This is a genomic window from Actinomadura sp. 9N407 (genome assembly GCF_044326315.1).
Classification (GTDB): domain Bacteria; phylum Actinomycetota; class Actinomycetes; order Streptosporangiales; family Streptosporangiaceae; genus Spirillospora.
Genome location: NZ_JBIRAW010000002.1, coordinates 111850 through 168504 on the forward strand (window position 1 = coordinate 111850; position 56655 = coordinate 168504).

Below are 56655 nucleotides of genomic sequence, written 5' to 3' on the forward strand. Positions count from 1 at the left end.
TCGGGTTCGGTTCGCTGGACGGCTACACCAGCGAGGCGTACGCGACGGCGAACCCGTACTTCGGCGCCATCATCGGGCGGTACGGCAACCGCATCGGCGGCGCCGAGTTCACGCTCGACGGCACCACGTACAAGCTGCCCGCCAACAACGGCCCGAACAGCCTGCACGGCGGCGACAAGGGCTTCGACAAGCGGGTCTGGGCCGCGACGCCGGTCAGGAAGAACGGCGACGTCGCACTGCGCATGACCCGTACCAGCCCCGACGGCGAGGAGGGCTATCCCGGAACGCTCAAGACCACCGTCACCTACACCGTGACCTCGCGCAACGAGCTGCGCATCGGGTACGAGGCGACGACCGACGAGCCGACGGTGGTCAACCTGACCAACCACACCTACTTCAACCTCGCCGGCGAGGGATCCGGCGACGTCTACGACCACCGGCTGCAGGTCGACGCGAGCCGCTACACGCCCGTGGACTCCACGCTGATCCCCACGGGTGAGCTGGCCTCCGTACAGGGCACGCCGTTCGACTTCACGCGCCCGCACGCCATCGGCGAGCGGATCCGCGACGGCCACCCGCAGATCCTGATCGGCCAGGGCTACGACCACAACTACGTGCTGGTCCGGAAGGAGGGCCTGGACCGCAAGGGCACCGACTCGAAGGGCACGGGCCTGTCCCGGGCGGCACGGGTCACCGAGCCGCATAGCGGGCGCGTCATGGACGTGTTCACCACAGAGCCGGGCATACAGCTGTATTCCGGTAACTTCTTGTCCGGCACGTTGAAGGGGACGAGCGGGAAGGTCTACCGGCAGGGCGACGGGTTCTGCCTGGAGACGCAGCACTTCCCCGACTCCCCCAACCAGCCGCGGTTCCCGTCCACGACGTTGCGGCCAGGGCAGGTGTACGACACGACCACGGTCTACGCGTTCACCGCGCGCTGACCTCTCACCGGAACGGCCGGGCGCGCCACCATGCGCCCGGCCGTCTCCCTGTCCGCCCGACCCGCTGTCCACCCGACCCTCTGTCCCCGCCGACCCTCTGTCCCCGCCGACCCTTTGTTTGGAGCATGACCGTCATGACGCTGGAGTACGAGATCGCGGTGGCCACCGGTGCGGCGCTGGGCGAGGGTCCCACCTGGGACGCGGCGGCGGGACGGCTGCTGTGGGTGGACATCCTGGGCTGCGAGGTGCACGCGTACGACCCGGCCACGGGCACTGACGGCGTCGTGCTGAAGACCGCCCAGCACGTGGGCGCCGTCAAGCCGCGCGCGGCCGGCGGGCTGGTGGTCAACCTGCGCGATGGCATCGGGCTGTACGAGCCGGACGGCTCGTTCCGCTGGCTGGTCGAACTGCCCGAGGACGGCCGCCGGGGCAACGACGCGGCCGTCGGACCGGACGGCGCGCTGTGGGCGGGGACGATGGCCTACGACGAGCGGCCCGGCGGCGGTGTGCTGCGCCGCGTACGGCCGGACGGCCAGGTCACGACGGTCCTCGACGACGTGACGATCAGCAACGGCATCGCGTGGAGCCCGGACGGCCTGCTGATGTACTACATCGACACCCCGACCGGACGGGTCGACGTCTTCGACTTCGATCCGGGCACCGCGACCTTGCACGGCCGGCGGCCGTTCGCCGCCGTACCGCCGCCCGGCAGTCCGGACGGCCTGACCGTGGACGCCGAGGGCCACGTGTGGGTGGCCGTCTGGGCAGGTGGCCGCGTGCTCCGCTTCGCGCCGTCCGGCACGGTGGACCGGGTCGTCGAGCTACCGGCGTCGCAGACCACCGCGTGCGCGTTCGGTGGTCCTGACCTGCGCGACCTCTACGTCACCACCGCCACTGTGGGTGCCGACGACCGGGCGCACGCGGGCTCGCTGTTCGTCGTACCGAACGCGGGCCAGGGCATCCCCGCGCCCGCCTTCGGCGGCTGATCGGGCGGCTCAGATGATCAGGCGGGCTGATCAGGCGGGCTGATCAGGCGGGTCGGCTGATCAGGCGGTGAGCGCCTGATCGTCGTCCCGGTCCGCGCAGGCGTCGGCCAGCTCGCTCAGCGAGATGTCCAGCGCCATGGCCAGGGCCGCGACGGTGAAGAACGCCGGGGTCGGGGCGCGGCCGGTCTCGATCTTGCGCAGCGTCTCGGCCGACAGCCCCGCCGCGGCGGCCACCTGCACCATGCTGCGGGGGCCGCGGGCATGGCGCAGCAGCGCGCCGAGCCGCTCGCCGCGGCGGCGCTCGGCCGGGGTCAACGGAGTCCTCACCATGCCCGCGATCCTAATGCGTACCGGGCCCCCGTGACACCCCTTCACCCGTGATATTAATACCGGTATAAGAATTGGCATATCCGGTAGGCGGGAGCACGGCAATGGTGGAGATCAAGGATCGTCCGGCGATCGACGCGATGCGGGAGGCAGGGCGCGTGGTGGCGAACGCGCTGGCCGCCGTACAGCAGGCGGCCGGGGTCGGGATACGCCTGCGCGAACTGGACGAGGTGGCCCGCGACGTTCTGCGGGAGGCCGGGGCGAGCTCGCCGTTCCTCGGCTACCGGCCGGACTTCGCGTCCATGCCGTTCCCGGCGGTGATCTGCGCGTCGGTCAACGACGCGATCGTGCACGGCATCCCGGGCGAGCAGGTCCTGCGGGACGGCGATCTTGTCAGCATCGACTGCGGCGCCGAACTCGACGGCTGGACGGGTGACGCCGCGACGAGCTTCATCGTGGGCACGCCCCGTCCCGGCGACCTCGAACTGATCGCCGCCACCCGGCGCGCGCTGGAGGCGGGCATCGCCGCGGCCCTCCCCGGCGGCCGGCTCGGCGACATCTCGCACGCCATCGGCTCGCTCGCGCTGGCGGGCGGCTACGGGATGCCCGCCGACTTCGGCGGCCACGGGATCGGCCGCCGCATGCACGAGGACCCGCACCTGCCCAACCGGGGACGCCGCGGCCGCGGCTTCCCGCTCAGCCCCGGCCTGACGCTGGCCATCGAGCCGATGTTCATCGCGGGCGGCGACGACGACTACGGAGTCGCGGACGACGAATGGACCCTCTCCACGGCCGACGGGAGCCGGGCCGCCCACATCGAGCACACCATCGCGGTCACCGAGGACGGACCCCGCATCCTCACGCTGCCCTGAGATTCGCGCCGCCCTGAAAATGCACGCTGCCCTGAGAATGCGCATGGAGTGACAAGTTTTCGCCAGTGAATGCTGGCACAGTCATCCCATGAACCGCGCCCTCGCGAACCACCTGCCCCCGAACCACGAGCCCTCCAACCACGGGCCCTCGAACCACGAGCCCTCCAACCACGGGCCCTCGAATCACGGGCGAGCCAGACACCGGCCCGTGAAGCGCCTGCTGGCCGGGACGGCCCTGCTCTGCTCGCTCGCCGCCGTCACCGCGATGCCCGCCCAGGCCACCGAGCCGACCTGGCAGCAGGTCGGCCTGCCGTTCCTGTGGCCGAGCGCCGCCATCGCCGACGTGACGGCGCTCGGCCAGGAAGACGTCTGGATCGCCGGGGTCCAGGGAGCGTTCTGCGTCCCGCAGATCGGTACCTGGGGCTGCTCGTTCAGCAGCGACGGCAACCCGGTGGCGCGCCGCTGGACGGGCACGGCCTGGCAGGAGTACCCGCTGCCCGGATTCACCGGCAACGGCCCCCTGACCATGGTGTCCGCCACCGCACCGGACGACGTCTGGATCGCCGCACCCATGGTGTCCCCCCAGTATCTGGCCCGTTTCGACGGTACGGCGTTCACCCAGGTGGCGCCGCCCCCCGACACCACCTACCTCAGGCTCAGCGCGGGGAAGGCGGGCACCTGGCTCGCCGCGTCCAGGCGCGAGGGCGGCCAGGATCTGTACCGGCGTGAGGGCGACGCCTGGGTACGGACCGTCCCGGCCACCCTCACGAACGTGACCGAGGTGCGGGCGCGTACCGCCACTGATGCCTGGGCGATCGGCGCGGAACCCTACGGCATCGGGACTCGTGGTGCCATCGCCCGCTGGGACGGGCAGGCCTGGCAGCGGATCGAGCACCCCGGGACTAAGCCTTTCTTGGACTCGACCGTGCTGCCCGTCTCGGCCACCGAGGCCTGGCTCGTCCCCAACCGCAACGAGAACGTCATCTGGCGGTGGGACGGCGCGGACTGGTCGCGCGTGGACGGGCCCGCCGGCGCGCAGTTGCTGAAACTGACCGTGGACGGCACCGGCACCGTCTGGGCAGGCGGTCAGGAGACCGTCAACGTGGACGGCTCCCCGCGGCGCAGGCCCGTACTGATGCACCACACCGGCGGGCAATGGCAGCGCGTGACCTTGGCAATGCCGTGGGGCGCGAACGAGATGAGCGTGGCCGATCTGACCACCGCCCCAGGCACCGGCTCCGTCTGGGTCGCCGCCAACACCAACATCGGTCCGCGGGTCTTCCGGCAGCGTTGACCGCGCGAGGCCGGTCTCGCGGAGTTGATCGCACTGAGCTGACGGCACTGAGCTGACGGCACTGAGCTGATCGCGCGGGTCGGTCGCCCCGCAGGCTGATCGCGCGGAGCTGGGGAAGGTTTGTCGTGAGCGGGCCCCTGGGAAGGGAGGTGCGAGAGATCCAGGGCCCGGCCGCACGGCTCCCCCCGGCCGCGTGGCCCCGGCAGCGTCGCCGGAGTGCACCCGGGGTGCGAGAAGGGACCGCGCGTCATCGACCTCACCGACGAGCACTACCAGCGACTCGCCAAGACCTACGAACGCAACTGGGCGGACCGGCCCGAGTACGTCGCCTGGATGGCCGACCGCATCATGTCCTGGCTGAAACCCGCGCCCGACGATCGGATCGCCGACATCGGCTCCGGTACCGGGCTCTTCCTCAGCAGGCTGATGGAGACGGCCTCCGCCCGTACGCCGATCCTGTGCGTGGACCCGTCCCAGCACATGCTCGACCTTCTGCCCGACGACCCCCGCCTCTCCCCCGTCCGCGCCACCGCCGAGCAGATCGCGTCCGGCGAGGTGCCCGTCCCGTACGAGCATGTGGACGCGTTCGTCTTCAAGGAGGCGATCCACCACATCAAGGACATCCCCGAGACGCTGCGCGGCCTGGCCGAACGACTCGCTCCCCGCGGCCGCATCCTCATCGTGACGCTCCCGCGCCGGCTCGAATACCCGCTGTTCCCCGAGGCGCTCGACCGCTTCGCCGGCGACCAGCCCGAGCCCGCCGACATCGCCGCCGCGATGCGCGAGACCGGGCTCGCGACCGAGCATCGGTCCGAGGAGTACGCCGTGACGATCGACCGGGAGCAGTGGATCGACCTGGTCCGCAACCAGTGGATGTCGGTGCTGTCCACGTTCACGGCCGGCGAGATCGACGAAGGTATCGAGACCATCCGGCTGCTGCACCCGGAACACGAGATCACCTACACCGACCGCTTCGCCTTCATCCAAGGCGTCAAGCACTGAGTCGCCAGTACTGAGTCATCAGTCCTGATTCACCAGCGCTGATTCGCCAGCACTGATTCCGTAAGCAGAGTGTCGTCAACGCAGTGTTGTCAAACGCAGTGTTGTCAAAACGCAGTGTCATCAAACGACAGTGTCGCCAAGCACTGGAGCGTCAGAGGCGCTGCCCATGGACACCACCCGGCTTCCGTGGGCAGCGCCGACGGCCTCAGCGGCACCAGCGGTCACCGCGCCCAGGCGCGCACGTCCATCTCGTCCCCGACGGCGAACTTGCCCGGGCTGAGAACGGAGAACTTCGCCCCGAACGCGACACCACCCGCACCACTCTCACCCACCCCACCGCTCTCTCCGCCCGTGCCGGCGCGCCGGTACGTGGCGAGCGTCCGTAGTGGCTCGGGGCCCGCCTTGGCGCCGCGCCGCTGATCGACGGTGGTGACGGCGCACCGGATCGCGAGCTTGGCGAACCCCAGTTCCGCGGTCCCGATCCGGGCCCGGCGGATCCCGTCCTCCAGATGGGGCTCCGCCCAACCGGCGATCACGATGTTGGGGCGGAACCGGTCCATCGGCAGCGGCGGACTTCCCGCCTCCTCCAGCCGCCGGTTCAGCCCGTCCAGACTGGCCCGTGAGATCACATGCACGGGGCTGCTGTCGGCGTAGCCGGACGTGCCCGGTGTCGCCCCGTCGGTGACGCGGTCGTGCTCGGGCGGCACCCGTACCAGCCGGCTCGGGGCACCGAGGATCTCCGAGAGCCATTCCGCCGCGTCCGGGCCCTGGTCGATGCCCTGGTACGGCATTCCGAACAATTCCACGTCGCAGCGAGCGGAGGCAGTGTCGATCTCCACGTCCAGCCGTTCGAGGCCAGGGGCGCGCAGGGTCAGCCGCCGCCCGTCCTGCCCGACCGCAGGACGGACGAGCGCGAGCCGGGGGTCACGCCGCTGGCTGCGGAACGTCCCGTCCCCGGTGACGACCATGAAGGCGCGGTCGTGCGCGAGCCCGGCCTCGGTCAGCCGGGCCTCGGTCATCGGTACCCCGGCACACCCCTTCACCGGATAGGCCACCAGTTCGGCGACTACGGCCCTCACGTTCGTCCCCCTCATCAGCTCGATGATCGGACGGTACGTTCCCCGGTGGTCACAGGGCCAGACGACCAGGCGTTATCTAACACAAATCCGTCAGGCTCAAGCCTGTCCAGCTCTAGCCCACCGACACAGACCCATCACGCAGGGGCACGTCCGTCCCGCACAGGCGTCCGTCAAGCACGGGCGTCCGTCAAGCACGGGGCCGGAACAGGCGCGCACCCGCGTACAGGCAGAGCGCCGCCATGGCCACGGTGACGCCGGCACCGACCGCGACCGTTCCGCTCGTGTAATGGCCGAGGAACGCTTCCCGTACGGCGTCGACCGTGTAGCGGAACGGCACGGCGTGCGACACGGCGTCCAGCCAGCCGGGGCCCAGGCTCATCGGCAGCAGTACGCCGGACAGCAGCATCAGCGGCAGCATCGCCGTGTTGGTGATGGCCGCGAACTCCTGGGTGGAGCGGACCCGCATCGCCAGCCCGTACGAGAGGGCCGACAGCGCGCCCGACAGCAGGGCGACGAACGCGAAGGCGAGCAGGACACCCGCCAGCGGGGCGCGCAGGCCGAGGGCGAGCCCCAGCAAGACGAGCAGGACGGACTGCGCCAGCAGCTGCACTACGTCGCGCAGCGTACGGCCGAGCAGCAGCGCCAGGGGGCTCACCGGAGTGACGCGCATCCGGTCGATGACGCCCATCGTCCGGTCCATCATGAGCCCGAGACCCACGAACGACCCGCCCAGCAGCGCGAGCTGGATGAGGAGTCCGGGTACGAGGGCCTGCCATGACGAGCCGTCGACGCCCAGGCTGAATCCGGTCAGCAGCGGTCCGAAAAGGGCGAGGAAGAGCAGCGGCTGCAGCAGGCCGAAGACCATGTTCGTCTTCGAGCGCAGCGTGGCGCGCATGTAGCGGCCGAAGATGACGCCGGTGTCGGTCACGATGCCGCCGGTGAGGAGCGCGGCCACCTCAGATCGCCACGGGTGCGGATTCGGCGGGTACGCCGCGTCCGGTGATGGCGAGGAAGGCGTCCTGCAGGCTGGCCCCCGGATCGCCCGCGTAGCGCCGCTTGAGCTCGGCGGGCGTGCCCTCGGCAACGACGGAACCGGCGTCCACGACCACCACGCGGTCGGCGAGGGCATCGGCCTCGTCCAGGTAGTGCGTGGTGAGGAAGATCGTGGTGCCGTGCTCGGCGCGGACCTCACGGACCAGGTCCCACAGGTCGGAGCGGCTGCCAGGGTCCAGTCCGGTGGTCGGCTCGTCCAGGAAAAGGATCTCGGGGCGGTTCACCAGGCCGAGCGCGATCTCCAGCCGGCGGCGCTGGCCACCGGACAGCGCGCCGGTGGGACGGTCCAGGAGGTCGGTGAGGCCGAGATCGTCCGCCACCTCCTGGGCCCGCTCCCGTGCGGCGGCCTTCGGCAGCCGGTGCAGCCGCGCCTGGGTGACCAGTTCCTCGCGCGCGTCGCACGCCGGGTCGAGGCCACCCGACTGCGCCACGTACCCGATCCGCTCGCGCACCCGCCCGGGCTCGCGAAGCAGGTCGTGCCCGGCGACCTCGGCCTCGCCGCCGCTCGGCGGCAGCAGCGTGGTGAGCATTCGCAGGGTCGTGGTCTTCCCGGCGCCGTTCGGGCCGAGGAAGCCGAGGATCTCGCCTCGATCGGCCGTGAGGTCGATGCCTCGGACGGCGTGCACGGGACCGCTCTTGAGGGTGAACGTCCGGGTCAGGCCCCGGATCCGGATTGCTGGAGTGGACATGGCCGCCAGAAAACCACAACTAACTACAAACTTGCAATCGGCTTAAAGTTTGCAACACGGTCTAGACTGTTTCGCCGAGGGAGGGCGGCATGACGGAGGGGCTGCGGGAACGCAAGAAGCGCCGGACCCGGCGGCACATCGCCGAGACCGCGACCGGGCTGTTCGTGGAGCGCGGGTTCGCCGAGGTGACGATCGCGGAGGTCGCCGAGGCGGCGGAGGTGTCGGTCAACACCGTCTACAACTACTTCGCGTCCAAGGAGGACCTGGTCCTCCCGCCGGACCAGGCGTCCGCCGAACGGCTCGCCGCCATCGTCCGCGAACGGCCGGACGACGAGTCTCCCGCACGCGCCGTACTGGCCCGGCTCCGCTCGGAGATCCAGGACCGGGATCCCGGCCTCGGCCTGACCGAGGGCTTCGGACGGGTCTTCGAGATGATGCGGGGCGCGCCCACGCTGATGGCGCGGCTGGAGGATCTGGGCGAGCAGATGGTCGCCGCGCTCGCCGCCGTCCTGGCCGAGGAGACGGGAACCGATCCGGCCGCCCCACTCCCCCGGCTCGTCGCGGGCCAGATCGGCTGGTGCCACGCGCAGGTCCTCGGCGAGATCGGCCGGCGTACCGCCGCCGGCGAGGACCCCGAAACGATCGCCGCCACCACGCTCGGCCTCCTCGACGTCATCGAGAGCCTGCTGGGCCACCGCGTACTCACCTATCCAGGCGGGACAGCTACCCAGACGTGACGCCTACCCGGCGTGACGCCTGCCTGGGTCGAGTTGCCCTGCTCGAGTTGCCGGCTCCGCGTTGTCGGCTCGAGTTGTCGGCTCCGCGTTGCCCCAGTCCGAGAGACAGGACCGGCCGCTCGTGGAGATCACGGACGAGGTGTTTTCGCCGCTGGTGCGGGTTTCGGGGCGCAAGACGGACGTTGCGCACGATACAACTCGTTCATGGGTAATAACGGCGAGCCGCGGCGGATGCCCCGCAAGATCTACCAGACGGAACTTCTGCGCTTGCAGAACGAGCTGGTGAAGATGCAGGCCTGGGTCCGTGCGGAGAACGTGCGGGTCGTGGTCGTGTTCGAGGGACGGGATGCGGCGGGGAAGGGTGGTGCCATCCGGCGCGTCTCCCAGTTCCTCAACCCGCGCTTCGCGCGTACCGCGGCGCTCCCCACCCCGACGCAGCGCGAGGAGTCGCAGTGGTTCTTCCAGCGCTACATCGAGCACCTGCCGGCGGGCGGGGAGATGGTGCTGTTCGACCGCTCCTGGTACAACCGCGCCGGGGTCGAGCACGTCATGGGGTTCTGTACCGATGACGAGTACCGGCGCTTCCTGCGGCAGTGCCCGGTGTTCGAGCGGCTCCTGGTCGAGGACGGGATCCTGCTGCGCAAGTACTGGTTCTCGGTCAGCGACGAGGAGCAGGCGCGGCGGTTCCGGAGCCGGGCCGACGATCCGATGCGGAGCTGGAAGCTGTCACCGATGGACCTGGAGTCGGTCACCCGCTGGGAGGACTACTCGCGGGCCAAGGACGCCATGTTCGCGCACACCGACATCCCCGAGGCGCCCTGGTACGTGGTCGAGGCCGACGACAAGCGCACCGCGCGGATCAACATGATCGCGCACCTGCTGTCGACCGTCCCGTACCAGGACATCAGCGCTCCCCGGCTGAAGCTGCCGGAACGGCCGCCGTCCCGAGGGTACGAGCGGCCGTCCCGGGACACCCAGACCTACGTGCCCGACCACGCGGCCTCGCTCACCACCTGAGCGTTCGCAGGGCGAGCGTTCCCAGGCCGAGTGCTCCCAGGCTGAGTGCTCCCAGGCTGAGTGCTCCCAGGCTGAGTGCTCAGCGGCTGACGGGGGCTCCGTCGCGTTCGGCGGCCAACTGGAGGGCGACATCGATGATCATGTCCTCCTGGCCGCCCACGTAGCCGGCCTCGCCGACCCGCTGCAGGATGGCGTGCGCGGGAACGTCGTAGCGTTCGGCGGCCCGTTCCGCATGCAGCAGGAAGCTGGAGTAGACCCCGGCGTACCCCTGCGTGATGGCGGAACGGTCGGCGAACGGCAGCCGTGGCAGGAACGGCCGGACGACGTCCTGTGCCGCCGCCATCACGCCCTGGACGTCCACACCGGTGGTGATGCCCATCCGCTCGAACGTGGCGGCCACGATCTCGGTCGGGGCGTTGCCCGCGCCCGCGCCGAGCGCGCAGAGCGCCCCGTCGATCTGGCGCGCCCCGTTCTGGACGGCCAGGACGGAGTTGGCCACGCCCAGCGAGAGGTTCTGGTGGCCGTGGAAGCCCACCTGCGCCTCGTTCCCGACCTCCTCGACCAGTGCGGCGACCCGTTCCTGCGCGTCGCCGAGCACCATCGCGCCGGCCGAGTCCACGACGTACACGCACTCCGCACCCGCGTCCACCATGATCCGGGCCTGCCGGGCCAGCTCCACGGGGCCGATGCGGTGCGACAGCATCAGGAAGCCCACGGTCTCCATGCCCAGGTCGCGGGCGGCGGCGAAGTGCTGCGCCGACACGTCCGCCTCGGTGCAGTGAGTGGCGATCCGCGCCACCGACGCACCGGCGCCGTGCGCCTGCCGCAGGTCCTCGACCGTACCGAGGCCGGGAAGCAGCAGCACCGCGATGCGGGCCCGCTCCGCCTCGTCGACGGCCGCGCCGATGAGCTTGATCTCGTCCTCGAGAGAGAACCCGTAGTTGAAGGAGGAGCCGCCCAGCCCGTCGCCGTGCGCCACCTCGATGACCTCCACCCCGGCGGTGTCGAGGGCGTGCACGACGCCGCGCACCTCACCCTCGGTGAACCGGTGCGCCATGGCGTGGCTGCCGTCGCGCAACGTGGAGTCGGTGATCCTGATCTGCTCGCTCACGCGGTCACCTTTCCGAGCGCCAGCCGCTCGCCCACGGAGGCGGCGGCGGCGGTCATGATGTCGAGATTGCCGGCCCACGGCGGCAGGTAGTCGCCGTTCCCCTTGACCTCCAGGAACACCGCCACGCGCGCGCGGTCGTTCCAGATGTCGCGCGGGCCGTCGAACTGCGGCTCGGCGCGCAGGGCATAGCCGGGTACGTACGCCGCCACCCGCGCGACCATCGCCTGCACGGATGCGGTGATGGCCTCGGTGTCGGCGTCGGCCGGGATGGCGCAGAACACCGTGTCCCGCATGATCATCGGCGGATCCACCGGGTTCAGGATGATGATCGCCTTGCCCCGCTCGGCGCCGCCGACCGCCTCGATCGCGCGGGCCGTGGTCTGGGTGAACTCGTCGATGTTGGCCCGGGTGCCGGGCCCCTCCGAACGGGACGCGATGGAGGCGACGATCTCGGCGTACGGAACCGGGACCACTGAGGAGACCGCGTGCACGATCGGGATCGTGGCCTGGCCACCGCAGGTGATCATGTTGAGGTTGGGCGCGTCGGTCAGGTCGTCCAGGTTGACCGGCGGGCAGACGAACGGACCCGCCGCGGCCGGGGTGAGGTCGATGGCCTGGATGCCGGCGGCGGCATAGCGCGGGGCGTTGGCCAGATGCGCCTTGGCGGAGGTGGCCTCGAAGACCAGATCCGGCAGGTCGTCCTGGGCCAGCAGCCAATCCACGCCGCCGGCCGACGCCTCGACACCGAGCTCGCGCGCCCGGGCCAGCCCGTCCGACGCCGGGTCGACGCCGATCATCGAATGGACCTCGATCGTCTCGCTGCGCAGCAGCTTGACCAGCAGGTCGGTCCCGATGTTGCCCGGACCGACGATCGCGGCCGTCGTCTTGCCGTCTCTCATCAGCTCTCCTCTAATAGACCGCGCGGCCCTAAAGACCAGCAGTGCCTCAAGAACCGGTGGGGTCTCGAAAACGGGCTGTGACGTTGCCGATCCCAGCGAACGTGGCGGTGAACGTGTCGCCGGTGGCGATCGGGACGGCCGCGGTGATCGAGCCGGGCAGCACGACGTGCCCGGCTTCCAGCGCGACGCCCATCGGGCCCAGCACGTTCGCCAGCCACACCAGCGCGTTGAGCGGCGAGCCGAGCACGGCCCCGCCCGCGCCGGTGTCCACCAGATCGCCGTTGCGGTGCAGCAGGCAACCGGTCAGTGACAGGTCGAGGCCGTCCGGCCGAACCGGGGTGGTCCCCAGCACCACGCCGCCGCTGGAAGCGTTGTCGGCGACCGTGTCGGGCAGCGTGATCTTCCAGTCCGCGATCCTGGAGTCGATGATCTCCAGCGCGGGGAGCACGAAGTCCACCGCCGCGACGGCGTCCGCCGCGGTCACGCCGGGACCCGCCAGCGGCCGGCCCAGCACGAACGCGATCTCCGGCTCGATCCTGGGCTGCACGAAGCGGCGGATGTCGATCGGGGCGCCGTCGGTGTGGAACATCGTGTCCAGCAGATGCCCGTAGTCCGGCTGGTCCACCCCGAGCTGGCGCTGCATCGCCGCCGAGGTCAGCCCCACCTTGTGGCCCTTGATCACGGCGCCGTCCGCGACCCACCGTTCCACCTGCGCACGCTGGATCGCGTACGCGTCCGCGAGCGAGAGATCAGGGACCTCTTCCGTCAGCGGCCGGACCGGGACGCGTGACGCGTACGCGCCCAGCAGGCCCGCGGCCGCCTTCTCCACAGCTTCGAACCTCATGGCGGTGCCTGTTTCCCTGGCTGTGCCTGTTTCCCTAGCCGTGCCGGTTTCCCTGGCAGAGTCGGGGTCCATGGCCGTCCTTTCATCGTTTCCGCAGGTGAATACTGCGCCCGCCGGACCACGGCGGCCAAGGAACGCGTCCCACGTCACGGGACGGCCACCCGAAATCGTCCATAAGCTGGAGTAATGGCGGCGACGACGGACGGCCTTCGTACCCCGGACGACCCTCGCGTCCCGACGGAGGACACCTACCTCCATCGGGTGATGACCGTCCTGGGCGCATTTCGGGCCGAGGAGAACGCGGTGGGCGCCGCCGAGCTGGCCCGCCGTACCGGCCTGCCCAAGTCGACCGTGCACCGCATCGTGCAGTCGCTGGTCGAGGAGGGCATGCTCGAACGGCACGGCTCGGAGGTACGGCTCGGGCTGCGGCTGTTCGAGATCGGGCAGCGGGTGCCCCGGCAGCGGGCACTCCGCGACGCCGCGCGCCCCTACATGTCCGACCTGCGCGAAGCGACCCGGCAGACCATCCACCTGGCCGTGCTGGAGGGCAGCGAGGTCGTGTACGTGGACATCCTCGTCTCGCCCGGCGGCCCGTCGCTGCCGTCCCGCGTCGGCGGCCGGCTGCCCGCGCACGCGACCGGGGTCGGCAAGGCGATCCTGGCCTTCTCACCGCAGGAGACCGTCCGGGCCGTACTCGAAGGCGAGCTGCCCCGGCTCAGCGAACGCAGCAACGTCGCGCCCGGGCTGCTGGCCAAGGAGCTGGCCGCCATCCGCCGCGCGGGCGTCGCGTACGACCACGAGGAGTCGGGCCTGGGCGTGGTCTGCGCGGCCAGCCCCGTCATCGGCCTGGACGGCGAGGTGCTGGGGGCGCTGTCGATCTCGGGCTGGAGCAACCGGATGCGGCTCGACCAGGTCTCCCCCGCCGTGCACACCGCCGCACTCGCGCTCTCCCGGACACTCGGCCACCGCGACGCGGACCCGCCGCGCTAACCGAACATCCCTGCGCTAGCCCGAGCGCCTTCCCGCCCTGGCCGAGCCTCCCTGCGCCAACCGCCCCGTCCCGTCCCGCCCCGCCTCGCCTCGCCTCGCCTCAGCCGAGTTTTTCGGCGAGGAGCCTGGCCAGAGCCCAGTCCTGGGCGGCGGTACCTACCGACTTGTAGACCGTCCACGCGGCCGCCGGCGGCACGGACCTGCCCAGCGCCTCGCCCAGCGGGATCAGATCGCCGGTCCCGATCTCGCCGCTGCGCACGGCCTGGATGATCTCCCCGGCCTCGGCGAGCACGGCCTCGCGGTCGTCGACGACAAGGGCGGCCGCGCTCAGCAGCTCACCGGGCAGTTCCTGCATGCTCGGCCGGTACGAGCCGATCGCGTTGACATGCACGCGCTCCGGCAGCGCGGACGCCGGGAACAGCGGCTCGGTCGCGGGGGTGGCGCAGCAGACGATGTCGGCACCGGCCACCGCCTTGGCCGCGTCCCTGGTGACCCGGATCTCGGTCCCGGGCAACTCCCCGGCGAGGATCTCGGCCAGCAGCGCAGCGCGTTCGGACCCCGTACCGACGATCGTCAGCTCGCGCAGCGGGCGTACCGCGTGCACGCCCCGTACCTGATCGGCGGCCTGAGCCCCGGCGCCGATCAGCACCAGCCGGGAGGCACCGGGCGCGGCCAGCAGGTCCGTCGCCACCCCGGTCGCGGCGCCGGTACGCAGCGCGGTGACCGGACCGGCGTCGAACATCAGCGGTTCGGGACGCCGGTCCGACCAGAGAATCGAGCCCGTGATCGCGGCCCCACCGCTCTCAGCATCAGCGCCCTCAGCGTCCGTGCCCTCAACCCCTGTGCCCCCAACCCCTGTGACCTCAGCATCTGTGCGCCCGAAGTCGAGCCGCAGTGTCTTGACCGCCAGCGTCCCGGTCGGGCGGTGATGGATCGGCATGATCAGGAAGCCGCCGTCGTCCAGGACGGTCCGCGGCGGCTGCTCGAAGCGTCCCGCCGCGGTGTCCAGGAACGCCGACCGCACCGCGGCGATCGCCTCCGCCATCGAGACCGCCCGCCGGATCTCCGCCGCACCGATCACGCCACCACCCCATCGAATCGTCCGGTTCCTGCCTTCCCTATTCTCCCGGGTGTCCGGGCCCAAATCCCGGATGCGACGGGCCCGGATGCCCCACGGCGCCGGGGCCTCGGAAATCCGCAGGTCGAAGTCATTCTTGATCGACATCCCCGGGCGACGGGCGCCCGGCGAGCCCGCGGGGTTAATATCGCTATTGGGTTACTTGCCAGTAAACGGCCCACCGACCCAGGAGGCGACCTTGAGCGAGCGAACGGGAACCGGGGTCAGGAGCGTTTCGGAGCCCTTCTGGGGAACGCTCCCGGTGGAGGTGGTCGAGCCCCTCCACCCGTACGTGGACGACGTCGCGCACGAGATGATCGACTGGATCCGCAAGCGCATCCCCGAGTACGCGCGCCCGTTCGGCAGCAACTACGGGCAGAAGATGTGGGGCGCCGTCCGGCGGGCCGTCTCGGACTTCCTGGTGGTGGTCTCCAGCCCGGACGCCTCCTGGGAACCGCTGCGCGAGATCTACGCCGAGATCGGCGCGTACGAGGCCCGCAAGGGACGCAGCCTGGAGAGCCTGCAGACCGCGATGCGGCTGTGCGGCCAGGTCGCCGCCCGCCGGTTCACCCAGACCGCGGCCCGGCTGGACTGGCCGCACGAGACGCTGGGCCGGATGATCGAGTCGCTGTTCGCCTATCTCGACGCGATCTCCGAGGCGGCCACCGACGGGTACGCGCGGGTCCATGACCGGCCCGGCAGCCAGCGCGAGCATCTGCGCGCCCGGCTGCATGCCATGCTCACGGCGGACGGCCTGGCCGACCGGGTGGCGATCACCCAGCTGGCACGGTCCACCGGATGGGGCACGCCGTCCTCCATCGCCGTCGTGGCCGTACGCAGCCTGGGCGACCAGACACCGCCGCTGCTGCCGCCGCCCGTCCTGGTCGACTGGCAGAGCCAAGTGCCCTCGCTCGTACTGCCCGACCCCGACAGCCACGGGCACCGGCACCTGCTGGCCGCGCTGGGCGACCTGCCCGCCGCCGTCGGCCCGACCGTCGACCTCTCGCGCGGCAGCGTCTCGCTGCTGTGGGCCCGGCGGGCACTGGAGCTGTCGGAGGCGGGCAAGCTGCCCGGCGACGGCGTCATCCGCTGCGTCGACCACCTGCCCACGCTCGTCGCCTCCGTCGGCCTCGACCTGATCGAGGCGGCGATCCCGCAGCGCCTGGCACCGCTGATGGACCTCACTCCCAACCAGCGCAGGCGCCTGATCTCCACGCTGCTCACGTACCTGGAGAACGGTCGCAACGCCGCCGCCGCGGCCCAGCGCCTCAACGTCCACACGCAGACCGTGCGCTACCGGCTGTCCAGCCTGGAGGAGCTGTTCTCCGGCGAGCTGAACGACCCCGACCACCATCTGGAACTCCTCCTGCTGCTGCACAGCTGGCAGCGCCTGCTAGAGCCCACCGCGGATTAGACCGGCCACGAACCAGCCGGAACGCGAGTCCACCAAATGCGACTCGGTGGGAATCCGAGTCGGCCGCAATGCGGATCAGGCCGAACGCGAATGTGGCCGAACGCCCGTCAGACCGGCCGCGGATCGGGCCATCACCCGATCAGGCCGGTCGGATCAGGCTGGTCGCGTCGGGCTGGTCGGATCAGGCTGGCCGGTCGCAGATTAACCTGACGCGGTGGTCCGGGAGATCTCCCTCAGCTAGCCTGACCAGGAACGAGTCCGGCTGACCGGCTCGAGCCCGCCCTGATCCCCTTGCAGGGCTGCCACGGAAGGAAACCCGGATGAACAAGAGCGAGCTCGTCGACGCCGTGGCCGAACGGACGGGCACCGACCGCGCGGTCGCCCGCCGTCATGTGGACGCCGTGTTCGAGGCCATCATCGACACCGTCACCTCGGGTGACCGCGTACTGGTGACCGGCTTCGGGACCTTCGACCGGTTCGCCCGACCGGCCCGTACCGCCCGCAACCCCCGTACCGGCCAGTCCATCGAGGTGGCGGCCGCTGACGTGCCGCGCTTCCGGGTCGGCCAGACCTTCAAGAACCGCGTGGCCGATGGCGGCGCCGTCCAGGTGACGCCCCCGGCCGAGGCCGCCAAGCCCGCGAAGCCCGCGGCTTCCAAGCCCGCCGCTGAGGCCGCGCCTTCGGATGCCGCGTCGGCCGAGGTGAAGAAGGCCAAGAAGCCCAAGAAGGCGAAGCAGGCGAAGAAGGAGCCGGCGGCCAAGAAGGCGACCGCCAAGAAGCCCGGCGGGAAGAAGAAGGGCACCTCCAGCAAGAAGGCCGCAAAATAACCTTCCGACTGCCCGCACCGGGTGAGCCGCCCAGTACCCGACCACCGGAACCCGTCTCGCTCGGGCCCGTCTCGGCCCCGTCTCGCTCGGTATCTGTCTGTGCCGCTCGGTGTCTGTCTGTCGCGCTCGGTGTCTGACCCGCTCGGTGTCTGACCCGCTCGGTGTCTGACCCGCCCGCTGCACGGTCGGTCTCGCTCTGAGATGATCGGGAATTCGTGTTCGAGGCGTGGGAGGCACCGGTTTGAGCGACGACGCGCCGCGCGGAATCCTGAGTCTGCTCGATCTCACGGCACTGGACGAGGACACCTTCCTCGTCACCGCGGCCTCGACGATCGGGCGGGAACGACTCTTCGGCGGGCAGGTGGCGGCGCAGAGCCTGCGCGCGGCCTGCCTCACCGTGGGGCCGGGACGGCTGCCCCATTCGCTGCACGCGTACTTCATCAGGCCCGGCCGGCCCAAGGAGGAGCTGCGGTTCGACGTGGCTCGGACCCGGGACGGGCGGACGTTCTCGACCCGGCATGTCACGGCCTCCCAGGGCGGCAAGCCGATCTTCGAGATGATCGGCTCATTCCATGACGAGGAGCCGGGCTACGACTGGCAGCCGGCGGAGCCGCCGACTGCGAGCGTGCCGCCGGAGGAGCTGGAGCCGCCGGCGATGCCCGCGTTCTTCCGGCATCCGCCGGGCTTCGACATCCGGATCGTGAACCCCGCCCGTCCAGGCGAGTTCCCGATGCGCCATCCGTTCTGGATCCGTTCGGGGGAGCCCGTCGGGGACGATCTGTCGCTGCACGCGTGCCTGATCGCCTACCTGTCGGACATGGCCGTGGTCAGCGGCGCACGGCCGCCGGGCGCGCCCCGCGAGCTGGCGGCGGCGGTCAGCCTGGACCACGCCCTATGGTTCAACCGGCCCGCTCGCGTCGACGAATGGCTGCTGTTCTCGATCGAGCCGGCGACGAACTTCGGCGCCCGCGGCCTCGCCCTCGGAACCCTGCACACGAGGGACGGGCTACTGGTCGCCTCAATCGCTCAGGAGGCCCTCCTGCGACCGGCCGGCGGCTTCTGACCCGGACCCCATCGAGGCCGGTAGTACCTCCGAGGCTGGTGGTACTTCCGAGGCTGGTACTTGTGGGGCCGCTCCTTGCGAGGCCGGCACTTCTGAGGCGGGCGCCGCTGAGGCCGGTGCTCCTGGGATCGGTGCTCCTGCAGCCGGTGCCGGTGCAGCCGGTGCCGCTGAGGTAGATATCCCTGAGGTAGAAGCCACTGGGGCGGGTGCGGCCAAGCGGAGGGCTGCGGGTGCGGTGGTGGGTACGGCCGGATCTTGCGGTACGACCCATTCGATCCGCCGGTAGGCGGCCCCCGGCTCCGGGCGGGTGTCCTGCTCACCTCGGTTGGGCCAGAACGCCATGGCCCGCTCGGCCTGGGCGGTGATGGTGAGGGACGGGTTCACGCCCAGGTTGGCGGTGACCGCCGAGCCGTCCACGATGTGCAGGCCGGGGTGCCCGAACACGCGATGGTACGGATCGATGACCCCGGTCTCGGGCGAGTCGCCGATGACGCAGCCGCCGAGGAAGTGCGCGGTGGTCGGAATGTTGAACAGGTCGAACCACGTACCGCCCGGCGTCGCCCCGAGTTCCTCGGCGAGCTTTCGGGTCGCGTCGTGGCCGATGGGGATCCAGGTGGGGTTGGGTTCGCCGGTTCCCTGCCGGGCGGTCAGCAGCCGCCGTCCCAGCAGGCTCCGCCTGGCCCTGACGGTGATGGAGTTGTCGTGCGTCTGCATGACCAGGGCGATGATCGTCCGCTTGGCCCAGTCCTTGAGCGACAGGCCGCGCAGGATGACGGTCGGGTGCCGGGCGCTCTGCCCCAGGAACTTGGCCCAGCGCGGGAAGCGTCCGCCGCCGTCGACGAGCAGCGTACGGATGGCGCCCATCGCGTTGCCGGCGCTCCCGTACCGGGTCGGTTCGATGTGGGTGTTCTCGTCCGGGTGGAACGAGGAGGTGATGGCCAGGCCCGTGCTGTGGTCCAGGTCCTTCTCGCGGTGCCACACGGTCATGCGTTCCACGCCGAGCAGGGCCTCGGAGTTGGTACGGGTCAGCTCGCCCAGCCGTTCGGAGATGCCGGGGAGCCGGCCCTTGCCGCGCATCTCGTGCAGGAGGGATTGGGTCCCGTACGTACCGGCGGCCAGGACGACCTGCCCGGCGGTGAGCCGTCGGGTCCTGCGGAACGGCACCCCGGTCCGGACGACCTCGATCTCGTACCCGCCGCCCTCCCTGGGTGCCACGGCCTTGACGGTGCTGTCGGGCAGCACCGTGACGCCCTTGCGCTCGGCCAGGTAGAGGTAGTTCTTCGTCAGCGTGTTCTTGGCGTTCGCGCGGCAGCCGACCATGCAGGAGCCGCAGGCGATGCAGGCGTTGCGGCGTGGTCCCGCACCGCCGAAGTACGGGTCGTCGGCCTCCTCGCCCGGCGCGGTGCCCTCGTCGCCGAAGAAGACCCCGACCGGGGTCACATGCCAGGTGTCGCCCACGCCCATCCGTTCCGCGACGCGGCGGATCGCCTCGTCGGCCGGGGTGATGAGCGGGTTGGGTGTGACGCCGAGCATCCGCTGCGCCTGGTCGTAGAAGGGCCGGAGCTCCTCCTGCCAGTCGGTGATGTGCCCCCACTGGCGATCGGTGAAGAACGGCCGCGGCGGTACGTACAGCGTGTTGGCGTAGACGAGCGAGCCGCCGCCGACGCCCGCCCCGGCCATCACCAGGACCTTGGCCTTGCCCCGGACGAGATGGAAGCGCTGGATACCGCGCATTCCGAGCCTCGGCATCCAGAGATATTTGCGGAGCCGCCAGTTGGTCTTGGGCAGTGCGTCGTCATCGAAGCGGCGTCCCGCCTCCAGGACCGCCACCCGGTAGCCCTTCTCCGCCAGCCGCAGCGCCGCCACACTGCCGCCGAACCCGGAGCCGACCACGATCACGTCGTAGTCGTGCCCGTGGTCTTCGTGCCCGTGTTGGTACCCGTGCCCGTGGTCCTGGTCTCGGTCGTCGTCCGTTCCCGCCATGGCCGGTCGCCTCCCGTCTCCCCCGACGAGTGCTGGAGGAACGACTATCGACCCGCGCCCTCCGCAGCGCCATGTGCCCGTGTCATCACTTTGGGGCGTGCTTTGTCATCCCGGTGACAACACCGCTCGCCCGGGCGCTCGCTCGGCTGCGTCGACAGCGCCGTCAGTCCCGTGGGAACCGTGTGCCCTGAAAGCCGGACGTGTCCTGAAGGCCAGATGTGCCCTGAAGGACGGAGCGGGCGCGCCTCGCGTCGGCGGCGAGCCGTTCGATCTCCTCACGGGCCAGGTCGTCACGTACGGTCGCGGCGAGCAGATCGCGGTAGCGGGCGTTCTGCTCGGGCAGGCACCGCATGACCTGCCACTCGTGGTACGCGTCGTCGGCCTCGCGCGCGTGCCGGGCGTACGTCTCCAGGGCCTCCACGCGTTCGGTGACGGACCGTACCGAAAGGTCGAGGGCGCGCCGCTGCGGCTCCAGCAGTGCGCGGACGCGCGGCGACAGGCGTTCGGGGCGCTGGGCCGCGCGCTCGCGCCGCAGCCGGGTGTGCTCGGCCAGCGCGCGTGCGATCGCCCATTCCTGTTCGGGGAGCGCGACCTCGTTGCGGGCGTCGTCGAGGAGCCCGGCCGCGTGCGCCTCCGACGCGAGCACCGCGTCGGCCGCCTGCTGGGCGCGCCACAGCAGCCGGGCGGCGGGCCGGTCGAAGTCGCCGGGCAGCAGGTAGCGGCCGTGGTGCTCGCGGGCGGCCCGCGCGGCGGCGGGCTCGCGTACGTGCCGTACCGCGCCCGCCGCCCAGCCGGTGAAGCTGGCGGCGGCCAGCAGCGCCGCGGCCTCGCCCAGGCCGAGCAGGATGAGCAGGATCTGGAAGAACGGCGTGATCATCATGGCCAGCACCGCGCCGCGGCCCCAGCGGAAGACGCTGTCCATCAGGTCGTCCTCGTCGAGCGAGGCCAGGAAGAACACCCGGATCCAGCCACCCGGCAGCACGCCGTAGAAGAACGCGAACAGCGGGATCCAGATCGCGCGTCCGATGATGGTCGCGAGCCCGGGCCGCGGTGGCGGGGGCGCGGGCAGCGTCGCGGGAACGAGCCGTTCGGGCGCGGCGGCCAGCAGCGCGCGATCACCGCCGGGGATGTCCGGGTCGAAGACGGGGCGGGGACGGCTGTCGTCGGTCATGGGCACTCCCACCGCTCGGGGGCTTACCACGCCCTTCCGTGCTATCACGCCGGGGCGACAGCGCTCCAGAACGTCAGCCGGATCGGCTGCCTGGCGGCCCCGCCAGTGCGGTGTGGACGGCAGCGGTCACCGTCCCCGGATCGGGATGGGGCAGGATCGCGGCCAGGTGCGCGTCGGGGCGTACGAGCCATGCCTCGCCGGGTCGTACATCGAGCACCTTGGCCAGGTCGCCCGCCGGATCGAGGCCGTCCAATTCCAGGACGCGCAACGGCGCGGCGGTGGCGGCACCAGCGGCCCTCCCCAGGTCATCGACCGAGCAGCCCGGGGCGCACAGCAGCGTGAACCCGCCGCGGAGCAGTTCCCGCAACCTCGTGATCCCTGGCCGGTCCGGAATCTCGACCGGCGCGTCCGGCACGATCACGCCGGGCGCGGGCGGATGGACGGCCCCCTTGGGCGGGCGGCCGGTGAGCGGCCGGGTCGGCTCCGGCGTCGTGAGCGGCGACGTCCCGTACCAGAACGGCTCGGCGAACCGCCCGGAGTCGATTTCGCCAAGGGCCCGCGGATCGGCGGCGGCACGTTCCAGCGCCGCGCTGCGCCGGGCGCGAGCCTCCTCGCCCTGCGGTACGAGGAAGCGCATCGTGGCGGCGGTGACGTCGAGGTTCTCCAACGCCGCCGCGTGCCGTTCAAGGTGATAGGTCTCCAGCAGCTCGGGCGATGCCCAGCCGCGCGCCACGAACGCGATCTTCCAGGCGGCGTTCTCGGCGTCGGGGACCCCGGAGTTGAGCCCGCGCGCACCGAACGGCGCGTACAGGTGCGCGGCATCCCCCGCCAGCAGCACTCGCCCGGCCCGCATCCGGTCGGCCACCCGGGACTGGAAGCGGTAGACCGAGTGCCAGAGCAGCCTGTACGGACGGTCCCCGATGACCTGCCGCACCCGCCGGTCGAGCTCCGCGCCCCTTTCTCCCCCGCCCCTTTCTCCCGTGCCCCCTTCTCCCGTGGCCTCTTCTCCCGTGGCCTCTTCTCCCCTGCTCACTCCCCCCGCGCCCACGTCTCGCTGGCCTGGTTCGCGCTGGCCCATTTCGCGCTGGCCGACGTCTCTCTGGCCCACTTCGGCAGCGAGCGAGAACCCGGGCGGTACCTGCCAGTCGATCCGGTAGCGCGAGCCGGGGCATGGATGAATGAGGACTTGGCGGCCGGGATTCCAGGGCGGGTCGAAGTAGAAGCGGCGCTCGCATTCCCAGCCGGGCAGATCGGCCTCGATGTCGACGATCAGGAACTCGTCGTCGAAGCTCTCCCCTGGGAAGCCGATCCCGAGGCCCTCCCGTACGGCGGCACCCGAACGCCCGGCACCCGAACAGGCCACCACGTACGACGCCCGAATCGCGTCGCCCGAACCGCACCGCACCGTCACGCCGTCGGCGTCCTGGTCGAGGCCGGTCACCTCGCAGCCCCAGCGGACATCGATCAGGTCAGGGCGGGCGGCGGCGCACCCGTCCAGGATCTCCTCGGTACGGGATTGGGAGATGTTGACGCACGGCGGCAGCGTTCCGGCATCGGCGAACCGCCAGGAGAACAACTCCCGATCGCGGTAGTAGGTGCGCGCCGTCGTCCAGGCCAGGCCCTCCTCGGCGATCCGGCCGGCGCCCGCGTGGCACCAGATGTCCAGGACGTCGCGCTGCTGGCAGATCGAGCGCGACCCGATGGGCTCGCGGGCCAGGTGCCGTTCCAGAACGACGACCGGCAGCCCCCAGCGGGCCAGCAGCAAGGCGGCGGTCAGGCCCACCGGCCCGGCTCCGATCACGACCACAGGATCCATCCAGCCGCCCTCCCTCAATCGCCGCCCTCCCATCGGTCGTGCCTCGCCGTCAGTTCTTTCTCGCCGTCAGTCCTGTCCCACCGTCAGTTCTGTCTCGCCGTCGTTTCTGTCTCGCTGTCAGTCCTGTCCCAGCGTCTCGGTCGTGCCTGACCATCAGTCCTGGAGTTGCGCCCAGACCTCCCGATCCCGTTCGGCCGTCCAGATCCGGGGACGTTCAATGCCGGCGAGCTCGTCCCATAGCCGGGAGACGTCGAACGGCAGGCAGTGCTCGAAGATCGGCCAGCCGCCGTAGTCCGGCGCGAGGACGGCGTGCACGGCGGCGAAGGCGTCCTTGAGCGAGCCGCCCCGATCCTTGACCCTGGTCACCTCGGTGATCATCACGTCCAGAAAGTCACGGGTCTGGGCGATCGCGGCCCGTACCGCCTCTCGGCCGTGCGCGACGGCACCGCGCCCGCCGACCAGCGTGCGGGCACCGAACGAGTCGACGTGGTCCAGCGTGCCGGTCGCCCAGTCACGGTGGAACGCGTCACCGGTGTAGAGAGCCGCCTGGGTTTCCACCAGGTCGCCCGCGAACAGCACATGCTGCTTGGGCAGCCAGGCCACGATGTCGCCCTCGGTATGGCCGCGCCCGCAGTACGCCAGGTCGAGATCGCCGCGATCGCCGCCCAGCGCGATCGTGAGGGTGTCGGAGAAGGTCAGCGTCGGCCAGGTGAGCCCCGGAATGCCCTCGGGTTCCTTGAACAGCCGCGGCATCCGGCCGTACTCCGACTCCCAGTCCTGCAGCCCGCGCTCGCGGATCAGCGAGCGGGTGCGGTCGTGCGCGATGATCGTCACGTCGCCGAACGCGCTGGCGCCCAGCACCCGTACCGCGTGATAGTGCGACAGCACGAGGAAGCGGATCGGCTTGTCGGTGTGCTCGCGCAGCACCGCCAGCCAGTCGCGGGCCGCGGCGGGGGTGGCCAGCGCCTCGAAGCAGACCAGGAAGTCCTCGCCCTCGATCGCCCCCACGTTCGGATCGCCCTCGGCCGTGAGGGCGTACACGCCGTCGGCGAGGACCTCGAGCGTCTGTTCCTTCTGCTCCAGATCGGCGGACGACGCGAACGGTTTGGGCATCTTCGCCCCTTCACTCTCATGGAGGGCACAGCCCACTCGTGAACGGCACAGCGCACGCGTGGACAGCACAGCACACGACGAAACCAGCGGACAGCACGCGGAGGGTTCATTCCCCGTACGGAGCACCGGATAATCCCCCAGGACGGCGCGCACCCGCCGGCTTCGCCGGGTCGAGCCGGCGGGTGAAGGATCTTGAACCGGGAAAGGATGGCACCGTGACCCCAGCCGAACATCTGCTCTCCGCCGAGCATGTGCCTCCAGACGAGCACGTGTCTCCAGACGAACACGTGTTTCCAGACGAACACGTGTTTCCAGACGAACACGTGTTTCCAGACGAACACGTGACCGCAGCACAGTTCAAGATCACTGGCGAAGACGTGACCGCAGCGGAACACCGGGTCACCAGGGAACACGGCGTCACGGACGAGCTCGCAATCACGGACACGCAAGGGGTCACACACCAGCACGTGAGCGCGAGCGGGCACGGCATCAGGGGCGCGCGCTTGGTCACGGCCCCACACAGGGTCGCGAACGGGTACCGGGCCGCGAACGGGTACGGGATCACGGCTGAGCACAGGGCCGCGGACGAGCACACGAACACGGCCGAGCACGGGTTGACGGGAGAGTCCGGGGGGAGTGTCGGGATCGGGTGAGCGTCGCGCTGGGCGTGATCGCCGTCTTCCTGCTGACCGCGGCGACGGGATGGTTCGTGGCGATCGAGTTCGCCTACGTCACCGCCGACCGGCTGGAGCTGGAGCAGCGGGCCCGGGAGGGCGACCGGAAGTCCGCGCGTGCCGTACGGGTCATGGAACGGGTGTCGTTCATGCTGTCGGGCGCGCAGCTGGGCATCACGGTGACCGCACTGGTCGTCGGGTTCATCGCCGAGCCCGCGCTGGGTGGCCTGATCGCCCCGGGCCTGCGTGCCGTGGGCGTGCCCGAGGGTGCGGTCGGCGGGATCGCGGTCGCGCTCGGGTTCGCGCTGGCGACGATCGTCCAGATGGTGCTGGGCGAGCTGTTCCCCAAGAACCTGGCGCTGGCCGCGCCGGAGCCGCTGGCCAGGGCGCTGGCCCGTTCGGCGCTGGTCTACCTCACGGTCGCGGGGCCGCTGATCCGGTTCTTCGACGCCTCCGCCGACCGGCTGCTGCGCTCGGTGGGGATCGAGCCTGTGGAGGAGCTGCACCACGGCGCCACGCTGGAGGAGCTCGGCCACATCATCGGCGAGTCGGAGGAGGAGCTGCAGGAGGGCCACGCCGACCTGCTGGAACGGGCCCTGGTGTTCTCCGAGCGTACGGCCGAGGAGGTCATGGTGCCCAGGGTGGACGTGGTGACCGTCCAGGACACGACGCCGGCCAGCGAGTTGAGCGAGATCATCACCGCGCACGGGCACAGCCGCTACCCGGTCGTCGGCGAGAGCGTCGACGACGTCATCGGGGTGGTCGGGCTGGAGGAGCTCGTCCGGCTGCGTCCGGGCGAGGCGGCCCGGACACTCGTCCGCGACATCGCCAGGCCCGCGCCGATGGTCCCCTGGACGCTGCCGCTTCCCGAAGTGGTCGCCCGGCTGCGCGGTGAGGGCGGCGCGAACGGCGACGGGGACGGCTCGCGCACCCGCGAGGGCGCGAGTACCGGAGAGGGCGCAAGTCCTGCAGAGGGCGCGAGTCCTGGAGAGGGCGCGAGTCCTGAGGGGGGCGCGGCCGGTGAAAGCGCGGGCACCGGCGAGGGCGCGGTGGCCTGCGTGGTGGACGAGTACGGCGGGTTCGCCGGCCTGATCGCGTGGGAGGACGTGGCCGAGGAGCTGGTCGGGGAGATCGCCGACGAGAGCGACATGGAGGAGGACCTGGCCATCCGCAGCGGCGAGTGGTGGACGACCGACGCCGGCCTGCGGGTGGACGAGGTCGCGCACGAGACCGGGATCGCGCTGCCCAAGGGCGACTACGAGACGGTCGCCGGGCTGCTGCTGAAGCTGCTGGGCCGTGTCGCCGAGCCCGGTGACGTGGTGACCGTGGACCTGGCGTCGGCCCGAGCCGGGGATCCGCCGCGCCATGCCGTGGTGGAGGTGCTGACGGTGCATCGCCACGTACCCGAGATGATCCGCTTCAGGGTCGAACCCCGTCCGCATCCGCTCGGCCGTCCCCAGGACGAGGAGCGCATGTGAACCTCTCCACCGGGATCCCGCTCACCATCGCGCTGCTGGCCGCCAACGGCTTCTTCGTCGCGGCCGAGTTCGCGATGGTGGCGGCCAAGCGCCCGCGACTGGAGCGGGCCGCCGCGCGCGGCAGCCGTACGGCGGCGTCGGCGGCGGCGGGGATCGGTGAGCTGTCGCTGATGCTGGCGGGGGCCCAGCTCGGCATCACAATGTGCTCGCTGGGACTGGGGCTGGTGTCGGAGCCGCTGTTCGCCGAGACGCTGACGCCGCTGTTCCACGCGGCCGGGCTGCCGGAGTCGGCCTCGCACGCGGTGGCGTTCGTGCTGGCACTGGGCGTGGTGACGTTCCTGCACATGGTGGTCGGCGAGATGGCGCCCAAGTCGTGGGCGATCATCAGGCCGGAACGGTCGGCGATGATCCTGGCCGTTCCGTTCCGCGCGTTCACCACCGTGGTACGTCCCGTGCTGGCGGCGCTCAACTCGACCACCAACCTGCTGCTGCGGATGGTGGGAGTGCCGCCGCGCGACTCGATGAGCGTCTCCCGTACACCGGAGCAGCTGCGCAACCTGGCGGTGGAGTCGCGCCGCCTCGGCCTGATCGAGGAGAGCGACCTGCACCTGCTCACCGCCGCGCTGGACGCGCCGCAGGCCCCGCTGGCGGGCCTGGTCGTCCCGGTCGCCGACGTCGTCGCCGTCTCCCCCACGGCGACCCCCAGGGAGATCGTCGAGACCGCGGCCCGTACCGGTCGGCTGCGCCTGATGCTGCACGGGACCGCCGGTGAACCGCCCCGGATGGTGCATGTCCGTGACGCCTACCTCGCCCAGGCGCGCGGACGGAACGTCCCGGCCCGCGAGCTCGCCCATCCGGTCCCGGAACTGACCGTCCAGACCCCGGTCACCGAAGCGGTGGCGACACTGCGCGCCCGGCACAGTCATCTCGGCCTCGTCCGGGACGGCGAAGGCCGGATCGCAGGCCTGATCAACCTGGACGACCTGCTCAGCACCCTGATCGTCAACCCGCACTGATCATCGCCCCTGGCCGTTCCCCAGCCAAGCCCGTTCGTCAGCCCGGACCGTGCCTTCAACTCGGACCGTTCTTCAACCCGGAGACCGGCCTTCAACTCGGACCGGTTCTCCACCCCAGACCGGCCGTCAACCCAGGTTGACACCTGCTCGACGTCAACGTACATTGACAATATGGCTGATGGAGTGAAGCTCGCCGAAGAGGCGGGCAGCCGGGACCCCGCGGTCGGGCTGCGAGCCGTCCGCGCCCTGCGCGAGCTGGCCGAGCGCCTGGAGGCGCTCCAGGTCGCCAGCGCGCGGGACAAGGGCTGGTCCTGGCAGGACATCGCGGTCTGCCTCGGCGTGAGCCGGCAGGCCGTCCACAAGAAGCACGGCGGCGGCCGGTCGATCCTGAAGAGGGAATCGACCCTGAAGAAAGAACGGTGACGGGGATGTTCGAGCGATTCACCAAGGAGGCCAGGGCCGCGGTGATCCAGGCACAAGCGGAGGCCAGGGCCCTGTCCCACCGCACCATCGGGCCCGAGCACGTCCTGCTCGGCCTGCTCGACGGCGAGGGCCCGGCGGCGCAAGCGCTGCGCGACCACGGCGTGTGGCCGGTGGGCCTGCGCACCGCCATCGGACGCAGGGGCGGCACCGGCCCGCTCGATGCCGAGGCGCTCCGCAGCCTCGGCATCGACCTGGACGCGGTGCGCGAGGCGGCCGAGGAGTCGTTCGGCGAGGGTGCTCTCGACGCGCCGCCCGGCCGGTTCCGCAAGGGGCACATCCCGTTCTCCAAGGAGGCCAAGAAGGCCCTGGAGTTGAGCCTGAGGCACGCCATCCGGCTCAAGCACAAGGAGATCAACGGCGGGCATATCCTGCTGGGCATCCTGCACGACGAGGACTTCGCCTCCGTGCTGGTGCTGTCGGAGATGGGCGTGGACGTCGCCGCCCTGCGCGAGGACGTCACCCGCCGGCTCGCCGCCGACGCCGCCTGACCTGCCGGAGCGCGGACCACCAGCCCGCAGGACCACCAGCCCGCAGGCCCGCCAGACCGCAGGACCACGGGGCCGACCGGGACGGCCCGGGCGGGTTCGCGGCGCGGATCGCTCCATGTCCATCCAGAGCATGCTCACTCACAAGCATGCTCCCTCGAAAGCATGCTCATCAAAGGGCGATCACTCGGAGCGTGATCCCTCAAAGCATGATCGCTCGGAAGCATGATCGCTCGGAAGCATGATTGATTGAAGTCATGACCGTACTGGTGGACGCGCTCCGGCATCTCATCCCAGCGGACCGGGTCGTCACCGACCCCGACGTGATCTCCGCGTACGCGCACGACGAGGCCGAGTGGGCTCCGCACGGGACGCCCGCCGTCCTCGTCCGCGCCGGATCCACCGAGGACGTCCGGGCTCTGGTGACCGTGTGCGCGGAACGCGGCGTACCGATCGTCCCGCGCGGGGCCGGGACGGGCCTGTCCGGCGGGGCGAACGGCATCGACGGCTGCGTGATGCTGTCCCTGGAACGGATGAACGAGATCGTCGAGATCGATCCGCACGAGCGGCTGGCGGTGGTCCAGCCCGGCGTGGTCAACGACGATCTCCGCGCCGCGTGCGCCGAGCAGGGCCTCTGGTATCCCCCGGACCCGGCCAGCTCTCCCTGGTCCACGATCGGCGGGAACGTGGCCACCAACGCGGGCGGCGTCTGCTGCGTCAAGTACGGCGTCACCCGCGACTACGTCCTGGCCGTCGAGGCGGTCATGGGATGCGGCGACGTCGTACGGCTGGGACGCCGTACCGCCAAGGGCGTGGTCGGGTACGACCTGTGCGGGCTGATGGTCGGTTCCGAGGGCACGCTCGGCGTCATCACCGAGATCACCGTACGGCTGCGCGGCGCCCGGCCGAAGGAGCGGACGGTCGTCGGCTACTTCGACGACCTGCACGCCGCCGGTGAGGCCGTCAGCGCCGTCGCCGCGGCCGGGATCGTCCCGAGTGCCTTGGAACTGGTCGACCGGCACTGCCTGGAGGCCGTCGACCAGTGGAAGAACATGGGCCTGTCGGCCGACGCGAACGTCCTGCTCCTCGGCCGCAGCGACACCCTCGACGATACCGAGGCCGACGCGATGGCCCGCTGCTTCAAGGACGCCGGGGCCACCTGGAGCGCCCGTTCGACCGACGAGGAGGAGGCCGAGGCGCTGTTCGCGGCCCGGCGGCTCGCCTATCCGGCCCTGGAACGGCTCGGACCCGTCCTGACCGAGGACGTCTGCGTACCGCGCCGCCTCGTACCGGAGATGCTGCGCCGCATCGAACGCACCGCCCGCGACCACGACGTCCATATCGCCAACGTCGCGCACGCCGGCGACGGCAACCTGCACCCGCTGATCATCACACCGGCGGGCGACGACGCGGCCAGGTCCCGGGCGCAGCGGGCGTTCGACCGGATCGTGGACGACGCCATCGCGCTCGGCGGCACCGTCACCGGCGAGCACGGCGTCGGCCTGCTCAAACGGCGCGGACTGCACGCCGAACTCGATCCGGCCGCCGTCGCCCTGCACCACGCCATCAAGAACGCGGTGGACCCGGCCGGCATCTTCAACCCCGGCAAAGTCTTCGGTGACCCGTCCTCCTGAACCGCATGGCGGCCGATGTCCCGGGTAGGGCGACCGGCACACGACACCCGCACAGTCCGCTCACACGCGATCCAATCACACGCAGTCCACCCGCACAGTCCGTTCACACAGGCCACTCGCACACGGGGCACTTGCACACAGCCACTTACACACAGGCCGCACACAGGTCCCCTCACACGGGTCCCAGACACAGGTCCGTCCCCACACAGGTCGCACCCACAGGTCATACGCACAGGACACCCACACGCGTCACACCCACGCGTCACACACAGGCAACCGCAGCGTCCAGGAGGCACACCATGCGCGTCGTGGTCGTCGGCGCGACCGGCAACGTCGGCACCAGCACCGTCCAGGCGCTGGCCGCCGATCCGGCGATCACGTCGATCCGGGGGCTCGCCCGCCGCCGCCCGGCCCTGAAGATCGACAAGACCGAGTGGGCCGTGGCCGACGTGTGCGGCACCGATCTGGTACCGCACTTCCGGGGCGCGGACGCGGTCGTCCATCTGGCGTGGCTGTTCCAGCCCACCCACTCCCCCATGATCACGTGGCGGGCCAACGCGCTCGGCAGCCTCCGCGTCTTCGAGGCCGTCGCCGAGGCGGGCGTCCCGGCGCTGGTCTACTCCTCGTCGGTCGGCACGTACTCTCCAGGCCCCAAAGACCTTCCGGGCCCCAATGACCCTCCAGGATCCAGGGATCCCCGTGGTGACGAGAACCGTGGTGGCGAGAACCGTGGTGGCGAGAACCGTGGTGAGGAGAGCCGTGGGCACCGGAACGGCGGTCATCAGAACGGCGGTCAGAGGAACGGTGTCGACGAAAGCTGGCCGACCCACGGCTGGCCGGCGGCCTCGTACGGGCGGGAGAAGCCCTACGTGGAACGGCTGCTCGACATCTTCGAGGCCGAGCATCCCGAACGCCGCGTCGTACGGCTGAGGCCCGGCTTCATCTTCAAGCGCGAGGCCGCCGCCGAACAGCGCCGGTTGTTCGCGGGGCCGTTCGTACCCGGCCGGTTGGCACGGCCCGGGCTGATCCCCGTGGTACCCGACATTCCCGGGCTGCGGTTCCAGGCCTTGCATGCCTCCGACGCTGGCCAGGCGTTCCGGCTCGCGGTCATCGACGACGACGCGCGCGGCCCGTACAACATCGCGGCCGACCCCGTGATCGGCGCCGACGAGCTGGCCGAGCTGATGGGCGCGCGCAAGCTGCCGCTGCCCGCGCGCGGCGCCCGCGCGGCCCTCCGCGCCGCCTGGACGATGGGCCTGGTCCCGGCCTCGCCCGACCTGCTCGACCTGGCCCTGAACGTCCCCATCATGGACACCTCGCGGGCCCGGTCCGAGCTCGGCTGGATGCCCGAGCACACGAGCATGTACGCGCTGCGCGAGTTCCTCGCCGGGCTCCGTTCCGGCGCGGGCATGGACACCCCGCCGCTGGCGCCCGGGACGGGTGGCCCGTTCCGGCTCCGCGAACTGGTCACCGGTGTGGGCCGGCGGCCCTAGCGCTTGCGGCCCACCCCGCCGTGCACCCCCACCTCGCCGCCCAAATCGTTGCCCGCCTCGGCCCGCACCCCAATGCCCGCCTCGGCCCTGGCGCTCACCTCCGCGCTCACCTCGGCGCCCGGTTCGGTGTACGGTGCCGCGGACGTCCCGGCGACCGGCGCGGCCGGACGCCACCGTTCGATCGGCAGAACGCCCGGCGGCACCATCTCCAGCCCCTCGAAAAGGTTCACGATCTGGCCGGGACTACGCAGGTGGTACGGGACCGCGCCGCTCTCGTTGTACTGCTTGCGCGTCGCCTCGACGTTCGCCTGATTGGTGTCGGCGCTGTCGTTGAGTGCGAGGAAGCTGCCCGGCGGCAGCTTGTCCAGCAGCCTCCGCAGGATGCCGCGCGCCTCGGCGTCGCCGTTCTCCGGCGAGATGTGCCCGAGGGTCTGGATCACGATCAGCGCGACCGGCTCGCGTAGATTCAGCGTCCGGCCGGCCTGCTCCAGGATCGCCTCGGGCTGGTGCAGATCGGCGTCGATGTAGGCGGTGGCGCCTTCCGAAGTGCTGGTCAGCAGGGCCCGGGCGTGCGCGAGGACGAGCGGGTCGTTGTCGACGTACACGATCCGCGAGTCCGGTGCTGCCCGCTGCGCGACCTCATGGGTGTTGTCGTGGGTCGGCAGTCCCGTCCCGATGTCCAGGAACTGCCGGATCCCCTCCTCTTTGACCAGGTACGTCACGGCCCGTGCCAGGAACGCCCGGGAGAAGCGCGCGAGGTCGACGATCCCAGGAAAGACCTCCCGGAACTGGTCGCCGAGCTCCTGGTCCACCGGAAAGTTGTCCTTGCCGCCCAGCCAGTAATTCCAGACTCGCGCCGAATGCGGAACGGTGGTGTCGATCCCCTCCATCAGGTCCTTCTCGGCTTCGTCCCAGGAAAACGAGGAATCGCCACTGCTCACTACGGCCTCCAGCGGGTAGAGGGACCCACGTCAACGGTTTCACATCCAGGGCGTCCACACACCGTGACAACTCACTTCCCTCCGGAAATTCGCGTCGTCCGTCCGTGCCGTCCATCCGTGTCGTCCATCCGCGCATCGTCGTCATCCCATCGATGTCCATCCGCGACCATCGACGATCATCAAGAACCATCGCCCCCTACAGCGCAGCGTCCGCACCGGAGAACCCGTCATAGCCCGGGCCGCATTCCTGGCCGAGTACAACGACGACCTGGTCGATGCTGACCCACCTGTGATCATCGGTGTTATCCGGGCCGTCCTGCTCACGCCCATCCACCGGAGCCGGCTCGCCGGCCCTGAGATCTACCCCAAGATCCTTGACCTGCTCCAATCCCCCCACGGCACCTACTGGGGCCCCGCCGGCAACACGCCCGGCCACACCGCCCACAGCGGCTTCGCCGAGGACGGACGCTGCGGAATGGTGCTGTTCACCACTCCCCGAACGTACGCAGCGACCCACCCCGTTCCTATCACGAGGCTTCCCTCACGAGGTTTCTGGCCTCAGGGCTCCTCGGCACGAGTTTCCTCTCACCTCAAGGTCTTTCACCACGAGGTCTTTCACCACGAGGTCTTTCACCACGAGCTCGCTCTCCCCAAATGAAGAGCATCCTGATCACCGGTGGCGGCGGCAGTGGCATCGGCAAGACCACCGCCCGCCAACTCGCCACCGCCGGACATCACGTCTTCCTCGGCGGGTGCCATACCGACCGTCTCGCAAAACTCGCGAACGAGATCTCCGTCAATTACCGCCGCCTTGACGTCACCGACGCCGTCGACATGCGTGCCTCTCGTGGAGGCCGCGCCTACCGAACTCGGCCGCGTGGACGTCCTGGCGTACAACGCGGCTGTCATGTGACTGTCCCTTCTCGTCCCTGAAGGTCGACGAGTGGGAACGGATACTGGACGACACCGTACGAGGCGTCCTGTACGGGATCGCCGCCGTTCTCCCCGTCATGCAGGCCCGAGGCGGCGGCCAGGTCATCAACATCGCCTCGACCGGCGCATTCGAGGTAGTGCCAACTGCCGCCGTCTATGCGCCACCAAGTTCGCGGTACGTGTCCTCAGCGAGGACCTACGCCGGGAGAACGACGACAGCATCACCGATCCGAGGCCCGCGAGGCCATGAAGTCCTGCAGAGCGGTCGACCTATCCGCCTCGGTGATCACCGATGCCATCGCGTACGCGATCGACCAGCCGCCCAACGTGGACGTGAACGAACTCGTCATCCGCCCGGCGGCTTGACCTCAAGTGCGGTTGAGGGCGCAAGCTCGTACAGGAAGCCCAGAGCAGCCGGGCCCGACTCCAAGGGGGCACGCATGTCCATCAGCCTCAACCACATCATCGTTCCGGCCAAGGACAAAAAGGCCTCGGCCGAGTTCCTGGCCCGCATCCTCGGCCTGGAGCCCGAACCCCAGTACGGTCCGTTCATCCCGGTCAAAACCGATAACGGCGTCACGCTCGACTTCATGGACTCCGACGACTTCCGCTGGCACCACTGCGCATTCCTGGTGCCGGCGGAGGAGTTCGACGCCATCTTCGCGAGGATCAAAGAGTCCGGCGCCCGCTACTACGCCCACCCGGACGGCAGCGGGCTCGGTGAGATCAACACCAACGACGGCGGCAAGGGCGTCTACTTCAGCGACCCCAGCGGCCACGCCATGGAGATCCTCACGGTCCCGTACGGCGGCTGGGACTGACCACCGACACAACGCGCTCTCCGCCCGCCCATAACGCTCCCATCAGCGAAAACACGCCTCGTAGACCCCAGAAACATCTGATCTAGGACCGTCCACCGCAGTGCGGTCGGATCCAGCGGGATCGTCCGAACGCCTGCAGCGTCCCAGGACCCACTCTCCGCTCGATTGAACTGCTTGTGATCACAAGACTCCGTTCTGTAATATTGGAACATGAGTTCGAGTGCGGTCGATGTGGAGTCGATGTCCACCGGGGAGCTGGTGGACGCGGCGGCGTCGATCGCGGCTGAGCTCAGCCGACGTGAGATCTCCACCTCGAGGCTCGACTCACCGTCTCGTTCAGGGACTGGTTCGAGACCCGGCTCAGGGCCTGGTTCGGAGGAGGACCAAGGGGCTGGTTCAGGGTGGGTGTCGGCGGCTGTGTGCCTGGAGTGGGCCGAGACCCTGGTCCGTGCCGCCGACGTACAGGAGGGCTTCCTGGCTCGTTTGATCGCGGTGGTGGACGCATCCGGTGAGATGCGCCGGTGGGGCTACCCCTCCGCGCAGGCGTGGCTGCGGTCCCGCCTGGGGATGCGTGATGCCCGCGCCAAGGAACGCGTCCTGCTCGCGCGCCAGCTGCCACGACTGCCCGAGACCGCGGAACGGCTGGCCGACGGCACCCTGTCCTGCGGATACGCGGTCGCGATCGTGCAATCGGTGGCCCGCCTCGACGATGACGACTGCGCCAAGGCCGAGACGCTGCTGCTGGCCATGGCCGACGACGGCTTCTCCGCCGGGAAGGTCGCCGCGTTCGGGTCCCGGATCCGGGACGTCATCGCCGAACGCGACGGCACCGACCACGCCCCCGACGACGCCGCACGCGGCTACCAACGCTCCTGGCTCACCTCGACGCGGTCGCTGGACGGCGGACGGTACATCAAGGGCTGGCTGAACGCCGAAGACGCCGCCGTCCTCGACGGCACTTTAGGGCCGCTGGCCAAGCCGGCCGGTCCCGAGGACCTGCGCGACCTGGCCGAACGCACCGCCGCCGCCCTCACCACCGTCCTGTCCGGCGGCCATCACACCACCAAGGTCACCCTCATCTGTGATCTGGACACCCTCACCGGCGGTGATAGCCCGGCGCGGCTGCCCGACGGCACCCCCATCCCCGCCGAACACGCCCGCCGCATCGCGCTGTCGGCCGGAGTATCACCGCTGCTGCTGGGATCTGGCGGCCTCCCGCTGTACCTGGGGCGGCGGGCCCGGTTCGCCAGCCCGGCACAACGCCGCGTCCTGGAAGCCCTCTACCCCACCTGCGCCGTCCAAGGCTGCCAAGTCCCCGGCACCCTGGCCGAAGTCGACCACGTCGACGGCTGGGCCCTAGACCACGGCGCCACCGACATCGACCGCCTCACCCTGTGCTGCGGATGGCACAACCGCTGGCGCCACACCAACCCCCACCAAACCCACATCCACCAAGACCACAACGGACGATTCATCTACCAACTCCTCCCTCCACCCGACCACCTAGAGAGACGCGCGGAGAATCCGACATGGGAACAGAACACCGGCAGGCGAAGTCAGACTCGATCGGTCCCCTATCCACGCATCCGCCCCAGCCACCGAAGCCAGAACCGCCCGTACGACCACGAATTTCGATCGGGCCACAAGAATCCTTCCGAGCAACAGCCCCAGGGACCGTGAGGGACACGCCATCACCCACCTGGCCAGATCAGTTGGAGCTCCGGCCGACCCGGCCGATCTCCGACCGCCCCGGGCGGCCCCGTCACTCCGGTGGGATCGGCCAGAACCGGTAGATGTACAGAGTCATGGCCGCTCGGCGAACTCTGGACTGGGCAGACGCGATCGAATAGATTTTCGATCATGGTTCCGGGTCTTCGATGTGTCCACTGTTGGTTGGACGAGGGCAGCCAGCGCAGGCTTGCAGCGGACATCGACGCCGCGCCTTGGTCGTCACAGCTGCGGCGGCGTGTCCAGCACTACGGGCACCGCTACGACTACGGCAGGCGCGGCGTGGACGGTACTCCGGCCCCGCCACTACCCGGCTGGGCGTTGACGCTGGCCCAGCGACTGTACGAGGACGGCCCCTTCGACAGACCACCTGACCAGGTGATCGTCAACGAGTACCTGCCCGGGCAGGGCATCAGCGCCCACGTCGATCGTGTCCCCCACTTTGGACCGGTCGTCGCCTCGGTCAGCCTGCTGTCGGCTTGTGTCATGGAGTTCACGCACCCGCAGGACAAGACGCGCGTGCCAGTGCGCCTCGACCCCGGCAGTCTGTGCATTATGACCGGCCCCGCGCGATTCACCTGGCGGCACGCCATTCCAGCGCGCAAGACCGACCCTGACCCAAACGGACGGGTACCGCGCGGTCGACGCTTGTCAGTGACCTTGCGGACGATCCTCTAAAGGCCGCAGCCGCGATGCTCGACCACACCGCCCGCACTGCAGACCGCCCGCACTGCAGACCGCAACCGCAGCGCCGATGACAGATCGCCTCTGCACGTTTGCCGGCTCTGTCGCGGCCCTTGTGACGTTGGGCGGTCACTTCGGCAGCAGGGGACACTAGCGAAGCAGATCGAAGTTGACTCGGCCGTACCCTGCCCCTCGATCTCTGCCCCTCGAGCAGCTTGTCCCAGTCGTTCTGTCCCTCGGCCAGGCCAAAGTTCCACGGCACTGATAACCGGCGGCGACGGCGAACAGATCGTGGACGAGTCCGTCAGCGTCCTAGGCAAAAGCGGGTACCTCGCTGTCGCGGACATCGTCGCCCCAGACGGGAACCGGTCTCCGCTCAGCTCGGGACCGGGCTCGGGGTCACGGCGGCGAGCATCTCGTCCAGGCCGGTGGTGCGTGGGTAGCGCCGCACGGGTGTAGTCCCAGCTTCGCAACTGAGCCCTTGAGCGTGCGGCCCTTTGACACACGCTTCTTCACGGCCTCATACCGTTCGATGGTGCGGGCTACAGGCGACTTGTCTGACCACGCACAGCGCGCATTCTGTCGGCCGGCATCAGTACGTTCCTGTCCCGCTGGGCTGTGCTTCACGTCCTGCGGTGACAATGCGCTGGCCCGGGCCGGGCAGCGGGTGTCATGATCACCGGATGCCGATCGACCAGCACCTTCTCGTGGTGTTCACGCTGACCACGATCGTCGCCATGATCACCCCAGGGCCGGACATGCTGTTCGTTCTCGGCTGCGGTCTGCGGGGCGGCGCGCGCGCCGGTCTGCTGGCCACCGCGGGGGTGATCACGGGCGACGCGATCTACATCGCTGTCGCGGCCGGGGGCCTGGCCGCTCTTCTGACGGCGGCCCCGGTCGCGTTCACGGTGGTACGGATCGTAGGCGCGGCCTACCTGATCTACCTCGGAGTCCAGTTGATCCGCCGCCGCAAGGACGGCCAGGCCGATGAACTCGTCACGGGCAATGGATTGTCGGGCCGCCGGGCCTATGCCAACGGCCTGGTGTCCACCATGGCCAACCCGCAGACGATCACATTCACGGTCGCCTTCCTGCCGCAGTTCGTCGACCCTGGGCTGGGGCCGGTGTGGATCCAGTTCGCCATCCTCGGCGCCGTCGTGATCGTCCTGGAGTTCGTCGCCGATGGGACGGTCGGCGTCCTCGCCGGACGGATCGGCGGATGGCTACGCGGCAGCAAGAAGATGCGGCGCCGGGTCGACGCCGCGACGGGAAGCATATTCATCGGCCTCGGAGTGGCACTCGCCGCCGAAAACTGACCCGGCTCACCCGTTCCGTACGGTCACGCTCCGAGCCACGGTCTCCACCGCGCGAAGCGTCGTCGCGGCATCGGCGGCGGGGCACTGTGCGGTGATGATGAGCACCCGGCGGCCCAACGGCACGAGATGGTGGGATTGGAACCACTCGGCGCCGTCATGCCGGTAAGTGAGTTCAATTGTCTCGACGCTCGAGCCGCTTTCCTTATGGACGACCGTTTGCCCCGGCGCAGTGAAATCGGCAGGCACCTCGGCAGGGTGGAGCGGGCCCTGAGGGTAGATCAGCGCTCCCTTCGCTCCGTGCAAGTAGAACGGCGTCGAGTCGCCCGCCGGCTGGGAGGAGATCTCGAAGCGTTCCGGCCACCGCACCGTGAACGGCCCGGTCTCGATCCGCCAGACCCGCTCGTCGGGGCCTTCGAGCACGTCCACGACCTCCTCCGGGGATTCGGCATCCTTCAGAACGAACGATTTCTGATCGGCCGACACGGTCACGGCCCGCGCCGGGTCCTTCCCGAAGTGGGACACGGTCACGGCGTCGGGCCGGCCCTCGACCCGCTGGAAGCCGTAGGGCCAGACCGGCACCAGGGTCAACCCGAAGCCGCTCAACCGCGCCAAGACATGTCCCACTATCGCCCCATCTCACCCAGATCAGGGCATGCTAGCGATCACATCCGGGATGACGGCGGGCTCCCGATGAATTTCGGTTCAAACCCTGACGGATTCGGCGGCCATGCCCCGGCCGCGCCCTCTTCGAACGTTCCAGACCCGGGCCGAGTTCCGACCTGACCCAGCCCCGCCGCTCACTGTCACCTGGCGCCGCACAACCGTCCAGAGGCACACGATCGTCCGGAGCCACACGATGCGCTGGCGTCGCGGAAATCTTCAGAGGTACGGTCCAGCGATGGACGATCCGGATGGCTACTTCGGAGAACGAATCGCGGCATCCTACGACGAGTCCTCGGCCGACATGTTCCAGGAGGACGCCGTAGACGCCGCCGTCGACGTTCTGGCAGAACTCGCCGGCGGCGGCCGGGCCCTGGAACTGGGCATCGGCACTGGACGCATCGCCTTGCCGCTGGCGCGCCGCGGCGTCCCGGTCCACGGCATCGACCTGTCTCGGGCGATGGTCGCCCGGTTGCGTGCCAAGCCGGGAAGCGACGCGATCGGGGTGACGATCGGCGACTTCGCGACGACCAGGGTCGACGGAACGTTCGCCGTCGCGTATCTGGTCTTCAACACGATCATGAATCTGACGACGCAGGACGCTCAGGTGGCGTGCTTCCGCAACGTCGCGGCGCATCTCGAGCCCGGCGGCTGTTTCGTCATCGAGGTCGGGGTCCCCGATCTTCGAAGGCTGCCGCCCGGCCAGGACGTCGTGCCGTTCCATACGAGTCCGACGCAATGGGCGTTCGATGTCTACGATGTCGCCACACAGGCGATGAGCTCGAACTACGTGGAAGTCACGGACGGCCGTGGCGACTACACCTCCATCCCTTTCAGGTACGTGTGGCCTGCGGAACTCGACCTGATGGCCCAGCTCGCGGGACTGCGGCGGCGCGAGCGTTGGGACGGGTGGACGCGCCGCGCTTTCACGAGCGAAAGCCGTCAGCACATCTCCATCTGGGAGAAGCCCTCCTGACCCGAGCACCAGTACCCGTTCACGACTGAACGGGTACTGGTGGTGGATCAGCCCTTCGTCCTTTCCACCGCCCCCTTCCACCCGCGTCTGCCCCCAGTGCCTCTCATCCAGCGCCTTCCATCCATCCCGTTCCGCCCGGCCCGTTCGCTCGCCGGACGCCCCGACCAGCTAGGGACAGCGTCATGCGTCAGGCCGTCGACATGGCAACGCTGACCGTTATCGGCTGGGTCAACAAGGCGGTGTTCTCTGCTTCCCGGGGACGTGTGGTCCTCTATCGCTTCCACGGCATATCGGCGGTGTTACTGACGATCACGGGGCCGTCCACGCCCTTGGGCGACACCGTGATGGCGGGTTTTCTCGCCGATGGGGATGACCTCATAGTCGTTGACTCCGAGGTCATTGACTCTGAAGCCGGTACCGGTCTGTCGGTAAAGCTCCGCGCCTCGACCTCGGTGACCGCCGAAATCATGGGCAAGGACGTGCCGGTCGACGTCACCGTCCTGACCCACGACCCCGAACGCGCCGCCCTACTCGAACGACTACTCAAGCGCTCGTCCATCCAGGAACGTCACCGGATTAGGCGGGGCGGCGAAATCCCTATCGCTCGCCTGACCCGCATCCCCCGCCCGTACCAAACGGCCCCGAAACGTCCACCTGAAACATCCCAGTGCAGATTTTTGCCCTGATTATGTCCGCCGAGGCGGGGTCAGGAGCCTACGAGTGACTCAAGCCGTTCGAGCGGGGTATCGCGGAGCTTCTTCAGGCACATCACCTTGAGCAGTGCCTCTTCACTCTCCAGGAAATGGGTCGCGGTGGAGGGGCACTCCTGCTTCGTCTTCACCCGGGCCTCCACCTTGGCGATCGCATCATCGGTGCCGCAGTTGGCCTTCTTCAGGCCCCCGAACGCGAACGACGGGTCCTGAATGCAGTCGCCCGCGCCGATGACTCCGCCACCTCGTCCCAGGCACAGCACCGGTCGTTCCGGCGCGCCCCCGCTGAAGGACTTCAGCGTCATGGTCTCCAGCGTCTGCGGGGCGGGGCACTCCTCGGGCGAATCGGCACGGGAGATCACCTTGCCGTACCAGTCGGAACCGGAACACGGCTCCTCGCGGCCGAAGCCCACGGTGGCACCGCCGACGCAGTCTCCCGTGGAGATCATGGCCCCGCCTGCGCCGGGGTCACCCGGGTGCGGACCCTTGAGGTTGCGTACGCACGCTTCCCAGTATTCGGCGTCACCGGTCTTGAGACTGACGTGCGTGACCCCGTCGGCGCCGTCGGGACAGTCCGGGCTGGAGGTGGCGTTGACCTGAAACGACGAGCGCTTCCCCTCGCGGGTTATCTTCACCACCTTGGCCTTGGCCTTGGGGTCCTCACAGGCCACCCGCAGGCTGGCGGGAATGGTGTTGCTCTTCGCGCCCACTTCAAAGCGCGCGCCGACACACTGTTCGGCTTTCAGAGGGCCGCTCAAACTGGGCGACTGCAGTTCCAATAGCACGAAACCCACAAGCGACAGGACTGTGACGGCCCCCAAGGCGACGATGAGCAATGCCCACCACGGGGGCCTCTTCGAACGCCGAGGTGCGGGAGGCCCTACCGGCGGAGGCGGCCCGTACTGCTGCCCCGGTTGCCCCTGTTGACCCGGCTGATTCGGCACCTGGCCGTACATGACGAAAACCTCCGCATTACCCGGATGACCTTGGAAGAGAAAGAAAAGATACCGCAGTGGTCGGACAGCCATACCTGTCTTCGTCCAGACCGACCAAGAAGGTGGCCTTGAGCACACGGCCGGTTAAATCACCGCGGTCACAGCGTGTTCGAGACGGAATACCCGCGCGCTGACCATCCGGCTCGTTCGGTACGGTCGGGCTCGCCTTAGCCCCACGTCGCAATGGAGCCGACGTATCACGGAGTCGCGACGAAGTCATGGGGGCGGGGCACGAAGTCGAGGGGTCGCGTGTCGCCGGTCGCGGGGGCACCGGGGCCCGGGGTCGTGGGGGCCTGCGAATTGATGTCTGGGAGGGCGAACGTCCCGCGGACAACCTCGTCGGTGGCGTTGCCTACGGGGCACATATGGAGGTCATGGAACCTACCGGCTGGTGGCCCGGTTCGGTTATCGGGCGGTGTTCGGGGTGGGGCTGGTGCTCCTGGAGGCCCCGGCACTGGCGCTGGTCGCCGCAGTGCGTGCCCTGATGTGCGCGCGTTCGCCCTGTCGGCTGAAGAGGATCAGCAACTCGACCGCTCTGCCGTCGGCGCTGCCCAGGAAGTGCGGGAGTCGGGTGTCGAACTCCGCGGCCTGGCCGGGCGGCAGCACGAGGTCCTGATCGCCGAGGACCAGCCGCAGCCGTCCATTGAGGACGTACAGCCACTCGAACCCCTCGTGCGTCTGCGGTGTCGGTTCGGCCGGGGCGTCCCGGCCGGGGATGAGCATCTTGAACGCCTGCATCCCGCCCGGCCTACGGGACAGCGGAATGAACGTCATGCCGTGCCGGTGAAGCGGCTTGAGGTGGACGCGGGGGTCGCCGGTGGGTGGGGCGCCCACGAGGTCGTCCAGCGGGACGCCATAGACGCGAGCCAGCGGGAGCAGCAGTTCCAGGTTGGCGCGGCGCCGGCCGCCCTCCAGCCGGGACAGCGTGCTCTCTGAGATCCCCGTGGTCTCGGCCAGCTCGGCCAGGGTGATCCGGCGCTGCCGACGCAGCGCGCGCAGTCGCGGGCCGACGGCGTCGAGCACGCCCTCCAGGTCGTTCGGGTCGTTCGGGTCGTTCGGGTCGGCGTCCATGGTCAGCATCATGCCGATACAGCAAGTTTTCGTGCAATTTCGGCCAGTGCACGGGCAGTCTCGTCTCACTACGTCCGATGAGGAGCACCGTCCATGACCGAAAAGACCACTCCCGAGGTGCACTCCGACGCGGGCCGCTTCTGGGAAGAGCACTACAGCTCCCGTGATGGGGCCACCGGGCGCCGGGTGAATCCCCTGCTGGTGGAGATCGCCACCGGTCTCGCGCCGGCGACCGCACTGGACCTGGGCTGCGGCGCCGGTGGGGACACGCTCTGGCTGGCCGGTGCGGGCTGGCGAGTGACCGCCGTCGACGTTTCCGGCACGGCCACGGCACGGGTCGCCGACGCGGCTCGCGAACGCGGGCTCGGTGACCTCGTCCATGCCGAGCGGCACGACCTGGCCGTCGGCTTTCCCGAAGGCCGCTTCGACCTGGTGACCGCCCTGTACCTTCAGTCGCCGTTCGACCTGCCGCGCACGCAGGTGCTGCGGACCGCGGCGCGGGCGCTGACACCGGGCGGACGGCTGCTGGTCGTCGACCACGGATCGATCGCCCCGTGGTCGTGGAACCAGGACCACGACCCTTCGCACCCCACACCGCACGAGATCGCCGCCGACCTCGCCCTGGAGCCGGACGGCTGGTCGATCGAAAGGGCGGCCTCGCCGCGACGGATCGCCTCCGGGCCGGACGGTCGGACCGCCGAGGTCGTCGACCACGTCCTGCTGATCCGCCGGACCACCGGCTGAGCAGCACGACCCGTCTCACCCGCCTGCTCAACCGTTCACACAGAAGGGCACTTTCATGAGGTCCACCCGCCGCCGTGACCTGCCGCCGCCGAGCACCGGCACCTCGGAGAAGGATGTACTGCTCGGCTTCCTCGACTACTTGCGCGCCTGCATGGCGGCCAAGGTCGAGGGCGTGCCGGAGCCGCAGGTCCGCACGCCCGGTGTCGCGTCGGGCACCAACCTGCTGGGTCTGGTCAACCACCTTGCCCACGTGGAGCGTTCCCTGTTCCTCGGCGAGCAGGTCGCCGACTGGCAGGCCACCCTCACCGCGGCTCCCGGCGACGCGGTCGAGGACGTCCTGGCCGCCTACCGCGACGCTGCCGCCCGGTCGAACATGGTCGTCCGCGCCGTCCCCGACCTGACCGCCACCGTCGCCCGCCCGGCGTCCCGGCCGGAAGGACCGTCCCTGCGGTGGGCGCTCACGCACATGATCGAGGAAACGGGACGTCATGCCGGCCACGCCGACATCCTGCGCGAACTCCTGGACGGAACCACGGGCCGCTGAACCGTCCGGACCGAACCTCGCGCAGCACCGTGCTTGGGTTCGCTGTGTTGGGACTTGGTGTCCGGGAGTTCTTTGTGCAGGTTTGGCGCGCGGTCGGCTGGAACGCCAGGTCCAGCAGTGGCGAGGATGCGGCTGGTATCGAGCCATGGCGGACGCCGATGTGAACGAACTGGTCGTCCGCCCCACCGCCTAGGCGTGAGGTCCTGGCGGTGTTGAAGTCCTGGCGGTGTTGAAGTCCTGGCGGTGTTGAAGTCCTGGCGGTGTTGAAGTCCTGGCTGCGTTGAAGTCCTGGCTGCGTTGAAGTCCCCGCGGTGGGTTCGAGGGACGATGGGTGCGGCTACCGGTCAGCGCGGGCGGCTAGTTCGGTGAGGTCGGCGAGGATCTCCGAGGCGGTGACCGGATCCAGTTCGCCGAAGCGGTGCGAGTCGCCGTCGAGGTCCAGTTCCCACCAATGGTCGAGGGTCTCGGCGATGCGGATCTGCACGAGTTTCTGCCCGGCGAAGGCGTCCGGGGAACCGGCGGCGATGCCGGGTTCCAGGTCGACCAGGACGTGCAGGCCGTCGCCGAAGGGACGGGAGATGCCCGGTTCGACGCCGCTGTCCTGCGGGACGCCTCGTTCCCAGTCTCGTTGCGTCAGCGCCAGGATCGCACCGAACGGGACGGTGATGCCCTGGAACCGTTCCAGCCGCCGGGCAACCCGTTCCGTGTCCGTGAGTTCGTGTACGGGGCGGGCGAGTTGCGGGAAGGGCTGGAGGATCTCGTAGTCCGCGAACGTATCCGACCACGCCTTCACGTCCAGGTCCAGCGGATGCGCAACGCCGACGCCGGCCTCGGCTCCGGCCCCGATCTCGCCGGCGACTCCGACTGCGTCCGGGAGGTCGAAGGGGTCGTCGGTGGCATCGGCGAACGTGAGGTCCTCGGCGATGCGGAAGGAACGGCCGCCGGTCGTCCAGACCAGTCGGCGGGCGAGGTGGCGCAGCAGCGGGTGGTGGACGAAGAAGGTCCGGAACTCGTCCGGCGTCCACCGGCGGCCGGTCACCATGGCCGATTCCAGGCGCAGGATCTGGTCGGCGGCGACGGCGCGCACGTCCTTCTTCAGCGCTGCGAAGCGCCGGTGGGCGGCGGGCGCCAGTTCTGGGTCGTCCTTGGCACCTGGCTTGGGCAGGGTCCTGAGCCGCCGGCCGGCTTCGTCCGTCACGAATGGCTTGAGCTGCTCGTCGAAACCGGAGAGGAAGCGGCGGGGGCCGTAGTCCAGGACCATGCCGCCTTGGGCGTCAAGTCCGAAGTCAGGGACGAGGCGGTCGGCCAGCCGGTCCGGGCTGAGGCCCCGCCTGCGGGCCACCTCTTCGATCTTCTCCTGGGCCTGTCCCTGCAGCCCCTGGTACCTGTTCTTGCGGGCCATGGCGCTGAGCAGGATCAGCGCGACATCGGTGCCGATCTCCGCCAGTGCGCCCACGCCGCGAGTGGCTTTGGCATGGCTTCCCTTGCCCGGCCACTCCCGGATCACGGGCGTGAGGCGCCGCGCCGTCGCGTCGTCGCCGAGCCATCCGAGCTGGGCGATCAACCAGCCGCCGCCGTTCGGTTCGCCCGCGTCGCGCCACGCCTGGAACAGGGCCCAGGCGAAGTCCGCGAGCGAGTCCGGGGCGCACTTCTCCCGTACCTCGTCCAGGCCCGGGTACGGAACGTCCGCCGACATACCGAGGACGGTGACGAGGTGGCCGACCGCCGCCGGCGGCAGCGCGGTCCCGCCGTCCCGCAGCAGCGGGCGGGGCAGGGCCTCCACGTCCAGCCACGCGGGGATCTTGGACGGTTTCGAGCGTGGCACGGTCCCGGGTCTCTCGACCGGCACCTCGGACGCCAGCAGCTCCGCCACCGTACCGGCGGCCGGATCGCCGTGAACGCGAGCGGCCTCGGCGACCTCGTCCACACCGGCCTCCGACGCGATCAGGTGCAGCGCGGCCCTGGCCTTGTCGCGGGGCGCGCGCCGCTCGCCGAGCGCGTCCGGTACGAGGTACGGCACCGCCGTAGCGCCGTGCCTGGCGAACCACGCCCGGCTGACCTCCTGTGCCGACTTCAGGCGCACCAGCCAGTCGGCCATGAGCCGCGCCACCTCGGCGTCGAGGAACGGGAGCAGGGTCTCGCCATGGTCGGCGGGCCGGCGCTTGGCTACGCGGTACGCCACGTCCAGTACCTGGTGCCCGAACCACGCCACGAGCGGCATCACCTGGTAATCGTCGAGGTCGTCGAGCTGGATCCCGCTCCAGCGGCCCGGCTCGTCCACCCGTTCCAGGAAGAGGGGCAGCAGATCGCCGAAGAGGTGTTCAGGCCCCAGCACGAGCTCCCTGGCCTGCTGCTTGATGTCCATCTCGCCGGACAGGAACCGTTCATGGGCCCCGTCCCACCATGGGTCGTCATGGGTGCGGTCGACGAAGAGCATGAAGGACGCCTTCTCGATCCAGCGGTCTCGTTCTCCGGGCTCCCAGATCAGCGGACGCTCACCACAGGGCGGCTCCAGCCCGGGAACGAGGGTCGCCAGCGCGTCCTTGGGCAACGCCTCCTTGGGCAGGGCGTCCTTGGGCCGGTCCTTCTTCGGTGCTCGCAGCCATGGCGGATCGGCGAGTACCCGTGGAAGCGCGCCGGTGGCGGGTAGGACGGGGGGATGATCATTCATGGCGTACACCGTAGGGGCACCCTGCGACAGCTCACCGCTGCTCTACTCTGATCGTCATGTCATATCCGGAAGCTCGCTATTTCGGCGAGAACGGCGAGACCAGCGGCGTGCTTCGGCGGGCGGACACACCGCCCGACCTGGTGGTGGCACCGGGCGGAGTGGTCGGAACGCAGGTCCACTACCTGGGCACGGGCGGCTCGACCGATGGGAAGTTCGGGCTCTACCGGTGGGACATGGCGGCACGGCCGTCCGGGCCGAGCCCGCACTTCCACCGGACGATCACCGAGTCGTTCTTCATCCTGTCGGGGACGGTACGGCTGTACGACGGGAATGCGTGGGTCGACGCGATGACGGGCGACTACCTGCACGTTCCCGAGGGCGGGATCCACGCCTTCCGGAACGAGTCGGGAGAGCCGGCGTCGATGCTCCTGCTGTTCGCACCCGGGGCGCCGCGCGAGGCCTACTTCGAGGAACTGGCCGAGATCGCCGCGACTGGACGGAAACCGTCCGACGAGGAGTGGACCGAGCTGTACCGGCGGCACGACCAGTACATGGTCTAGCGCCTGTCTCAAATTGCGCCTGTCTCAAGGTGGCATCCGCCACCGCGCGAGCGCGCTACCTGGCCGGAGAGGCGAAGCCGAAGGCGAGTCTCACCGGCCAGATCGCGAAGCGATGCCGCGCTCGCACAAGGCACGGTCACGGTGCGAGCCGCCAGGCGAGCACTGTGGGCCGGGTCTTATGAACACAGCCGCCAGGCGAGCACTGTGGGCCGGGTCTTATGAACACAGCCGCCAGGCGAGCACTGTGGGCCGGGTCTTATGAACACGGAGTCACGGTGAAGCGGCGCAGGTCCAGGGCCGGGTTCTTCTTGCGGACCTCGGCGATGCGCTCGGGTGAGATCTCGCCGGTCGCAATGCCGGTGCCTTCGCCCAGGGAGGCCACGGTGACGCCCATGGGGTCGACGATCATGCTGTTGCCGGCACCGGTGGGCGCGCTCTGGTCGGCGGCGGCGACGTAGATCGTGTTCTCGATGGCGCGGGCCCGGACGAGGGTCCGCCAGTGGTCCTCCTTGAGCGGCCCCGGTACCCAGGCGGCGGGCAGCGCGAGGACGTCCATCCCGGCGTCCACCAGGTGGCGGGTCACCTCGGGAAAGCGCACGTCGTAGCAGGTCTGCATCCCGAACGTGACGCCGTCCACGTCGAACGTCTCCGGCGTCCCGATCTTCCCGGCGCGTACCAGGTCCGACTCCTTGTAGCCGAACGCGTCGTACAAATGCACCTTGCCGTAACGGGCGACGATCTCACCGGACGGGGCGACGGCGACGAGCGTGTTGGCGATGCGGCCGGGCTCGTCCACGGTCTGGTTGATCCCGGCCACGATGTACGTTCCGTGCGCGGTGGCCAGCTCGGACAGGCCCTTGACGAACGGGCCGTCGAGGGATTCGGCGGACTCCACGAACCGCTCGTCCATCTTGGGCGCGGTGAACATCGCGTACTCGGGAAGGATCACGAGCCGGGCGCCGCGTTCCGCCGCCTCCGCGACCAGCCGGCCGGCCTCGGCCAGGTTGCGTTCCTTGTCCAGCCCGGGCGCGAACTGCGCGACGGCGACCTGCACCATGTCACCCTCCTCGTCGACGGCCTGACCCGAGCCTATAGAACCCACCCAAGGCCGTACGACTCACCCGATCGCACCCAGGATGCGCAGGGCTCTGGATGCGCACAGGGCTCAGAGTGGGCAGGGCCCAGAGCGTTCGGAAGGCTCAGTGTGCGCAGGGCTCAGAGGCGGTTCACTCCGGTGACCTTGAGGACGGCTTCGCCCGCCTCGTCGGAGCCTGTCAGGTCGACCTCGGCGGTGACGCCCCAGTCGTGGTGGCCCTCGGGGTCGTCGAAGACCTGGCGGACCCGCCAGAGGGCGTCCTCGGGGACCTCTTCGATCTGGAGCAGCTTGGGGCCGCGCGCGTCGGGGCCGGTCATGAGCTCGTCGTACTCCTCCCAGTAGCCCGCCATCGCCTCCCGCCAGCCGTCCGTGCCGAGCTCGGGGTCCAGCTCGCCGAGGTCCCAGTACCGCCCGAGCGCGGCCAGCTCCACCCGGCGGAACAGCGCGTTGCGTACCAGGACGCGGAACGCGCGGCCGTTCGCGGTGACCCTGGTGATCCGCTCCTCGATCACCTCGTCAGGATCGGCGGACGGGTTGGCCAGCTGCTCCCACTCGTCCAGCAGGCTGGAGTCGACCTGGCGGACCAGCTCGCCCAGCCACTCGATCAGGTCGATCAGATCATCGTTCTTGATCGACTCCGGCACGGTCTGCTGCAGTGCCTTGTACGCGCCCGACAGGTAGCGCAGCACCAGGCCCTCGCCGCGCGCCAGCTCGTAGTAGCCGATGTACTCGACGAACGTCATCGCCCGCTCGTACATGTCGCGGACGATCGACTTGGGGCGCAGCGGGTGGTCGCCGACCCACGGGTGGCCCGCGCGGTAGATCTCGTACGCGGCCTCCAGCTCCTCTTCCAGGGGCTTGGGGTAGTCGACGTCCTGGAGCAGCTCCATCCGCTCCTCGTACTCGATGCCCTCGGACTTCATCTCCTGGACGGCCTCGCCGCGCGCCTTGTTGAGCTGGGCCGCGACGATCTGGCGCGGATCGTCCAGGGTCGCCTCGATCACCGACAGGACGTCCAGCGCGTACGAGGGCGACCCGGGGTCCAGGATCTCGAACGTGGCCAGCGCGAACGTCGACAGCGGCTGGTTGAGCTGGAAGTCCTCCTGGAGATCCACGGTGATCCGGGCGTACCGGCCCTTCTCGTCCGGCTCGTCCAGGACCTCCACGACTCCCCCGGCCAGCAGCGACCGGTAGATCGCGATCGCCCGGGAGATGTGCCTTCGCTGCGCCGGGCGGTCCTCGTGGCTGTCGGTCAGCAGCCGCTTCATCGCCTGGTACGCGTTGCCGGGACGGGCGATCACCGACAGCAGCATCGCGTGGCTGACCTGGAACCGGGACCGCAGCATCTCCGGCTCGGCCGTCTGGAGCTTGACGAACGTCTCCTCGTCCCAGCCGACGAAGCCCTCGGGGGCCTTCTTGCGCTGGACCTTGCGCCGCTTCTTGGGGTCGTCGCCCGCCTTGGCCAGGGCCTTCTCGTTCTCGACCACATGCTCGGGGGCCTGCGCCACGACGTACCCGACGACGTCGAACCCGGCCCGGCCCGCACGTCCGGCGATCTGGTGGAACTCCCGGGCCCGCAGCCGCCGGACGCGGTGCCCGTCGTACTTGCTCAGCGCCGTGAACACCACCGTACGGATCGGGACGTTCACCCCGACGCCCAGCGTGTCCGTACCGCAGATGACCTTGAGCAGCCCGGCCTGCGCGAGCCGTTCGACCAGGCGTCGGTACTTGGGCAGCATCCCGGCGTGATGGACCCCGATCCCGTGCCGGACGAACCGCGAGAGGTTGCGCCCGAACTTGGTGGTGAACCGGAATCCGCCGATCAGCTCGGAGATCCGCGCCTTCTCCTCCTTGGTGCAGACGTTGACGCTCATCAGCGACTGCGCCCGCTCGATCGCCGCCGCCTGGGTGAAGTGCACCAGGTAGACCGGCGCCTTTTGCTCGCCCAGCAGCTCCTCGATCGTCTCGTGCAGGGGCGTGACGCGGTAGTCGTAGATCAGCGGTACGGGGCGTTCGGCCGAGGTCACCAGAGCCGTGGGCCGCCCGGTGCGCCGGGTCAGGTCCTTCTGGAAGAACTCGACGTCACCCAGCGTCGCCGACATCAGCACGAACTGGGTCTTCGGCAGCTCCAGGATCGGGATCTGCCATGCCCAGCCGCGCTCGGGCTCGGCGTAGAAGTGGAACTCGTCCATGACCACCAGGCCGACATCGGCGTCGGCGCCGTCCCGCAGCGCCATGTTGGCCAGGACCTCGGCCGTACAGCAGATGATCGGGGCATCGGAGTTGACGCTGGCGTCACCGGTCATCATCCCGACGTTCTCGCGCCCGAACATCTCGCACAGGTCGAAGAACTTCTCCGACACCAGCGCCTTGATCGGCGCCGTGTAGAACCCGACCTGATCACGCCCCAGGCTCGCGAACAGCGCCCCCGCCGCCACCAGGCTCTTGCCCGACCCGGTCGGCGTGGAAAGGATCACGTTCGCCCCGGAGACGGCCTCGATCAGCGCCTCCTCCTGCGCCGGGTACAGCGTGATCCCTTGCCCGGACACCCATCGCTCGAACGCCTCGTACGTCGAGTCGGGATCGGCGTCGGTACCGGAGGGGAGCAGATCGATGAGGTTCACCCCTCCATCCTGCCCCTGATCGCGCACTGCGCGTACCAACGCTGCCTGTACCGGCGCTGCCCGTACCAAGGCCGCCCCGGGCCCGGCCCGGCCGGTGGGCCCCGAATCTCTGCGAGTCCGGACCCGTCAGCCGGTGATCTCGGTGCGGTCGCCTCCCCAGAGGGTGTGGAACGAGCCTTCGCGGTCGGTACGGCGGTAGGTATGGGCACCGAAGAAGTCGCGCTGGCCCTGGGTGAGGGCGGCGGGCAAGCGCTGGGCCCGCAGGGAGTCGTAGTACGCGAGGGCCGTGGAGAAGCCCGGCGCCGGGATGCCCAGGCGGGCAGAGGTGGCGACGACGTTGCGCCAGGCGTCCTGGGCGTTGCCGAGGGCCTCGGCGAAGTGGTCGTCGGTCAGCAGGGTGGGGGTCGACGGGTCGGCCTCGTACGCGGCGCGGATCCGGTCCAGGAAGCGGGCGCGGATGATGCAGCCGCCGCGCCAGATCGTGGCCATGGCACCGGGGTCGATGTTCCAGCCGTACTCGGCGCTGCCGGCCTGGATCTGGTGGAAGCCCTGCGCGTACGCGACGATCTTGGAGGCGTACAGGGCCTGCTCGACGGCGTCGGCGAAGCCCGAGTCGTCCACCCGGGTACGGGACGGGCCGGGGAGGTTCTGGGACGCCTCGCGCAGGGCAGCGTGGCCGGAGACCGAGCGGGCGAACACGGCCTCGGCGATGCCTCCGACCGGAACTCCCAGGTCAAGCGCCGTCTGTACGGTCCAGCGGCCGGTGCCCTTCTGCTCGGCCTGGTCCAGCACGATGTCCACGAACGGCTTGCCGGTGGCGGAATCGGTGTGCGCCAGGACCTCGGCGGTGATCTCGATCAGGTACGACTCGAGCCGGCCGGTGTTCCAGGTGCGGAAGACCTCGGCGATCTCGGCCGGGGCCAGGCCCGCGCCGTGGCGGAGCAGGTCGTACGACTCGGCGATCAGCTGCATGTCGGCGTACTCGATGCCGTTGTGCACCATCTTGACGAAATGCCCGGCGCCGTCGGGGCCGACATGGGCGCAGCACGGCGTGCCGTCCACGTGGGCGGAGATGTCCTCCAGCAGGGGACCGAGCGCCTCGTACGACTCGGGCGAGCCGCCGGGCATGATGCTCGGGCCGTTCAGGGCGCCCTCCTCGCCGCCGGACACGCCGGTACCGACGAAGTGCAGGCCGCGCTCGCGCAGGGCGGCCTCGCGGCGCCGGGTGTCCAGGTAGTGGGCGTTGCCGCCGTCGACGATCATGTCGCCGGGCTCGAGCAGCGGGGCGTACTCGTCGATCACCGCGTCGGTGGGATCGCCGGCCTTCACCATGATCACCAGCCGGCGCGGCCGCTCCAGCGCCGCCACGAAGTCCTCGGGCCGTTCGGCCGGGACGAAGGTGCCCTCGTCGCCGAACTCCTCCACCAGGGCCTTCGTACGGGCCGGGGTGCGGTTGTGCACGGCGACGGGATGGCCGTGCCTGGCCAGGTTGCGGGCGAGATTGCGGCCCATGACCGCAAGCCCGGTGACACCGATGCGCGCCTTGTCCATGTGGAAGTCCTCCTTGGTTCAGGCCCTACCCCCGTTGTACGAGGGGCAACGCGGTGTTGTTCGAGTGAGCTCTCTCGTTCGGCTCACGCAGTCTCGTTCGGGACTTGCCGTCTCGTTCGGAGGACGCGCCGGTGCATGCCCTTGTTCCGGGAGGGAACGGCACAGATGGTGGAGATCGCACGCGTATCTCCACCAAAACACATGGTCACACGAACACATAGCGTTACTTGTACACACAGCGTTACTTGTACACACACTGTTGCTCGAACACGGCATTACTTGAACACGGCGTTACTTGACACAGTGACACTTGAACACCGGCGTCACTTGAACACCGGCGTCACTGAACACCGGCGTCACTGTTACGCAGTGTCGCCTGTACGCACTGGCCAGTTACGCATTGGCCGGTACAGACAGCGCAGTGCCACGAGAAGGGGAGCGATGCTGGGATTGCCGGAGAAGGCCGAGGCCTGCCTGTTCGACCTCGATGGGGTACTGACCCGTACCGCGGCGGTGCACGCGGCGGCGTGGAAGGAGATGTTCGACGGGTACCTGCGCGAACGTACGGACCGCGAACGTACGGGCGAGGCCTTCGTGCCGTTCGATCCGGTCACGGACTACGCGGCCTATGTGGACGGCAAGCGGCGCGAGGACGGCACGCGCTCGTTCCTGCTGTCGCGTGGCATCGAGTTGCCCGAGGGGTCACCGGACGACCCGCCCGAGGCGGAGACCGTACGGGGCCTGGGCAGCCGCAAGAACGCGCTGGTGCTGAAGCTGATCGAGGAACAGGGCGTGGAGACGTTCGAGGGATCGATCGACTACGTGCGGAAGGCGCGGGACGCCGGGCTGAAGACGGCCGTGGTGTCGTCCAGCGCCAACACCGTCCAGGTGCTGCGGACGGTGGGGATCACCGACCTGTTCGAGGCCCGGATCGACGGTGTGATCGCCGCCGAGCGGGACCTGCCCGGCAAGCCGGCACCCGACATGTTCATCGCGGGCGCCGAGGCCCTCGGCGTGGCACCCGAGCATGCGGTGGTCTTCGAGGACGCGCTGGCGGGCGTGGAGGCGGGCCGGGCCGGCGGGTTCGGGTACGTGGTCGGGGTCAACCGGATCGACGTCCGGCACGCGGCGGCACTCGTCGAGCGCGGCGCGGACGTGGTGGTGGACGACCTTTCCGAATTGCTCACCCCCGAAGACCTCTCCTCCCAAGACGAGCACGCCTCCGACGACGAGGAGACACGATGACGGAGCGGGACGTGCAGGACGTCTCGAGCCCGGGTACCACGGACCGGCCGGTGTACGCGGTGGATCCGTGGTGCGTCCGAGAGCCGGAACTGCGGATGGACCGGCTGCCGCAGGGCGAGTCGGTGTTCGCTCTGTCGAACGGGCATGTGGGGCTGCGCGGCAACCTGGACGAGGGCGAGCCGCATGGCCTGCCCGGCACCTATCTCAACTCCTTCTACGAGCAGCGCCCGCTGCCCTACGCCGAGGCCGGGTACGGCTATCCGGAGTCCGGGCAGACGGTCATCAACGTCACCAACGGCAAGCTGATCCGGCTGCTGGTGGACGACGAGCCGTTCGACGTACGGTACGGGCGGCTGCACAAGCACGAGCGGGTCCTGGACATGCGGGCCGGGACGCTGACCCGGCGGGTGGAGTGGAGCTCGCCGGCCGAGGACCGGGTCCGGATCACCTCGACCAGGATCGTGTCGCTGACCCAGCGGGCGATCGCGGCGATCTGCTACGAGGTCGAGCCGGTGGACGAGTCCGTCCGGATCGTGGTGCAGTCGGAGCTGGTGGCCAACGAGACGCTGCCCGATCTCGGCGACGATCCGCGGGTGGCGGCCGCGCTGGGCAGTCCGCTGGTGAGCGAGGAGCATGTACACAACGGCACCAAGGTCATCCTGGTGCACGCCACGAAGAAGAGCGGGCTGCGGATGGCCGCCGGGATGGCCCACGACATCGAGGGCCCGGGCCGGATGGCGGTGGACGCGGAGAGCTCGCCCGACGTCGGCCGGGTGACGGTGGCGACGCAGCTGGAGCCGGGCCAGAAGCTGCGGATCACCAAGTACATCGCGTACGGCTGGTCGTCGCGGCGGTCCCGGCCCGCCCTGCACGACCAGGTGGTGGCGGCGCTGGCCGCCGCCCGGCACACCGGCTGGGACGGCCTGCTCAAGCAGCAGAACGACTACCTGCACGACTTCTGGCGCGGCGCGGACGTGGAGATCGACGGCGACGCCGAGATCCAGCAGGCCGTGCGGTTCGGGCTCTTCCACGTCCTGCAGGCAGGGGCGCGGGCCGAACGCCGGATGATCCCCGCCAAGGGCCTGACCGGGCCCGGCTACGACGGGCACACGTTCTGGGACACCGAGACGTTCGTCCTGCCGGTACTGACCTACACCCATCCGTCCGCCGCGTCCGACGCGCTGGCCTGGCGGCACATGACGCTGCCGATGGCCTGCGAGCGCGCGAAGCAGCTCGGGCTGGCGGGGGCCACGTTCCCCTGGCGGACGATCCGGGGCCAGGAGTGCTCGGGCTACTGGCCCGCAGGGACGGCCGCGTTCCACATCAACGCCGACATCGCGGACGCGGTGGTGCGGTACGTGGACGCCACGCAGGACGAGCGGTTCGAGCGCGAGGTCGGGCTGCGGCTGATGGTGGAGACGGCCCGGCTGTGGCGCGGTCTCGGCCACCACGACGTGGAGGGCGTCTTCCGGATCGACGGCGTCACCGGGCCGGACGAGTACAGCGCGATCGCCGACAACAACGTCTACACCAACCTGATGGCGCGCCGGAACCTGCAGGAGGCCGCGACGATGGCGATGCGCCATCCCGACCTGGCCGAACAGCTCGGCGTGAGCACCGATGAGGCCGCCTCCTGGCGGAACGCGGCGGCGGCCATGCTGGTGCCGTACGACCAGCGGCTGGGCGTGCATCCGCAGAGCGAGGGCTTCACCAACCACGCCAAGTGGGACTTCGCGGGGACCAAGTCCGAGCATTACCCGCTGCTGCTGAACTTCCCGTACTTCGATCTCTACCGCAAGCAGGTCATCAAGCAGTCGGACCTGGTGCTGGCCATGCACCTGTGCGGAGAGGCGTTCACGCCCGAGCAGAAGCGCCGCAACTTCGAGTACTACGAGGCCCTGACCGTACGGGACTCCTCGCTGTCGGCGCAGAGCCAGGCCGTGATCGCGGCGGAGGTGGGGCAGCTGGACCTGGCCCACGACTACCTGGGCGAGACCGCGCTGATGGACCTGCACGACCTGGCCCGCAACACCCGCGACGGGCTCCACATCGCCTCGATGGCCGGGGCGTGGAGCGGCGTGGTGGCCGGTTTCGGCGGGATGCGCGCGGCGGACGGGTGCCTGTCGTTCTCGCCCCGGCTGCCCGAGGGGATCAGCCGGCTGGCGTTCCGGATGCGGTACCGGGACAACCGGATCCGGGTGATCATCCGGCCGGAGAGCGCCGTGTACGAGCTGCGCGAGGGACCCGGACTCAAGCTGCGGCACCACGGGGAGGAGTTCATGCTGGGCGACGAGCCGGCCGAACGTCCGATCAAGCCACTGTCGCCCACGCCTCGGCCCAGCCAGCCGCCGGGCCGCGAGCCGTCCCCACGCCGGTCCGATCCGCACATGCGCGACACACCATCGCCCAGGACCATCCCCTGAGCCACTCCCCCAGGCAGGCGGCGCTCTCTCAGCCGGCGGCGCTCATTCAAGCGCGCTGAGTTCGTTTAGCGAGCGCTGGACTTAGCGAGCGCTGGGTTAGCGAGCGCTGGCGCTGGGGTTAGCGAGCGCTGGGTTTTAGCCAGCGCTGCGTTGCAGGGGCTCCTTCGCGGTCGGGGCGCACGGGTCGCCGCAGTCCGCCTCGTTCCCGGTGCTCTCGGCGTCCCCGGCGTCCCCGGTGCTCCCGGCGGTCCGGTTGCTCCCGTCCGGGTCCTTGCGGGTGCATTCGACCATGAGGCGGCGGGGGCCTGGGCCCTCGTCGCCGAGCCGGTCGTAGGGGTTGGCGAGCGCGCAACTCTTGATCGACAGGCAGCCGCAGCCGATGCAGCCGGTGAGATCGTCGCGGAGCCGTTCCAGCTGGGCGATCCGGGTGTCGAGATCGGTGCGCCAGGTCTCCGACAGCCGCGCCCAGTCGTCGACGGTGGGCGTCCGGCCCTCGGGCAGCGTGCCGAGGGCGTCCTTGATCTGGCTCAGCGGGATCCCGACCCGCTGCGAGATCTTGATGAACGAGACCCGGCGCAACGTGTCGCGGGCGAACCGGCGCTGGTTGCCGGCCGTACGTCGGCTGCTGATCAGCCCCTTGGCCTCGTAGAAGTGCAGGGCGGACACCGCGACCCCGCTGCGTTCGGCGAGTTGACCCACGGTCAGCTCGTGCACCCTGTATTCCAAGCGCGTCATGCGAGGCACCCTACCCGAT

51 protein-coding genes and 2 pseudogenes (1 of these 53 only partly in view) are annotated in these 56655 nt (G+C 69.9%); 31 read left to right on the top strand and 22 right to left on the bottom strand.

Features of this window, described 5'->3' with window-relative positions; all coding sequences use genetic code 11:
* A protein-coding gene (locus ACH34Q_RS03220; RefSeq protein ID WP_395981192.1) for an aldose epimerase family protein crosses the window boundary here: on the top strand, nt 1-941 show its 3' portion. 304 nt of this gene lie to the left of the window's left edge; the window shows 941 of its 1245 coding nt (coding positions 305-1245); its start codon lies off the left edge, out of view; the stop codon is at nt 939-941.
* A gap of 125 nt (nt 942-1066) precedes the next feature.
* Nucleotides 1067-1927, top strand: coding sequence for an SMP-30/gluconolactonase/LRE family protein (locus ACH34Q_RS03225; RefSeq protein WP_395981193.1), 861 nt, complete (start codon nt 1067-1069; stop codon nt 1925-1927).
* Between the two features lie 60 nt (nt 1928-1987).
* Here the strand turns inward: ACH34Q_RS03225 and ACH34Q_RS03230 are convergent, their stop codons facing one another.
* Nucleotides 1988-2257 carry a helix-turn-helix domain-containing protein gene (locus tag ACH34Q_RS03230; RefSeq protein ID WP_395981194.1) on the bottom strand — a complete coding sequence of 90 codons (270 nt, stop codon included), beginning with the start codon at nt 2255-2257 and terminating at the stop codon, nt 1988-1990.
* A gap of 101 nt (nt 2258-2358) precedes the next feature.
* On the opposite strand from ACH34Q_RS03230, the gene map reads away from it, so the two are divergent.
* The 3 genes from map (at nt 2359) to ACH34Q_RS03245 (ending at nt 5422) form a co-directional block, all read left to right on the top strand.
* Nucleotides 2359-3126: a type I methionyl aminopeptidase gene (gene map / locus ACH34Q_RS03235; protein ID WP_395981195.1), complete on the top strand. Its 768-nt coding sequence runs from the start codon at nt 2359-2361 to the stop codon at nt 3124-3126.
* A 208-nt stretch (nt 3127-3334) separates the two neighbouring features.
* A complete protein-coding gene (locus tag ACH34Q_RS03240) occupies nt 3335-4420 on the top strand; it encodes a hypothetical protein (protein ID WP_395981196.1) in 1086 nt (361 codons plus the stop codon).
* Nucleotides 4421-4636: 216 nt separating this feature from the next.
* On the top strand, nt 4637-5422 hold the full coding sequence (locus tag ACH34Q_RS03245; RefSeq protein ID WP_395981197.1) for a class I SAM-dependent methyltransferase: 786 nt from the start codon (nt 4637-4639) through the stop codon (nt 5420-5422).
* 221 nt (nt 5423-5643) lie between these two features.
* Here the strand turns inward: ACH34Q_RS03245 and ACH34Q_RS03250 are convergent, their stop codons facing one another.
* The 3 genes from ACH34Q_RS03250 to ACH34Q_RS03260 form a co-directional block, all read right to left on the bottom strand.
* Complete coding sequence (locus ACH34Q_RS03250) at nt 5644-6501, bottom strand: MOSC domain-containing protein (RefSeq protein ID WP_395981198.1); 858 nt, start codon at nt 6499-6501, stop codon at nt 5644-5646.
* 187 nt (nt 6502-6688) lie between these two features.
* Nucleotides 6689-7456 (bottom strand): ABC transporter permease, encoded by a 768-nt coding sequence (locus tag ACH34Q_RS03255; protein ID WP_395981199.1) that lies wholly within the window; start codon nt 7454-7456, stop codon nt 6689-6691.
* A gap of 1 nt (nt 7457) precedes the next feature.
* On the bottom strand, nt 7458-8243 hold the full coding sequence (locus ACH34Q_RS03260; RefSeq protein ID WP_395981200.1) for an ABC transporter ATP-binding protein: 786 nt from the start codon (nt 8241-8243) through the stop codon (nt 7458-7460).
* An 89-nt stretch (nt 8244-8332) separates the two neighbouring features.
* Here ACH34Q_RS03260 and ACH34Q_RS03265 point away from each other — a divergent pair, with 89 nt between their 5' ends.
* Nucleotides 8333-8980: a TetR/AcrR family transcriptional regulator gene (locus ACH34Q_RS03265; RefSeq protein WP_395981201.1), complete on the top strand. Its 648-nt coding sequence runs from the start codon at nt 8333-8335 to the stop codon at nt 8978-8980.
* A 204-nt stretch (nt 8981-9184) separates the two neighbouring features.
* Nucleotides 9185-9997 carry a polyphosphate kinase 2 gene (gene ppk2, locus ACH34Q_RS03270; protein WP_395981202.1) on the top strand — a complete coding sequence of 271 codons (813 nt, stop codon included), beginning with the start codon at nt 9185-9187 and terminating at the stop codon, nt 9995-9997.
* Nucleotides 9998-10076: 79 nt separating this feature from the next.
* Here ppk2 and dmpG read toward each other — a convergent pair whose 3' ends face one another.
* Genes dmpG through ACH34Q_RS03285 form a run of 3 tightly spaced genes read right to left on the bottom strand, consistent with a single transcriptional unit; the run spans nt 10077 to nt 12851 of the window.
* Nucleotides 10077-11108, bottom strand: a complete 1032-nt coding sequence (dmpG, locus tag ACH34Q_RS03275; RefSeq protein WP_395981203.1) for a 4-hydroxy-2-oxovalerate aldolase — start codon at nt 11106-11108, stop codon at nt 10077-10079.
* Nucleotides 11105-12007 (bottom strand): acetaldehyde dehydrogenase (acetylating), encoded by a 903-nt coding sequence (locus tag ACH34Q_RS03280; protein WP_395981204.1) that lies wholly within the window; start codon nt 12005-12007, stop codon nt 11105-11107. The genes dmpG and ACH34Q_RS03280 overlap by 4 nt, the downstream gene beginning before the upstream one ends.
* 46 nt (nt 12008-12053) lie before the next feature.
* Nucleotides 12054-12851 carry a 2-keto-4-pentenoate hydratase gene (locus ACH34Q_RS03285; protein ID WP_395981205.1) on the bottom strand — a complete coding sequence of 266 codons (798 nt, stop codon included), beginning with the start codon at nt 12849-12851 and terminating at the stop codon, nt 12054-12056.
* 186 nt (nt 12852-13037) lie between these two features.
* On the opposite strand from ACH34Q_RS03285, the gene ACH34Q_RS03290 reads away from it, so the two are divergent.
* Entirely contained in the window at nt 13038-13841 is an 804-nt protein-coding gene (locus tag ACH34Q_RS03290; RefSeq protein ID WP_395981206.1) for an IclR family transcriptional regulator, read from the top strand.
* Between the two features lie 100 nt (nt 13842-13941).
* Here the strand turns inward: ACH34Q_RS03290 and ACH34Q_RS03295 are convergent, their stop codons facing one another.
* Entirely contained in the window at nt 13942-14922 is a 981-nt protein-coding gene (locus ACH34Q_RS03295; RefSeq protein ID WP_395981207.1) for an ornithine cyclodeaminase family protein, read from the bottom strand.
* A 235-nt stretch (nt 14923-15157) separates the two neighbouring features.
* Between ACH34Q_RS03295 and ACH34Q_RS03300 the strand changes: the two genes are divergently transcribed.
* The 3 genes from ACH34Q_RS03300 to ACH34Q_RS03310 all read left to right on the top strand — a co-directional run bounded on the left by ACH34Q_RS03300 (nt 15158) and on the right by ACH34Q_RS03310 (nt 18262).
* Nucleotides 15158-16372: a helix-turn-helix domain-containing protein gene (locus ACH34Q_RS03300; protein WP_395981208.1), complete on the top strand. Its 1215-nt coding sequence runs from the start codon at nt 15158-15160 to the stop codon at nt 16370-16372.
* A gap of 320 nt (nt 16373-16692) precedes the next feature.
* The gene (locus ACH34Q_RS03305) at nt 16693-17199 is read left to right on the top strand and encodes an HU family DNA-binding protein (protein ID WP_395981209.1); all 507 of its coding nucleotides are present in this window, start codon (nt 16693-16695) and stop codon (nt 17197-17199) included.
* A 241-nt stretch (nt 17200-17440) separates the two neighbouring features.
* Nucleotides 17441-18262 (top strand): acyl-CoA thioesterase, encoded by an 822-nt coding sequence (locus ACH34Q_RS03310; protein ID WP_395981210.1) that lies wholly within the window; start codon nt 17441-17443, stop codon nt 18260-18262.
* Here the strand turns inward: ACH34Q_RS03310 and ACH34Q_RS03315 are convergent.
* The 4 genes from ACH34Q_RS03315 to ACH34Q_RS03330 all read right to left on the bottom strand — a co-directional run bounded on the left by ACH34Q_RS03315 (nt 18218) and on the right by ACH34Q_RS03330 (nt 24345).
* Nucleotides 18218-20245 carry a GMC oxidoreductase gene (locus ACH34Q_RS03315; protein ID WP_395981211.1) on the bottom strand — a complete coding sequence of 676 codons (2028 nt, stop codon included), beginning with the start codon at nt 20243-20245 and terminating at the stop codon, nt 18218-18220. The genes ACH34Q_RS03310 and ACH34Q_RS03315 overlap by 45 nt on opposite strands.
* A gap of 163 nt (nt 20246-20408) precedes the next feature.
* A complete protein-coding gene (locus tag ACH34Q_RS03320; protein WP_395981212.1) occupies nt 20409-21416 on the bottom strand; it encodes a hypothetical protein in 1008 nt (335 codons plus the stop codon).
* A 73-nt stretch (nt 21417-21489) separates the two neighbouring features.
* Nucleotides 21490-23232: an FAD-dependent monooxygenase gene (locus ACH34Q_RS03325; protein WP_395981213.1), complete on the bottom strand. Its 1743-nt coding sequence runs from the start codon at nt 23230-23232 to the stop codon at nt 21490-21492.
* 153 nt (nt 23233-23385) lie between these two features.
* Nucleotides 23386-24345, bottom strand: a complete 960-nt coding sequence (locus tag ACH34Q_RS03330) for an MBL fold metallo-hydrolase (protein WP_395981214.1) — start codon at nt 24343-24345, stop codon at nt 23386-23388.
* Between the two features lie 215 nt (nt 24346-24560).
* Here ACH34Q_RS03330 and ACH34Q_RS03335 point away from each other — a divergent pair, with 215 nt between their 5' ends.
* The 7 genes from ACH34Q_RS03335 (at nt 24561) to ACH34Q_RS03365 (ending at nt 31608) form a co-directional block, all read left to right on the top strand.
* Nucleotides 24561-24998, top strand: coding sequence for a hypothetical protein (locus tag ACH34Q_RS03335; protein ID WP_395981215.1), 438 nt, complete (start codon nt 24561-24563; stop codon nt 24996-24998).
* Nucleotides 24995-26497 (top strand): hemolysin family protein, encoded by a 1503-nt coding sequence (locus ACH34Q_RS03340; protein WP_395981216.1) that lies wholly within the window; start codon nt 24995-24997, stop codon nt 26495-26497. Before ACH34Q_RS03335 ends, ACH34Q_RS03340 begins: the two co-directional genes overlap by 4 nt.
* Entirely contained in the window at nt 26494-27513 is a 1020-nt protein-coding gene (locus ACH34Q_RS03345) for a hemolysin family protein (RefSeq protein WP_395981217.1), read from the top strand. The genes ACH34Q_RS03340 and ACH34Q_RS03345 overlap by 4 nt, the downstream gene beginning before the upstream one ends.
* A 171-nt stretch (nt 27514-27684) precedes the next feature.
* The gene (locus ACH34Q_RS03350; protein WP_395981218.1) at nt 27685-27936 is read left to right on the top strand and encodes an RNA polymerase subunit sigma-70; all 252 of its coding nucleotides are present in this window, start codon (nt 27685-27687) and stop codon (nt 27934-27936) included.
* Nucleotides 27937-27941: 5 nt separating this feature from the next.
* On the top strand, nt 27942-28484 hold the full coding sequence (locus tag ACH34Q_RS03355; RefSeq protein ID WP_395981219.1) for a Clp protease N-terminal domain-containing protein: 543 nt from the start codon (nt 27942-27944) through the stop codon (nt 28482-28484).
* Between the two features lie 254 nt (nt 28485-28738).
* The gene (locus ACH34Q_RS03360; RefSeq protein ID WP_395981220.1) at nt 28739-30115 is read left to right on the top strand and encodes an FAD-binding oxidoreductase; all 1377 of its coding nucleotides are present in this window, start codon (nt 28739-28741) and stop codon (nt 30113-30115) included.
* Nucleotides 30116-30414: 299 nt separating this feature from the next.
* On the top strand, nt 30415-31608 hold the full coding sequence (locus ACH34Q_RS03365) for an NAD-dependent epimerase/dehydratase family protein (protein ID WP_395981221.1): 1194 nt from the start codon (nt 30415-30417) through the stop codon (nt 31606-31608).
* Here the strand turns inward: ACH34Q_RS03365 and ACH34Q_RS03370 are convergent.
* Both ACH34Q_RS03370 and ACH34Q_RS03375 read right to left on the bottom strand, forming a co-directional pair.
* Entirely contained in the window at nt 31605-32498 is an 894-nt protein-coding gene (locus tag ACH34Q_RS03370) for an SAM-dependent methyltransferase (RefSeq protein ID WP_395981620.1), read from the bottom strand. The two genes, ACH34Q_RS03365 and ACH34Q_RS03370, sit on opposite strands and share 4 nt — an antisense overlap.
* A gap of 247 nt (nt 32499-32745) precedes the next feature.
* A complete protein-coding gene (locus tag ACH34Q_RS03375; protein ID WP_395981222.1) occupies nt 32746-32937 on the bottom strand; it encodes a hypothetical protein in 192 nt (63 codons plus the stop codon).
* Nucleotides 32938-33203: 266 nt separating this feature from the next.
* Here ACH34Q_RS03375 and ACH34Q_RS03380 point away from each other — a divergent pair, with 266 nt between their 5' ends.
* The 6 genes and pseudogenes from ACH34Q_RS03380 to ACH34Q_RS03405 all read left to right on the top strand — a co-directional run bounded on the left by ACH34Q_RS03380 (nt 33204) and on the right by ACH34Q_RS03405 (nt 38031).
* Nucleotides 33204-33482, top strand: coding sequence for an SDR family NAD(P)-dependent oxidoreductase (locus ACH34Q_RS03380; protein ID WP_395981223.1), 279 nt, complete (start codon nt 33204-33206; stop codon nt 33480-33482).
* 23 nt (nt 33483-33505) lie between these two features.
* A pseudogene (locus ACH34Q_RS03385) lies at nt 33506-33625 on the top strand (oxidoreductase); the annotation flags it as partial.
* Nucleotides 33626-33922: 297 nt separating this feature from the next.
* Nucleotides 33923-34303: a VOC family protein gene (locus tag ACH34Q_RS03390; protein ID WP_395981224.1), complete on the top strand. Its 381-nt coding sequence runs from the start codon at nt 33923-33925 to the stop codon at nt 34301-34303.
* Between the two features lie 405 nt (nt 34304-34708).
* Nucleotides 34709-35983 (top strand): DUF222 domain-containing protein, encoded by a 1275-nt coding sequence (locus tag ACH34Q_RS03395; protein WP_395981225.1) that lies wholly within the window; start codon nt 34709-34711, stop codon nt 35981-35983.
* A gap of 213 nt (nt 35984-36196) precedes the next feature.
* On the top strand, nt 36197-36709 hold the full coding sequence (locus ACH34Q_RS03400) for an alpha-ketoglutarate-dependent dioxygenase AlkB (protein WP_395981226.1): 513 nt from the start codon (nt 36197-36199) through the stop codon (nt 36707-36709).
* A 689-nt stretch (nt 36710-37398) separates the two neighbouring features.
* Nucleotides 37399-38031: a LysE family translocator gene (locus ACH34Q_RS03405; RefSeq protein ID WP_395981227.1), complete on the top strand. Its 633-nt coding sequence runs from the start codon at nt 37399-37401 to the stop codon at nt 38029-38031.
* Nucleotides 38032-38037: 6 nt separating this feature from the next.
* Here ACH34Q_RS03405 and ACH34Q_RS03410 read toward each other — a convergent pair whose 3' ends face one another.
* Complete coding sequence (locus ACH34Q_RS03410) at nt 38038-38643, bottom strand: hypothetical protein (protein ID WP_395981228.1); 606 nt, start codon at nt 38641-38643, stop codon at nt 38038-38040.
* A gap of 286 nt (nt 38644-38929) precedes the next feature.
* On the opposite strand from ACH34Q_RS03410, the gene ACH34Q_RS03415 reads away from it, so the two are divergent.
* The gene (locus tag ACH34Q_RS03415) at nt 38930-39667 is read left to right on the top strand and encodes a class I SAM-dependent DNA methyltransferase (RefSeq protein WP_395981229.1); all 738 of its coding nucleotides are present in this window, start codon (nt 38930-38932) and stop codon (nt 39665-39667) included.
* A 182-nt stretch (nt 39668-39849) separates the two neighbouring features.
* Complete coding sequence (locus ACH34Q_RS03420) at nt 39850-40353, top strand: hypothetical protein (protein WP_395981230.1); 504 nt, start codon at nt 39850-39852, stop codon at nt 40351-40353.
* A gap of 20 nt (nt 40354-40373) precedes the next feature.
* Here the strand turns inward: ACH34Q_RS03420 and ACH34Q_RS03425 are convergent, their stop codons facing one another.
* Together ACH34Q_RS03425 and ACH34Q_RS03430 are read right to left on the bottom strand one after the other, a co-directional pair.
* Nucleotides 40374-41213, bottom strand: a complete 840-nt coding sequence (locus ACH34Q_RS03425) for a hypothetical protein (RefSeq protein WP_395981231.1) — start codon at nt 41211-41213, stop codon at nt 40374-40376.
* A gap of 564 nt (nt 41214-41777) precedes the next feature.
* Complete coding sequence (locus ACH34Q_RS03430; RefSeq protein WP_395981232.1) at nt 41778-42443, bottom strand: helix-turn-helix domain-containing protein; 666 nt, start codon at nt 42441-42443, stop codon at nt 41778-41780.
* Between the two features lie 93 nt (nt 42444-42536).
* Between ACH34Q_RS03430 and ACH34Q_RS03435 the strand changes: the two genes are divergently transcribed.
* Both ACH34Q_RS03435 and ACH34Q_RS03440 read left to right on the top strand, forming a co-directional pair.
* Complete coding sequence (locus ACH34Q_RS03435) at nt 42537-43187, top strand: class I SAM-dependent methyltransferase (protein ID WP_395981233.1); 651 nt, start codon at nt 42537-42539, stop codon at nt 43185-43187.
* A gap of 55 nt (nt 43188-43242) precedes the next feature.
* Nucleotides 43243-43731 (top strand): DinB family protein, encoded by a 489-nt coding sequence (locus ACH34Q_RS03440; RefSeq protein ID WP_395981234.1) that lies wholly within the window; start codon nt 43243-43245, stop codon nt 43729-43731.
* Nucleotides 43732-44068: 337 nt separating this feature from the next.
* Here the strand turns inward: ACH34Q_RS03440 and ACH34Q_RS03445 are convergent, their stop codons facing one another.
* Nucleotides 44069-46402, bottom strand: coding sequence for a DUF4132 domain-containing protein (locus ACH34Q_RS03445; protein WP_395981235.1), 2334 nt, complete (start codon nt 46400-46402; stop codon nt 44069-44071).
* A 56-nt stretch (nt 46403-46458) separates the two neighbouring features.
* Between ACH34Q_RS03445 and ACH34Q_RS03450 the strand changes: the two genes are divergently transcribed.
* Nucleotides 46459-46962: a cupin domain-containing protein gene (locus tag ACH34Q_RS03450; RefSeq protein ID WP_395981236.1), complete on the top strand. Its 504-nt coding sequence runs from the start codon at nt 46459-46461 to the stop codon at nt 46960-46962.
* A gap of 256 nt (nt 46963-47218) precedes the next feature.
* On the opposite strand, the gene ACH34Q_RS03455 is transcribed toward ACH34Q_RS03450, so the two are convergent.
* The 3 genes from ACH34Q_RS03455 to gndA all read right to left on the bottom strand — a co-directional run bounded on the left by ACH34Q_RS03455 (nt 47219) and on the right by gndA (nt 52233).
* Nucleotides 47219-48019, bottom strand: a complete 801-nt coding sequence (locus tag ACH34Q_RS03455; RefSeq protein ID WP_395981237.1) for a carbon-nitrogen hydrolase family protein — start codon at nt 48017-48019, stop codon at nt 47219-47221.
* 158 nt (nt 48020-48177) lie between these two features.
* Nucleotides 48178-50682 (bottom strand): DEAD/DEAH box helicase, encoded by a 2505-nt coding sequence (locus ACH34Q_RS03460; protein ID WP_395981238.1) that lies wholly within the window; start codon nt 50680-50682, stop codon nt 48178-48180.
* A gap of 126 nt (nt 50683-50808) precedes the next feature.
* Nucleotides 50809-52233: an NADP-dependent phosphogluconate dehydrogenase gene (gndA, locus tag ACH34Q_RS03465; RefSeq protein WP_395981239.1), complete on the bottom strand. Its 1425-nt coding sequence runs from the start codon at nt 52231-52233 to the stop codon at nt 50809-50811.
* Between the two features lie 441 nt (nt 52234-52674).
* Here gndA and ACH34Q_RS03470 point away from each other — a divergent pair, with 441 nt between their 5' ends.
* Both ACH34Q_RS03470 and ACH34Q_RS03475 read left to right on the top strand, forming a co-directional pair.
* Nucleotides 52675-53478, top strand: a complete 804-nt coding sequence (locus ACH34Q_RS03470; protein ID WP_395981240.1) for an HAD family hydrolase — start codon at nt 52675-52677, stop codon at nt 53476-53478.
* Nucleotides 53475-55901: a glycoside hydrolase family 65 protein gene (locus ACH34Q_RS03475; protein WP_395981241.1), complete on the top strand. Its 2427-nt coding sequence runs from the start codon at nt 53475-53477 to the stop codon at nt 55899-55901. The genes ACH34Q_RS03470 and ACH34Q_RS03475 overlap by 4 nt, the downstream gene beginning before the upstream one ends.
* Before the next feature lie 267 nt (nt 55902-56168).
* Here ACH34Q_RS03475 and soxR read toward each other — a convergent pair.
* Nucleotides 56169-56636 (bottom strand): annotated as a pseudogene (gene soxR / locus ACH34Q_RS03480) (redox-sensitive transcriptional activator SoxR); the annotation flags it as partial.
* Between the last annotated feature and the right edge of the window lie 19 nt (nt 56637-56655).

What these genes read in the sequence shown, in the direction of transcription:
- ACH34Q_RS03225 (WP_395981193.1), top strand. Translation starts at nt 1,067, where the DNA reads ATGACCGTCATGACGCTGGAGTACGAGATCGCGGTGGCCACCGGTGCG.
- ACH34Q_RS03230 (WP_395981194.1), bottom strand. Translation starts at nt 2,257, where the DNA reads ATGGTGAGGACTCCGTTGACCCCGGCCGAGCGCCGCCGCGGCGAGCGG.
- map (WP_395981195.1), top strand. Translation starts at nt 2,359, where the DNA reads ATGGTGGAGATCAAGGATCGTCCGGCGATCGACGCGATGCGGGAGGCA.
- ACH34Q_RS03260 (WP_395981200.1), bottom strand. Translation starts at nt 8,243, where the DNA reads ATGTCCACTCCAGCAATCCGGATCCGGGGCCTGACCCGGACGTTCACC.
- ACH34Q_RS03265 (WP_395981201.1), top strand. Translation starts at nt 8,333, where the DNA reads ATGACGGAGGGGCTGCGGGAACGCAAGAAGCGCCGGACCCGGCGGCAC.
- ppk2 (WP_395981202.1), top strand. Translation starts at nt 9,185, where the DNA reads ATGGGTAATAACGGCGAGCCGCGGCGGATGCCCCGCAAGATCTACCAG.
- ACH34Q_RS03280 (WP_395981204.1), bottom strand. Translation starts at nt 12,007, where the DNA reads ATGAGAGACGGCAAGACGACGGCCGCGATCGTCGGTCCGGGCAACATC.
- ACH34Q_RS03285 (WP_395981205.1), bottom strand. Translation starts at nt 12,851, where the DNA reads ATGAGGTTCGAAGCTGTGGAGAAGGCGGCCGCGGGCCTGCTGGGCGCG.
- ACH34Q_RS03290 (WP_395981206.1), top strand. Translation starts at nt 13,038, where the DNA reads ATGGCGGCGACGACGGACGGCCTTCGTACCCCGGACGACCCTCGCGTC.
- ACH34Q_RS03305 (WP_395981209.1), top strand. Translation starts at nt 16,693, where the DNA reads ATGAACAAGAGCGAGCTCGTCGACGCCGTGGCCGAACGGACGGGCACC.
- ACH34Q_RS03315 (WP_395981211.1), bottom strand. Translation starts at nt 20,245, where the DNA reads ATGGCGGGAACGGACGACGACCGAGACCAGGACCACGGGCACGGGTAC.
- ACH34Q_RS03320 (WP_395981212.1), bottom strand. Translation starts at nt 21,416, where the DNA reads ATGACCGACGACAGCCGTCCCCGCCCCGTCTTCGACCCGGACATCCCC.
- ACH34Q_RS03325 (WP_395981213.1), bottom strand. Translation starts at nt 23,232, where the DNA reads ATGGATCCTGTGGTCGTGATCGGAGCCGGGCCGGTGGGCCTGACCGCC.
- ACH34Q_RS03330 (WP_395981214.1), bottom strand. Translation starts at nt 24,345, where the DNA reads ATGCCCAAACCGTTCGCGTCGTCCGCCGATCTGGAGCAGAAGGAACAG.
- ACH34Q_RS03350 (WP_395981218.1), top strand. Translation starts at nt 27,685, where the DNA reads ATGGCTGATGGAGTGAAGCTCGCCGAAGAGGCGGGCAGCCGGGACCCC.
- ACH34Q_RS03355 (WP_395981219.1), top strand. Translation starts at nt 27,942, where the DNA reads ATGTTCGAGCGATTCACCAAGGAGGCCAGGGCCGCGGTGATCCAGGCA.
- ACH34Q_RS03360 (WP_395981220.1), top strand. Translation starts at nt 28,739, where the DNA reads ATGACCGTACTGGTGGACGCGCTCCGGCATCTCATCCCAGCGGACCGG.
- ACH34Q_RS03365 (WP_395981221.1), top strand. Translation starts at nt 30,415, where the DNA reads ATGCGCGTCGTGGTCGTCGGCGCGACCGGCAACGTCGGCACCAGCACC.
- ACH34Q_RS03370 (WP_395981620.1), bottom strand. Translation starts at nt 32,498, where the DNA reads ATGGAGGGGATCGACACCACCGTTCCGCATTCGGCGCGAGTCTGGAAT.
- ACH34Q_RS03380 (WP_395981223.1), top strand. Translation starts at nt 33,204, where the DNA reads ATGAAGAGCATCCTGATCACCGGTGGCGGCGGCAGTGGCATCGGCAAG.
- ACH34Q_RS03390 (WP_395981224.1), top strand. Translation starts at nt 33,923, where the DNA reads ATGTCCATCAGCCTCAACCACATCATCGTTCCGGCCAAGGACAAAAAG.
- ACH34Q_RS03405 (WP_395981227.1), top strand. Translation starts at nt 37,399, where the DNA reads ATGCCGATCGACCAGCACCTTCTCGTGGTGTTCACGCTGACCACGATC.
- ACH34Q_RS03415 (WP_395981229.1), top strand. Translation starts at nt 38,930, where the DNA reads ATGGACGATCCGGATGGCTACTTCGGAGAACGAATCGCGGCATCCTAC.
- ACH34Q_RS03420 (WP_395981230.1), top strand. Translation starts at nt 39,850, where the DNA reads ATGCGTCAGGCCGTCGACATGGCAACGCTGACCGTTATCGGCTGGGTC.
- ACH34Q_RS03430 (WP_395981232.1), bottom strand. Translation starts at nt 42,443, where the DNA reads ATGGACGCCGACCCGAACGACCCGAACGACCCGAACGACCTGGAGGGC.
- ACH34Q_RS03435 (WP_395981233.1), top strand. Translation starts at nt 42,537, where the DNA reads ATGACCGAAAAGACCACTCCCGAGGTGCACTCCGACGCGGGCCGCTTC.
- ACH34Q_RS03440 (WP_395981234.1), top strand. Translation starts at nt 43,243, where the DNA reads ATGAGGTCCACCCGCCGCCGTGACCTGCCGCCGCCGAGCACCGGCACC.
- ACH34Q_RS03445 (WP_395981235.1), bottom strand. Translation starts at nt 46,402, where the DNA reads ATGAATGATCATCCCCCCGTCCTACCCGCCACCGGCGCGCTTCCACGG.
- ACH34Q_RS03450 (WP_395981236.1), top strand. Translation starts at nt 46,459, where the DNA reads ATGTCATATCCGGAAGCTCGCTATTTCGGCGAGAACGGCGAGACCAGC.
- ACH34Q_RS03455 (WP_395981237.1), bottom strand. Translation starts at nt 48,019, where the DNA reads ATGGTGCAGGTCGCCGTCGCGCAGTTCGCGCCCGGGCTGGACAAGGAA.
- gndA (WP_395981239.1), bottom strand. Translation starts at nt 52,233, where the DNA reads ATGGACAAGGCGCGCATCGGTGTCACCGGGCTTGCGGTCATGGGCCGC.
- ACH34Q_RS03470 (WP_395981240.1), top strand. Translation starts at nt 52,675, where the DNA reads ATGCTGGGATTGCCGGAGAAGGCCGAGGCCTGCCTGTTCGACCTCGAT.
- ACH34Q_RS03475 (WP_395981241.1), top strand. Translation starts at nt 53,475, where the DNA reads ATGACGGAGCGGGACGTGCAGGACGTCTCGAGCCCGGGTACCACGGAC.